This window comes from Pseudomonas sp. UMAB-40 (genome assembly GCF_900095275.1).
Taxonomy (GTDB): Bacteria; Pseudomonadota; Gammaproteobacteria; order Pseudomonadales; family Pseudomonadaceae; genus Aquipseudomonas; species Aquipseudomonas mandelii_B.
The window spans coordinates 168,646-223,695 of record NZ_LT607560.1 but is presented as its reverse complement, the minus strand read 5'-3'; the positions used below and the strand labels follow the sequence as shown (position 1 = coordinate 223,695).

The window sequence follows — 55,050 nt, the reverse complement described above, 5'->3', positions numbered from 1 at the left end:
TGAAGTGGATGGAACCGCGCGCCGTCGCCGATGTGATCCGTTACGAGCACCCGCAGATTCAAGCCATCGTTGTGGCGTACCTCGACCCGGATCAGGCGGGCGAAGTGCTTGGCAACTTCGACCACAAGGTACGTCTGGACATCATTCTGCGGGTTTCCTCGCTGAACACTGTGCAGCCGGCGGCCCTGAAAGAACTCAACCAGATTCTCGAGAAGCAGTTCTCCGGCAACTCGAATGCCTCGCGCACCACCCTGGGTGGCATCAAGCGTGCGGCCGACATCATGAACTTCCTCGACAGCTCGATCGAAGGTCAACTGATGGACTCGATCCGCGAAGTCGACGAAGACCTGTCCGGTCAGATCGAAGACCTCATGTTCGTGTTCAACAACCTGTCCGATGTCGACGACCGCGGGATTCAGGCGTTGCTGCGCGAAGTGTCCTCCGACGTGCTGGTGCTGGCCCTCAAGGGTTCGGACGAAGGCGTCAAGGAAAAGATCTTCAAGAACATGTCCAAACGAGCGGCCGAACTGTTGCGCGACGACCTCGAGGCCAAAGGCCCGGTGCGCGTCAGCGACGTGGAAACCGCGCAGAAAGAAATCCTCACCATTGCCCGCCGTATGGCCGAAGCCGGAGAAATCGTTCTCGGCGGGAAGGGCGGCGAAGAGATGATCTAAGGTCACTATGTCGTCCAAACATGATGAGTCCCAGACCGACCTGATCCGAGGCAAGGCCGTCGCCGGTTTCGACGTCTGGGCGTTGCCCAGTTTCGATCCGTTTGTACCGGAGCCCGAGCCGGAGCCCGAGCCCGAACCTCCGGAAATGGAAGAAGTGCCGCTGGATGAAGTCCAGCCACTGACCCTCGAAGAGCTCGAAAGCATCCGTCAGGAGGCTTACAACGAAGGCTTCGCCATCGGCGAGAAAGAAGGCTTCCACAGCGCCACACTCAAGGTCCGTCAGGAAGCCGAAGCCGTACTGACGCCGAAAGTTGCGGGCCTGGAGCAGCTGATGGCCAACCTGTTCGAGCCTATTGCCGAACAGGACACCCAGATCGAGAAATCCCTGGTCGACCTCGTGCAGCACATCACCAAACAGGTGATTCAGCGCGAACTGGCCATCGACTCGACGCAAATCGAACACGTCATGCGTGAAGCCCTCAAGCTCTTGCCGCTGGGCGTGGGTAATGTGCGGCTGTACATCAATCCGCAGGATTTCGAACAGGTCAAAGCCCTGCGCGAGCGCCATGAAGAAACCTGGCGCATCGTCGAAGACGAATCCCTGCTGCCCGGCGGTTGCCGGGTCGAGACCGAACACAGTCGCATCGACGCCACCGTTGAAACCCGCGTCGCCCAAGTCATGGCCAAGCTGTTCGATCAGTTGCATGACCAGGCCTTGCACCCGGCCGCGCCGGATCTGAGCCTGGAGCTGCCGGTCGACGAAAAACCTGCGGTCGCTGCGATCGAGCCGACGCTGGACGAACCTGATGCGCCTTGATCGCACCAGCTTCGCCAAGCGCCTCGGCAGCTACGCCGAGGTCACTACGCTGGCGGGGGCTCCGATCCTTGAAGGCCGTCTGCTGCGCATGGTCGGCCTGACCCTCGAAGCCGAAGGTTTGCGTGCCGCCATGGGCAGCCGCTGCATGGTCATCAACGACGACAGTTATCAACCGGTGCAGGTCGAAGCCGAAGTCATGGGTTTCTCCGGCAGCAAGGTGTTCCTGATGCCGGTCGGCAGCGTCGCCGGCATTGCGCCCGGTGCCCGAGTGGTTCCTATGGCAGACACTGGCCGCTTGCCGATGGGCATGAGCATGCTCGGGCGGGTGCTGGACGGCGCCGGCCGCGCGCTGGATGGCAAGGGCGGCATGAAGGCCGAAGACTGGGTGCCGATGGACGGCCCGACCATCAACCCGCTCAAGCGCGAACCGATCAGCGAGCCGCTGGATGTGGGCATCCGCACCATCAACGGTTTGTTGACGGTCGGTCGCGGTCAGCGTCTCGGGTTGTTCGCCGGTACCGGCGTCGGTAAATCCGTGCTGCTGGGCATGATGACGCGCTTCACCGAGGCCGACATTATCGTGGTCGGGCTGATCGGTGAGCGGGGTCGTGAAGTTAAGGAATTCATCGAGCACATCCTCGGTGAAGAAGGGCTTAAGCGCTCGGTGGTCGTCGCGTCACCTGCGGACGATGCGCCGCTGATGCGTCTGCGCGCTGCGATGTACTGCACGCGCATCGCCGAGTATTTCCGCGACAAGGGCAAAAACGTCCTGTTGCTCATGGATTCGCTGACCCGTTTTGCCCAGGCCCAGCGGGAAATCGCCCTGGCCATTGGCGAGCCGCCCGCGACCAAAGGTTATCCGCCGTCGGTGTTCGCCAAGTTGCCGAAACTGGTGGAGCGGGCCGGTAACGCCGAGAAGGGCGGCGGTTCGATCACCGCGTTCTACACCGTATTGTCCGAAGGCGATGACCAGCAGGACCCGATTGCCGACTCGGCGCGAGGCGTGCTCGACGGGCACATCGTGCTGTCCCGGCGCCTGGCGGAAGAAGGTCATTACCCGGCCATCGATATCGAAGCCTCCATCAGCCGGGTCATGCCGTCGGTGGTCAGCCCCGAGCACATGGCGCGGGCGCAGATGTTCAAGCAGTACTGGTCGCGCTATCAGCAGAGCCGCGACTTGATCAGCGTCGGCGCTTACGTGCCGGGCGGTGATCGCGAAACCGACATCGCGATTTCCCTGCAACCCGCCATGACCACTTACCTGCGCCAGGGCTTGAACGACAACATCGGCATGGGCGCCAGCGAAAACCATCTCGCCTCGATCTTCGCCCCGGCAGCGGGCGGCTAACCGGCCATGGCCCTGAGCCGCGCGGCACGCCTGGCACCCGTGGTGGAAATGGCCGAAAAGGCCGAAAAAACCGCGGTCATGCGCCTCGGGCACTTCCAGGGCCAGGTTCGTGTGGCGGAAAGCAAGCTCGCCGACCTCGAAAACTTCCGCCTCGAATACCAGGAACAATGGATCGTGCGCGGCAGTACGGGCGTTTCCGGCCAGTGGTTACTCGGCTATCAAGGCTTTCTGGCGCAACTGGGCACTGCCATCGATCAGCAGCGCCAAAGCCTGAACTGGCACCAGAACAACCTGAACAAGGCGCGCGATTCCTGGCAGCAGGCGTTTGCCCGGGTTGAAGGCTTGCGCAAACTTGTACAGCGCTACATGGACGAGGCGCGGAAGTTGGAAGACACGCGCGAGCAGAAGCTGCTGGATGAGTTGTCACAGCGGTTGCCGCGGCATGATCCGTATTGAATCAGTTGGATCGCGTTATCGTTCTTCGCGGGCAAGCCTCGCTCCCACAGGTGTTGTGTCGTTCCTAATATTGTGGACGACACAAAACCTGTGGGGGCGAGGCTTGCCCGCGAAGGCGGTCTGACAGACACCATAACTTCCCGCCTTGCTCCCATCTCCGCCAAGTGCTAAACCTTGTACACGTAAGTTCCCCCATGACAAGGAAGCCGTTAAAAAATGTCAGTCCATACAGAAACGTCCCAGGAAGGGAAAAAGCTGACGATTTCGATCAAGGGACGATTCGATTTCGCCAAGCATCAGGAATTTCGTGAATCCTACGAAAACCTTCAGCCAAAACCCGAGTCCTTTGAGGTGGATTTGAAGGACGCCACCTACCTCGACAGTTCCGCACTTGGCATGCTCTTGCTGTTGCGTGATCACGCCGGCGGCGAAAATGCCGAAATCACGTTGACCAACGCCAACGCCGATGTGCGCAAGATTCTCGCCATCTCCAACTTTGAACAAATCTTCGACGTTGCATGACCGCCATGCAACCGTCGCTTGAACCGCTGACCATCCTCATCGCCGAAGACAGCGCGGCCGATCGCATGCTGCTGTCCAGTATTGTCCGTCGTCAGGGCCACCAGGTATTGACGGCCGCCAACGGTGCCGAAGCCGTCGAAGCGTTTCGCGAGCAGCGGCCACACCTGGTGTTGATGGACGCCATGATGCCGGTGATGGACGGTTTCGAGGCCGCACGACAGATCAAGGCGCTGGCCGGGGAAACCCTGGTGCCGATCATCTTCCTGACCTCGCTGACCGAAAGCGAGGCCTTGGCCCGTTGCCTGGAGGCCGGTGGCGACGACTTTCTGGCAAAGCCCTACAACCAGGTGATCCTCGCCGCCAAGATCAAGGCCATGGATCGCCTGCGTCGGTTGCAAGCCACGGTGCTACAGCAGCGGGACCTGATCGCCAAACATCATGACTACTTGCTCAACGAGCAGCGGGTGGCCAAGGCTGTGTTCGACAAGGTGGCGCATTCGGGTTGCCTGAGTGCGCCGAACATCCGCTACCTGCAATCGCCTTATGCGCTGTTCAACGGCGACCTGCTGCTCGCGGCGTTTACCCCGGCCGGCGACATGCACGTGCTGCTGGGCGATTTCACCGGCCACGGTCTACCGGCCGCGGTGGGCGCCATGCCGCTGGCTGAAGTCTTCTACGGCATGACCGCCAAGGGTTACGGCCTGGCTGAAACCCTGCGCGAGATGAACGCCAAGCTCAAGCGTATCCTGCCGGTGGACATGTTCTGCTGCGCCACCTTGCTGTGCCTGAGCTTTCAACGACGTTCGGTGGAAGTCTGGAACGGCGGAATGCCGGACGGTTACTTGCACAGCATCGCCAGCGGTAACCGCACACCATTGACGGCGCGGCACTTGCCATTGGGCGTGCTCAGCCCGCAAACCTTCAATGACCGCACCGAAGTGTTTCCGATGGCCGTTGGCGATCGGGTGTTTCTGCTCTCCGACGGGGTCATCGATACCTGCGATGCCAACGAACAGTTGTTTGGTGTGGAGCGGTTGGAGCGGGTGTTTTCGGCCAATCGCCAGCCAGACGCGCTGTTCGAAGAGATCGAGCAGGCGCTGCGTGATTTTCGTGGCGAGGCCCGTGATGACGTGAGCATGGTTGAGGTCAGTCTGCTGGATGCGGCGCACCTGACCCCGCCGGCACCGGTGTATTCCGACAGTGGCCAGTCCTGTCCGCTGGACTGGTCGGTGAGTTTCGAGTTTCGCGCCGCGACCCTCAAACGTTTCAATCCGCTGCCGTACCTTTTGCAATTGTTGCTTGAGGTCCACGGCCTGCGGGCTCAGAGTGGCGCGCTCTACAGTGTGTTGGCAGAGCTTTATTCCAATGCCCTTGAGCACGGCGTGCTGGGTCTGGATTCAAGCCTCAAGCGCGATGCTTCGGGGTTTGCGCGCTATTATCAAGCGCGCAATGAGCGGCTGGAGGCGTTGCAAGACGGCTATGTGCGGGTGCATTTGCAGGTCGTGCCGACGGGCAAGGGTGGCAGCTTGATTGTGCGGGTCGAAGACAGTGGCAAGGGTTTCGATGTGGCGCGGGTGATGGAGCGTCCCGTCGATGGCGGCCGTCTGTCGGGGCGCGGTGTGAATCTGATCCGCCAATTGAGCCGTAGCGCGAGCTGGTCCGACGATGGTCGTAGTGCTCGCGTGGAGTTTTTCTGGGAGGCTCTGGCATAATTCACCCATTCTTGATCAAGGAGTGAGCAAGTGGCTGACACCCATCTGGACCGCGACGTGCTGAGTGCGTTGCAGGAAGTCATGGAGGATGAGTATCCAGCGTTGCTGGATACTTTCATCGCCGACTCCGAAGAGCGCTTGCGCGTTTTGCGAAAGGCTGACAACGCCGCGCAACTCATGAATGCCGCCCATAGTTTCAAGGGCAGCAGCAGCAATATGGGCGCCGTTCGCCTGGCTGAGTTGTGCAACGAGCTTGAGCAGTGCGCCAGGCAAAAGAGCCTCGCCGGTATTGAAAAACTGGTCGGAGAAATCGACGGCGAATTCGCCATTGTCCGCCCTTTGTATGAAGCGGAGCGACAGCGCTCTCTGGCTGACTGACGCGACCGTCCGGCGCTTTTAAACTCTGTCGAGCTGACCTGGCTCGACCTTTGCAATCAACTCACTCAACTGTACCTACGATCCCAGTGCAGCGGAGACCGTTTTATGCCCGTTACCCCCAATTCGCTTCTGCAGGCCGCCGCGACGGCCAAGACTCAAGTCGCCTCCGCCAATACCCCGGCGCCGGCCGCTGAGCCAGGGGACAAGGCGTCCAGCTTCGCTGATGTTTACGCCGATCAAACCCAGAACAAGCCTTCTGTGGTCGCTGATAAATCGGCTGTGCCCGCCACCGAAAATGCCTCGCAAGACCCCGGCAAAACGGATGTCAGCGGTGAGAAGCCTGCCGCCTCGGAACCGGCCGTTGCCGATAGCGGCAATTCCTTGCCCGCCGATAAACCGGCGCCGACCGATGACACCGCTGTCATCGACGAGCTGCCCGAGACCGCTGAAACGCCGGTGGCCGATACGGCGCCTGTTGATCCGAGCCTCGACCCGGCGCTTGATCCAGCGTTGATGCAGGCGGTACAGCCGATGGTAACCGTGCCGGTCGTGCAAACCGCTGCGCCCGTTGTCACGACCACACAGCCACAGGCTGAAACGCCGGTTGCCACCGCCGTCGTGGCCGCGTCTGCGCCAGCGGCGACTGCCATCGATAGCGATTTCGATCCCGAAGCTGATCCGCTCGACGCATTGCCCGCCGTGCGCATGGCCATGGAGCAGAGCGGCCACGTATCCGCCAGCAGCCAGGCCCAGCCAAAAGCCACGTCTGCCCAGACCCATGTTGACGGTGAACTGACGTCGGCGCAGAACTTTGCCGCCGGCATGGCCAGCATGCTCGACGTACAAACCGACAAGGACAGCACCAGTCAGGGCGGCGAGAAAGCCTTCAGCGGTCTGATTGATGGTGGGCTCAAGGATTTGACGTCCGCCAGCAGCGATACCCGTGTCGATGACTTCGCCAACCGTCTGGCGGCACTGACCCAGGCGGCCACCCCGAAAACCGCCAATGCCTTGCCGGTCAACCAGCCGATCGCCATGCATCAGAGCGGCTGGACCGAGGAAGTGGTCAATCGCGTCATGTACCTTTCCAGCGCCAACCTCAAGGCGGCCGACATCCAGTTGCAACCGGCTGAACTGGGGCGTCTCGATATCCGGGTAAACATGGTTCCCGACCAGCAGACCCAGGTCACCTTCATGAGCGCCCATCCAAGCGTTCGCGAAGCGCTGGACAGTCAGATGCATCGCCTGCGTGACATGTTCTCGCAGCAGGGCATGGGCCAGGTTGACGTCAATGTGTCCGATCAGTCTCGTGGCTGGCAAGGTCAGGGCCAAGGCCAGGATCAGGCTCAGCAGGGGCAGGGCGGTCGGACCAGCGCCAATGGCGGTCGTCTTGACGCCATGGATGAAGAGGTTTCGCCAACTGTTGCCGATGTGGCGGCAACCGCTACCAGCGTGATCGGCTCCAGCGCCGTCGACTACTACGCCTGACCCAACGCAATACCCTGTGGGAGCGAGCTTGCTCGCGATGAGGCAATAACATTCAACATCTTCGTTGACTGCTGCGCCGCCATCGCGAGCAAGCTCGCTCCCACATTGGTTTCGGGGTGCCTGAAGATCCCGCCTGCCCCCCTCCCGACACTTCTGGCATAACACTTGCTCTTGCCTTGCCGTGCGACTGTGAAAACCCGAATAGTGACGGATTATTGGCATGGCGAAGAGCGACGCAGTAGTAAAAGACCCCGCAACCAAAGGCAAGGTCAAGCTGATCATTGTGATCGTGGTGGCCCTGTTGCTGGCGGTCGGCATGTCCGTGGGGGCGACCTGGTTCTTCATGCACAGCGCCCAAAGCAAGCCTGCCGCCGCTGAAACCGCTGTTGTCGGCAAGCAGCCAGCGATTTTCGAGCCCATGGCTCCGGCCTTCGTGGCCAACTACAACGTGAACGGTCGCCAGCGCTACATGCAGGTGAGCATCACCCTGCAAGGCCGCAATCAGGGTGATCTGGAGGCGCTCAAAGTGCATATGCCGGTGATCCGCAACAACCTGGTCATGCTGTTCTCCGGCCAGGACTTCGCCACGCTGGCGACCCCGGTCGGCCAGGAGATGTTGCGTCAGAAGGCCACGGCCAGCGTCCAGGAAGTGGCGCAGAAAGAACTCGGCAAAGTGGTTATCGAACAACTGCTTTTTACTAATTTCGTACTGCAGTAGGAACACGACATGGCCGTGCAGGACCTGCTGTCCCAGGATGAGATCGATGCGCTGTTGCATGGCGTCGACGATGGTCTGGTACAGACCGATAACGTTGCTGAACCCGGCAGCGTCAAAAGCTACGACCTGACCAGCCAGGATCGCATCGTCCGCGGACGCATGCCGACGCTGGAAATGATCAACGAGCGTTTCGCCCGCTACACCCGCATCAGCATGTTCAACATGCTGCGCCGCTCGGCGGACGTTGCCGTCGGTGGTGTGCAGGTGATGAAGTTCGGCGAATACGTGCACTCGCTGTACGTGCCGACCAGTCTCAACCTGGTCAAGATCAAGCCGTTGCGTGGCACCGCGCTGTTCATCCTCGACGCCAAACTGGTGTTCAAGCTGGTGGACAACTTCTTCGGCGGCGACGGCCGTCACGCCAAGATCGAAGGGCGTGAATTCACCCCGACCGAGCTGCGTGTGGTGCGCATGGTGCTGGAGCAGGCCTTCATCGATTTGAAGGAAGCCTGGCAGGCGATCATGGAAGTCAACTTCGAGTACATCAACTCGGAAGTGAACCCGGCCATGGCCAACATCGTCGGCCCGAGCGAAGCGGTGGTGGTGTCCACTTTCCACATCGAACTCGATGGTGGTGGCGGCGACCTGCACGTGACGATGCCGTACTCGATGATCGAGCCGGTGCGCGAAATGCTCGATGCCGGCTTCCAGTCGGATCTGGACGATCAGGACGAGCGCTGGGTCAACGCCCTGCGCCAGGACGTCCTGGACGTGGACGTGCCGATCGGCGCCACGGTTGCCCGTCGCCAGTTGCGTCTGCGCGACATCCTGCACATGCAGCCGGGGGATGTGATCCCGGTCGAGATGCCGGAAGAAATGATCATGCGCGCCAACGGCGTGCCGGCCTTCAAGGTCAAGATGGGCTCGCATAAAGGCAACCTCGCGTTGCAAGTGATCGAGCCGATCGAGCGCCGCTGACCGGCGCTCCAACCCCCTATTAATTGGCTGCTCTTGATTGAGCAGTTGCCCGCCGAGGACAAAAGATGAACGACGATATGAACGCCCAGGACGACCAGGCACTGGCTGACGAATGGGCTGCCGCCCTGGAAGAAACCGGTGATGCCGGCCAGGACGACATCGACGCCTTGCTGGCCGCCGACGCCGCCAGTTCGCCGTCCAACCGTCTGCCGATGGAAGAGTTCGGCAGCGTGCCAAAGAGCCACGACCCGGTCACCCTGGACGGTCCGAACCTCGACGTGATCCTCGACATTCCGGTGTCGATTTCCATGGAAGTGGGCAGCACCGACATCAACATCCGCAACCTGCTGCAACTCAACCAGGGTTCGGTGATCGAGCTGGATCGCTTGGCCGGTGAGCCGCTGGACGTACTGGTCAACGGCACCCTGATCGCCCACGGCGAAGTGGTTGTGGTCAACGAGAAGTTCGGCATCCGCCTGACCGACGTGATCAGCCCAAGCGAACGTATCAAGAAGCTGCGCTAAGTGAAAAAGGTTCTAGGGCTTCTGCTTGCGTTGCCGTTCAGTGTGCTGGCAGCCGAACCTGTGGCCACGGCTGCAACGGCTGCTGCTGCGCCGGCAGTCAGTAGCGGTGTGGCCGGGCAATTGACGCAGTTGGTGTTCGGCTTGCTGCTGGTGCTGGGGTTAATCTTCTTCCTCGCCTGGCTGCTGCGCCGGGTCCAGCAGGCCGGGCCGGCCGGCAAAGGGCAGGTGATCGAGATTGTCGGTTCCCGCGCCTTGGGGCCACGCGACCGATTGATGCTGGTGCAGGTCGGCAACGAGCAGATCCTGCTTGGCCTGAGCCCCGGCACGATCACTGCACTGCATGTGCTTAAAGAGCCGATTGAAGTGCCGACCACGACCGAGAGCGCGACTCCGGAGTTTGCCCAGCATCTGTTGAGGATGCTCGGCAAGGATCAGAAGGATAAGAAGTAATGGGTGCGTTACGCATCGTCTTGACGCTGGCCCTGTTGCTGGCCGCGCCGCTGGCGTTCGCCGCCGATCCGTTGTCGATCCCGGCGATCACCCTGGGCACCAACGCCAATGGCGCTCAGGAATACTCGGTCAGCCTGCAAATCCTGCTGATCATGACCGCGCTGAGTTTCATCCCGGCGTTCGTCATGCTGATGACCAGTTTCACCCGGATCATCATTGTGTTCTCGATTCTGCGTCAGGCCCTGGGCTTGCAGCAGACGCCGTCGAACCAGATTCTCACCGGCATGGCGCTGTTCCTGACGCTGTTCATCATGGCGCCGGTGTTTGACCGGGTGAATCAGGACGCCTTGCAGCCGTATCTGGCGGAAAAACTCACCGCTCAGGATGCCGTGGCCAAGGCCCAGGTGCCGATCAAGGACTTCATGCTGGCGCAGACGCGCAGCAGCGATCTCGAGTTGTTCATGCGCCTCTCCAAGCGCACGGACATCGCTTCGCCGGATCAGGCGCCGCTGACCATTCTGGTGCCGGCCTTCGTCACCTCCGAGCTTAAAACCGCGTTCCAGATCGGCTTCATGATCTTCATTCCGTTCCTGATCATCGACCTGGTCGTGGCCAGTGTGCTGATGGCCATGGGTATGATGATGCTCTCGCCACTGATCATTTCCCTGCCGTTCAAGATCATGCTGTTCGTGCTGGTGGATGGCTGGGCGTTGATCATCGGTACCCTGGCGAGCAGCTTCGGCGGTGTGTCGCCATGACGCCGGAAGTGGCGGTAGACATCTTCCGCGAAGCGCTGTGGCTGACCACGATGATGGTGGCTGTGCTGGTGATTCCGAGTCTGCTGGTAGGCTTGCTGGTGGCGATGTTCCAGGCCGCCACGCAGATCAACGAACAGACCTTGAGCTTCCTGCCGCGCTTGCTGGTCATGCTGGTGACGCTGATTGTCGCCGGCCCGTGGATGGTGCAGACGTTCATGGAATACATCCTGCAGCTGTACGGCAGTATTCCTCAGGTCATCGGCTAAACCATGCCGTCGCTGCTGCAGCTGACCGATACCCAGATCAGTACCTGGGTGGCGACGTTCATGTTGCCGTTGTTTCGCATCGGCGCCTTGCTGATGGTCATGCCGGTGTTTGGCACGTCCCTGGTGCCCACGCGCGTGCGCCTGTACTTCGCCCTGGCGATCACGGTGGTGATTGCGCCGGGCCTGCCGCCGATGCCGCCGATCAATGCGCTGGATCTGAGTGCGCTGCTGCTGATCGCCGAGCAGATTCTCATCGGCGCGTTGCTGGGTTTCTCCTTGCAACTGTTCTTCCAGGCGTTCGTGGTGGCGGGGCAGATCGTCTCCATTCAGATGGGCATGGGCTTCGCGTCGATGGTCGACCCCACCAACGGTGTCTCGGTGGCGGTGATCGGGCAGTTCTTCACCATGCTGGTGACGCTGCTGTTCCTGTCCATGAATGGCCATCTGGTGGTCTTCGAAGTCCTGACCGAAAGCTTTACCACGATGCCGGTGGGCAGCGGCTTGATGGTTAACCATTTCTGGGAGCTGGCCGGCAAGCTTGGCTGGGTTTTGGGGGCCGCACTGTTGCTGGTGCTGCCAGCGGTCACCGCATTGCTGGTGGTCAACATTGCGTTCGGCGTGATGACTCGGGCCGCGCCGCAATTGAACATCTTTTCCATCGGTTTCCCGCTGACCCTGGTGCTCGGGCTGTTCATCGTCTGGGTCGGGCTGGCGGACATCATCAATCAGTATCAACCGCTGGCCACCGAAGCCTTGCAGTTGTTACGCGAACTGGCACGGGCGCGCTGAGTCATGGCTGAGAGCGAAAGCGGTCAGGACAAAACAGAAGACCCCACGGAGAAACGTAAAAAGGACTCTCGGGACAAGGGCGAGATTGCGCGCTCCAAGGAGCTCAACACCCTGGCGGTCATGCTCGCCGGCGCTGGCGGGTTGCTGATTTTCGGTGGAGCGCTGGCGCAGGACCTGATGGAACTGATGCGCATGAACTTCACGCTGTCGCGGGAAGTGATTCTGGATCAGCGCAACATGGGCACCTTCCTGCTGCACTCGGGGCAGATCGCCCTGGTGGCGATTCAGCCGGTGATGATCACCTTGTTGCTGGCCGCGTTGATCGGCCCGATTTCTCTCGGTGGCTGGCTGTTCGCGGCAGGCTCCCTGGCGCCGAAATTCAGTCGCATGAACCCCGGTGCGGGGCTCAAGCGAATGTTCTCGGCCAAGGCGCTGGTCGAACTGCTCAAGGCTCTGGCAAAGTTTTTCATCGTGCTGTTCGTGGCGCTGGCGGTGTTGTCTTCCGACATCGACGACCTGATGCGCATTGCCCACGAACCCTTGGACATGGCGATCATTCACAGCCTGCAAGTGGTCGGCTGGAGCACGTTGTGGATGGCCTGCGGGCTGATCATCATCGCCGCCGTCGACGTGCCGGTGCAGCTGTGGGAAAGCCACAAGAAACTGCTGATGACCAAGCAGGAAGTGCGCGACGAACACAAGGATCAGGAAGGGCGTCCTGAGGTCAAGCAGCGCATTCGCCAGTTGCAGCGCGAGATGTCCCAGCGCCGGATGATGGCGGCCATCCCCGAAGCCGACGTGGTGATTACCAACCCGACGCACTACGCCGTCGCCCTCAAGTACGATCCCGACAAGGGCAGTGCGCCAGTGCTGCTGGCCAAGGGCAGTGACTTCCTGGCCCTGAAGATTCGTGAAATCGCCGTGGCCAATAATGTGCTGCTGCTCGAATCGCCGGCCCTGGCGCGTTCGATCTATTACTCCACCGAGCTGGAGCAGGAAATCCCCGGTGGGTTGTATCTGGCGGTCGCTCAGGTACTGGCCTACGTCTACCAGATTCGCCAGTACCGCGCGGGCAAGGGCAAGCGTCCGGATCCGCTTAAGGACAATTTGCCGATTCCGCCGGATTTGCGGCGCGATTCCTGATCCCCCCCCTTTAGATGCCGTCATGAACCTCGCCGGTGTGAGGCTCGGCCCTAGTCCTCGCCCAGAGCGTCCTTACTGTCTTTGGCGCGAACAGCGCTGTCCACTTTTGGGTATTTTCTTGGACAGCATTTGGCCGTTACGTTGCCTATTCAGTCCCTTCTTCGACGGTTACTCGAGCCTCGTACAGTACGTAGAGGTTAGCTTTGTCGGGGCTCATTTTGATCACCGTCAGGAAATGTTTGCCTGTATTGAAGCGCTGCGTTTCCTGTAGCGTTTTAGCATCCAGGACAAAAACGGATTCAGAGTTCGTCCGTACTGTGAAGAGCTGATTTCCATCACGGCTGCAGCAGATAGATCTAGTGGCGGTGCTGTGTTGTAGGACCTTGATCGTTTTGTTGGAGACAGCGTCAATCACGATCATCTCGCGATCACTCTTGTTGAGCGCATAGAGAAGTTTTCCATCAGGGCTGACGGTGATATTGCTGGGGAATCCGGCAAGGGGAATGCTGGCAATCACAGACAACCTTGCGGTATCAATGACCTCGATTGAGTTTTGCCGTCCTTCGTTCCAGCAGGAAACATACAGGTGTGTTCCGCTGGGACTTATAGCGAGATTGTCGGGATAAGATAAAGGTAATTTCCGGACTTCAGTTTTTTCGACCGTATCGAACTCTATCAGGTCGTCACCGGCGCAGAGGTAGGCTCTTATGCCGGTGGGATGTATGACCATGTCAGTAAGGGGGCGGGAATCGATCTTGGTTCCTTCACCCACCGTATGATTAATCGTATTGATCTCGAATAGGCAAGCGGTGGTTATGTCCATGGCGAAGGCCTTTGTGCTGTCCGGGCTTAAGCCTTTTATGGTTGGCCAGCGCCCGGCAGAATAAGTCGCTATGACTTTCTGTGTGTTTGCATCCATTGCGCGTAAGTAATATTCCTCGCCTATTCGTTCGCGAAAATACAGGCGGGCGGAGTCCTTGCTGATCACCAGGTCATCATAGCCGTGGATCATATGCACGTTTTCATTGCTCAGCGTTGTCGGTGACTGAGCGATAGTTGGCGATTGCGGTTGCATGGGGTCAAGTCCTGTCACTGTAGTGAGATATCCATACAACGGCAGTGAGCGCGCACGTGTCTACTGTCAGATCTAACAGGTATGCACAAGATCCCGATCGACGGTCACCGCTGCGATGAGGGTTCCTAAGTACCGTTTGTCTGAAACGGCTTAGTACCTGTTAGTTCTGACAGTAGGCAGTCGGCGCCTCCGGCGCTTTCATACTTGTGGGAATTCTCCCGTTCATTGTCCTTGCAGTGGTGGTTCTGGTCATTCGGCCGGAATACCAGGGATTGGTGTTTACGTCATGTCTTAGAGGGATCAATTATGGCAGTGCAACCGTTTAAAAAACTGCAAGGCATGGAGATGGAGTTCGTCTCCGGGAAGTTGGAAGAATATCCACGCGATCGCGCCATCGGTTACACCGTTACTTTTAAATTGGTTCTGGATTTCACGCACTTCAAGCAGATGGCAGACGTCTGGTTTCCAGGCTATTTAGAGGGGCGGGACAACGCGATTCGGCCTGAGTTGGGCGGGCTGGCTTATCATAATAATTACAGTCGGTTTGGTGGTAATGCCGGAAGTATTGTCGACAACGAAAAGCTTTTCGCGTTCTTCACGAATCCAGAGCCATACCTGGACGGCTGGATCAGCGATCTGGAGATGGTGTGGCGGTTTCACAAGCCTGTGTTCAGGATGGAGGGTGATGCGTTGTTCATCACGGCACGCCAGGATTTTCGGTGGGATGACCCCTTGCGCCAGATCACGATCAAAGATCTTGGAGTTATCCCTTTCCACTGGGCACTGACCTTGATTGAGCTGGTGGCTAAACAGCCATGGCCTGTTTCGTCGGCAGCCTCTAAACGCGTAGCTCCTGTACAACGAGTGACATTCATGTACACACAGGAAGAGATCGTGTTTGTCGACGGTGAAGAAGTGCTCAAGGGGGCACGCTACGTCAGTGGCAAGACGTTGAGTTTTGGTCCGATCACTGACAACCAGGTTCACACCGCAGGTTGATCAATCTGCGTTCGGGGGGGGGCATCGTAAATCCTTGCGAGTGCCTCGGTCGAACGCGACACGGCTTGAGTGCAGGACGCGCAGGCTCTGCGCTACGACCAACATTCAATACGCCCCTCTATTTCCCCCCTCTGCAAAAGTTGGAAGGTTTCTTGCAATAGTCGCCCTGCGCCTCTTTCAGGCGTCAAAAGTTTGCTTTAAAGAAACGGGGAAAACCGGTGGATCGCTCTCAGTTATTCAACACTGCACGCACAAACGTTGCCGACTTGAGTCGGGGCAACCTGGGTGTGCCGTTGTTGCTGCTGGTCATGCTGGCCATGATGATGCTGCCGGTGCCGCCGTTTCTGCTGGACGTGTTTTTCACGTTCAACATTGCGCTGTCCATCGTCGTGCTGTTGGTGTGCGTGTATGCATTGCGGCCGCTGGATTTCGCAGTGTTCCCGACCATTCTGCTGGTGGCGACGTTGTTGCGACTGGCGCTGAACGTGGCCTCCACCCGAGTGGTGATGCTCCACGGTCAGGACGGTCATGCCGCCGCCGGTAAGGTGATCCAGGCCTTCGGCGAGGTGGTGATCGGCGGTAACTACGTGGTCGGTATCGTCGTCTTCGCGATTTTGATGATCATCAACTTCGTCGTGGTGACCAAGGGTGCCGGGCGGATTTCCGAGGTGAGCGCACGTTTCACCCTCGATGCGATGCCCGGCAAACAAATGGCGATCGACGCCGACTTGAACGCCGGCCTGATCGACCAGAACCAGGCCAAATTGCGCCGGATGGAAGTCGCCCAGGAAGCCGAGTTCTACGGTTCCATGGACGGTGCCAGCAAATTCGTGCGCGGTGACGCCATCGCCGGTCTGCTGATTCTGTTCATCAACCTGATCGGCGGCATGGCGGTCGGTATCTTCCAGCACGGCATGACCTTCGGCGACGCCGGCCGGGTGTACGCTTTGCTGACCATCGGTGACGGTTTGGTGGCGCAATTGCCATCACTGCTGTTATCGACAGCTGCAGCGATCATGGTGACCCGTGCTTCCGGTTCGGAAGACATGGGCAAGCAGATCAATCGCCAGATGTTCGCCTCGCCGAAAGCGTTGGCCGTGGCGGCGGGTTTGATGGCAGTGATGGGCCTGGTGCCCGGCATGCCGCACTTCTCCTTTCTCAGCATGGCGGCCTTGGCTGCTGGCGGCGCATACCTGTTCTGGAAGAAGCAGAACGTGGTCAAGGTTCAGGCCCTGCAAGAGGTCAAGCGTCAACAGGAGCTGCTGCCATCGCCAGCCCGTGCCATGGAAACCAAGGAGCTGGGCTGGGACGACGTGACGCCGATCGACATGATCGGGCTGGAAGTCGGCTATCGCCTGATTCCGCTGGTGGATCGCAACCAGGGTGGTCAGTTGCTGGCGCGGATCAAGGGCGTGCGCAAGAAGCTGTCCCAGGATCTGGGCTTCCTGATGCCGACTGTGCACATTCGTGACAACCTCGACCTGGCGCCGAGTGCTTACCGCCTGACCCTGATGGGCGTGATCCTGGCAGAAGCCGAGATTTACCCGGATCGCGAACTGGCGATCAACCCGGGGCAGGTCTACGGCACGCTCAATGGCATAACCGCCAAAGATCCGGCTTTTGGCCTGGAAGCGGTCTGGATCGAAATCAGCCAGCGTGCCCAGGCACAATCGCTAGGTTACACCGTGGTCGACGCCAGCACGGTCGTGGCGACGCACTTGAACCAGATTCTGTACAAGCACTCCAGCGAACTGATCGGTCACGAAGAAGTCCAGCAACTCATGCAATTGCTGGCCAAAAGCTCGCCGAAACTGGCTGAAGAGCTGGTGCCGGGGGTGGTCTCGCTGTCGCAGTTGCTCAAGGTGCTTCAAGCGTTGTTGGCCGAGCAGGTGCCGGTGCGGGACATTCGCAGCATCGCCGAGGCCATCGCCAACAATGCTGCCAAGAGTCAAGATACTGCCGCTTTGGTGGCCGCGGTGCGCGTCGGCGTATCCCGCGCAATCGTCCAAAGCATTGTAGGGACTGACTCCGAGCTACCAGTTATCACTCTGGAGCCAAGGTTGGAACAAATATTGCTCAATAGTCTTCAGAAGGCAGGACAAGGCTCGGAAGAGGGTGTTCTGCTGGAGCCAAGCATGGCTGAGAAACTGCAACGCTCGTTGATCGATGCGGCGCAGCGTCAGGAAATGCAAGGTCAACCGGTGATTCTGCTGGTAGCCGGCCCGGTTCGCGCGATGCTTTCGCGATTCGGCCGACTGGCAGTCCCGGGTTTGCATGTGTTGGCTTACCAGGAAATTCCTGACAACAAGCAAGTGACCATCGTTGCGACAGTAGGGCCCAACGGCTGAGGTAGTGGTTTATGCAAGTTAAGCGTTTTTTCGCCGCCGATATGCGTCAGGCCATGAAACTGGTTCGTGATGAGCTGGGCGCTGATGCCGCCATTATTGGCAACCGCCGGATCGCCGGTGGTGTCGAGCTGACGGCTGCCCTGGATTACAAGTTGTCGGCGCTGGCCCCGCGTGTTCCGAACATGGAACTCGAGGATGAGCTGCGCAAGACCCAGTCGCGGATCGTCACCGCCCAGGCCGAATTGAGCCTGCGTGGCGACGGCGAAACCGAAGGCGACAAGACCACCAATCGCCAGTTGTTCGCCGGCCTGCCGTTGACCGCCGCCGAGCCGCTGATCGAGCCGACGTATGCCGAACCTCGTCGCTCGGCGCCAGCCCCGGCACCTGCCGCTGGCGGCGTCGATCCACGGGCGTTCGATTCGATGCGTTTCGAACTCAACAGCCTGCGCGAATTGATGGAAGTACAACTCGGCTCCCTGGCCTGGAATCAGCTGCAAGGCAGCCGTCCGGCCCAGGCCAATCTTTGGCGTCGCCTGCAACGCATCGGCCTGTCCGGCCCGTTGTCCCGCGACTTGCTGGCGATGATTACCGACATTGACGAACCCCGTCAGGCCTGGCGCATGTTGCTGGCGCACCTGGCGCGGATGATTGCCACACCGGAAGTCGAGCCACTGGAAGAGGGCGGCGTGATTGCCATGGTCGGCCCTGCCGGCATGGGCAAGACCACCACCCTGGCCAAGCTCGCGGCCCGCTACGTGCTCAAATACGGCGCGCAAAACATCGCGCTGGTGAGCATGGACAGCTACCGTATCGGTGCTCAGGAACAATTGAAGACCCTGGGCCGGATCCTCAACGTGTCGGTAACCCACGTTGATCCGGGCCAATCGCTGGTGCAGGCGCTGGATCCGTTGCTGCGCAAACGCGTGGTGTTGATCGATACCGCCGGCCTTCAGGCCAGCGACCCGGCCCTGCGCATGCAGCTCGAAAGCCTGGCCGGACGTGGCATCAAGTCAAAAAATTATCTGGTTTTGGCAACCACCAGCCAGAAACAGGTTCTAACGGCCGCTTATCACAGTTACAAGCGCTGCGGGCTCGCTGGCTGCATCCTGACTAAACTGGATGAAACGGCAAGTCTGGGCGAGGTGTTGAGCCTGGCGATCAGTCATGAATTGCCGGTGGCCTACCTGACCGATGGCCCGCGTATTCCGGATGATTTGCATCTGCCGCGTCGTCATCAGTTGGTCAGTCGCGCCGTAAGCGTGCAAATGCAAGAAGAACCCAGCGAAGAAGCCATGGCTGACATGTTCGCTGATATTTACCACAGCCCGACCAAGCAGGTTGGCTGAGGTACTAATGAACAGTTTTTGTACCTACATCGATGGTCTGCCATGCATTGTTCAGTTATTGAGCGCGCAGCCAGTAATGTGGCCTCCGTCTATGCAAGACAAGGTAAAGAAATAACATGGGCAGCATGCATCCCGTACAGGTGATCGCGGTGACCGGCGGCAAAGGTGGCGTCGGGAAGACTAACGTGTCAGTGAACTTGTCCCTGGCTCTAGCTGAACTCGGCCGGCGCGTCATGCTGCTAGACGCCGATCTGGGGCTGGCGAACGTCGACGTCCTATTGGGGCTGACACCCAAACGTACCCTGGCCGACGTGATCGAAGGCCGCTGTGAGCTGCGCGACGTTCTGTTGCAGGGCCCTGGCGGTATTCGCATCGTTCCGGCCGCGTCCGGCACACAGAGCATGGTTCATCTGAGCCCGGCCCAGCACGCCGGTCTGATCCAGGCCTTCAGTGATATCGGCGACAACCTCGACGTATTGGTGATCGACACCGCTGCGGGTATTGGTGACTCGGTAGTCAGTTTCGTTCGCGCAGCGCAAGAAGTCTTGCTGGTGGTGTGCGACGAGCCGACCTCGATCACTGATGCCTATGCGCTGATCAAACTGCTGAACCGCGATTACGGCATGAACCGCTTCCGCGTCCTGGCCAACATGGCCCAGAGCCCGCAGGAAGGCCGCAACCTGTTCGCCAAGTTGACCAAGGTCACGGACCGCTTCCTCGACGTCGCCCTACAATACGTAGGCGCGGTGCCATACGACGAAAGCGTGCGCAAGGCCGTGCAGAAACAGCGCGCCGTCTACGAAGCGTTCCCGCGGTCCAAGTGCGCCCTGGCGTTCAAGGCGATCGCGCAGAAGGTCGACACATGGCCGCTGCCTGCCAATCCGCGTGGGCACCTGGAGTTTTTCGTCGAGCGCCTCGTGCAACAGACCGCAGGACCCGTCCTATGACAGCCAGTGGCTACAACCTCTACAAGAAGTCGGCACGTGACGCGCAGTACGAGCTGATCGAGCGTTACGCGCCACTGGTCAAACGCATTGCTTACCACTTGCTGGCCCGTCTGCCGGCCAGTGTCCAGGTTGAAGACCTGATCCAGGCCGGGATGATCGGCCTGCTTGAAGTATCGACCAAATATGACGCCAGCAAAGGCGCGAGTTTCGAGACCTACGCGGGCATTCGAATCCGCGGCGCGATGCTCGATGAAGTACGCAAGGGGGACTGGGCGCCACGTTCGGTTCACCGCAATACCCGCATGGTCAGCGACGCAATTCGCTCGATTGAAGCTAAAACCGGTCGTGACGCTAAAGATCATGAGGTTGCGGCCGAACTCCAATTGAGTCTCGACGATTATTACGGGATTTTGAACGACACCCTGGGCAGCCGGTTATTCAGTTTCGACGATCTGTTGCAGGACGGCGAACACGAAGGGCTGCACGAGGATGGCGCGAGTGCACATCTGGAGCCGTCACGCGATCTGGAAGATGAACGCTTCCAGGCCGCGCTGGCGGACGCGATTGCCAATTTGCCGGAGCGTGAGCGACTGGTGTTGGCGCTGTACTACGACGAAGAGCTGAACCTCAAGGAAATCGGTGAGGTCCTGGGGGTCAGCGAATCGCGGGTCAGCCAGTTACATAGCCAGTGCGCGGCCCGTTTGCGGGGGCGTTTGGGGGAGTGGCGAGCGCGCTGAAGGCAGTGTGGGGACACTGCGAACGAGGCCGGTGGGGTGTTGAACTGCACCGGTCGCGATCTGTTGTGCTCCAGACAGTCATCGAGTGCATTGCCGGATTGATTGAAATGGCGCGTCCAGGTGCTGGGCGCGTTTAAGACTGCTTGGAGGTCGAATTGGACAAGAACATGAAAATCCTCATCGTTGATGACTTCTCAACGATGCGGCGGATCATAAAAAACCTGTTGCGTGACCTTGGGTTCACCAACACGGTCGAGGCCGACGATGGCACTACTGCCATTCCGGTTCTCAACAGCGGGAGCATCGACTTTCTGGTAACGGACTGGAACATGCCTGGCATGACCGGTATCGATCTGCTGCGTCATGTGCGCGCCGATGAAAAGCTCAAGCACCTGCCGGTGCTGATGGTGACTGCCGAAGCCAAGCGCGAACAGATTATCGAAGCGGCCCAGGCCGGTGTTAACGGCTATGTGGTCAAACCCTTCACGGCCCAGGCGTTGAAAGAAAAAATCGAGAAGATTTTCGAACGCATCGGTTGATCCACTGCGCCACGGGGGAGCTATGGAGCATAAAGAATCTTCACTGGGCGATTTTGAATCGACCCTGAAAAAACATGCCCGCGAACTGGTCGACAGCCTTGAAAAAGGCAAGTTCGGCGACGCTGTGCAACTTATCCATGAGCTCAATCAGACCCGTGACCGCGGCCTGTATCAGGAAGTGGGCAAGCTCACTCGCGAGCTGCATAGCGCGATCGTCAATTTCCAGATTGACCCGAACATGCCGCAAGCCGAGGAAGTGTCGCAAATCACGGACGCCACCGAGCGCCTGGGGTATGTGGTCAAGCTGACCGAGGCCGCCGCCAACCGCACCATGGACCTGGTGGAAAACGCCACGCCGCTGGTCAACAGCCTGAGTGAAGAAGCCCAGGCGTTGAGCACGGATTGGGGGCGGTTCATGCGTCGCGAAGTCGGGGCTGAAGAGTTCCGCGAACTGGCCCGGCGTGTCGACGGTTTCCTGACACGCAGCAGCGAAGACAATCGCACAGTGTCCAGCAACCTCAATGACATTCTGCTGGCTCAGGATTACCAGGACCTCACCGGTCAGGTAATCAAGCGCGTGACCCAGTTGGTCACCGAAGTTGAAAGTAACCTGCTCAAGCTCGTGCTCATGGCCAGTCAGGTAGACCGCTTTGCGGGTATCGAACATGACCGTGATGCGATGCTGGCTGAAAAAGATCCGCAAAAACATCTCTCTCAGGGTGAAGGTCCGCAGATTCATGCCGATAAAAGAGAAGACGTTGTGTCCGGTCAGGACGATGTGGACGATTTGTTATCCAGCCTAGGATTTTAGAGTTTTAGCATTTTAGGTTTTTTAGGTTTTTTAGGTTTTTAAACCTGTTAGGAGCACCCCCTTAATGAGCTTCGGCGCCGATGAAGAGATCCTTCAGGATTTCCTGGTTGAGGCCGGCGAGATTCTAGAGCAACTGTCCGAACAGCTGGTCGAGCTTGAAAGCCGACCGGATGATGCGGACTTGCTCAATGCAATTTTTCGCGGTTTTCACACTGTAAAAGGGGGCGCCGGCTTCCTCCAGCTCAACGAGCTGGTGGAGTGCTGTCACATCGCCGAGAACGTGTTCGACATCCTGCGCAAGGGTGAACGTCGCGTCGACTCGGAACTGATGGACGTGGTTCTCGAAGCGCTGGACGCGGTGAACAGCATGTTCACCGAAGTTCGCGAACGCAGCCCGATTACGGCTGCCACGCCTGAATTGCTCGCGGCACTGGCCCGTCTGGCCGAGCCGCAAACGGCTGATGAATCTGCGCCGGTTGCTGAAGTGGTCGAAGCACCTGCCGCTGAAGAATCGGGCGACATCACTGATAACGAATTCGAACAATTGCTGGACTCGCTGAACGCTGTCAAGGCTCAAGCCGAAGCGCCGGCGGTTGCTCCAGTGGCGGCTGCCGATTCGGCGGCCAGCGACGAAATTACCGATGCCGAGTTCGAGTCGTTGCTCGATCAACTGCACGGCAAAGGCCAGTTCGCCGTCGACGCGGTGGCACCGGCTGCTGCACCGTCTGCTCCGAAAGCGGCCGGCGACAGCTCCGATATTACCGACGACGAATTCGAAGCACTGCTCGACCAGCTGCACGGCAAGGGCAACTTTGCGGTGGACGCGCTGGAATCGGCCATTGCCGCCGTACCCGCCGCGGCTGCGCCAACCGCGAAAGCGGCCGGCGGTGATCTGATCTCCGATCACGAGTTCGAATCGCTGCTCGACGAATTGCATGGCAAAGGCAAATTCACTGAAGTCGGCACAGGTGCTGCGGTGGCTGCTCCAGCCGCCAAGGCTACTGCGCCGAAACCGGTTGCCAAAGCGCCCGAGCCAAAAGCCGAAGCGCCGAAACCGGCGGCTGCCGCTGCACCGGCTCCAGCCCGCGCACCGTCCGCGCCGCCACCGGAAAAACCGGCCAGCGAAGCCGAGACCACCGTGCGGGTTGATACCGCGCGTCTCGACGAAATCATGAACATGGTCGGCGAACTGGTATTGGTGCGTAACCGCTTGGTCCGTCTGGGCCTCAACAGCGGCGACGAAGCCATGTCCAAGGCCGTGTCGAACCTCGACGTGGTCACTGCCGACCTGCAAACCGCGGTCATGAAGACCCGGATGCAACCGATCAAGAAGGTCTTCGGGCGCTTCCCGCGCCTGGTTCGCGACCTGGCTCGCCAGCTCAAGAAAGAGATCAACCTGGAGCTGGTCGGCGAAGAAACCGACCTCGACAAGAACCTCGTCGAGGCCCTGGCCGACCCGCTGGTCCACTTGGTGCGCAACTCGGTCGACCACGGTATTGAAGAGCCGGCCGAGCGCGAAGCGATGGGCAAGCCTCGCAGCGGCAAGGTGATCCTGTCCGCTGAACAGGAAGGCGACCATATCCTGCTGTCCATCTCCGATGACGGCAAGGGTATGGACGCTGATGTCCTGCGCGGCATCGCCGTGAAGAAAGGCTTGATGGACAAGGATGCAGCCGATCGCCTCAGCGAGTCCGATTGCTTCAACCTGATCTTCGCGCCAGGTTTCTCGACCAAGACCGAAATTTCCGATGTCTCCGGACGCGGCGTGGGCATGGACGTGGTGAAAACCAAAATCGCCCAGCTCAACGGCACCATCAATATCTATTCGACCAAGGGCAAGGGCTCGAAGATCGTCATCAAGGTCCCGTTGACCCTGGCGATCATGCCGACGCTGATGGTCATGCTCGGCAACCAGGCGTTCGCGTTCCCGCTGGTGAACGTCAACGAGATTTTCCACCTCGACCTGTCGCGCACCAACGTGGTGGACGGTCAGGAAGTGGTGATCGTGCGGGACAAGGCACTGCCATTGTTCTACCTCAAGCGCTGGCTGGTCAGCTCCGCGGCTCACGAAGAGCAGCGCGAAGGCCACGTGGTGATCCTTTCGGTGGGTACTCAGCGGATCGGCTTCGTCGTCGACCAGCTGGTGGGCCAGGAAGAAGTGGTCATCAAGCCATTGGGCAAAATGCTCCAGGGAACCCCGGGCATGTCGGGCGCCACCATTACCGGTGACGGTCGCATCGCGCTGATTCTCGATGTTCCGAGCATGCTCAAGCGTTACGCCGCACGGCGTATTTGATTCTGGTGGAGCGGGGCGACTAAGCCTCGCTCCGTCCTAACGGAGTGTTTATGGCAGTCAAAGTCCTGGTGGTGGACGATTCGGGGTTTTTCCGCCGCCGCGTCTCGGAAATTCTTTCAGCGGATCCGAATATCCAGGTCGTCGGTACGGCGACCAACGGAAAAGAGGCGATCGATCAGGCGCTGGCCCTCAAGCCAGACGTGATCACCATGGACTACGAGATGCCGATGATGGATGGCATCACGGCGGTGCGGCATATCATGCAGCGCTGCCCGACCCCGGTATTGATGTTCTCCTCGCTGACCCATGAAGGCGCCCGGGTAACCCTCGATGCGCTGGACGCCGGCGCGGTGGATTTCCTGCCGAAGAATTTCGAAGACATCTCCCGTAACCCGGAGAAGGTCAAGCAACTGCTGTGCGAGAAAATTCTCAGCATCTCGCGCAGTAACCGTCGTGCCAGCACCTACAGCGCACCGGCCCCGGTCGCCGCGCCAGCCCCGACGCCTGCGCCTTCGAGCGTCAGCAGTTACGGCAGCAGCACGCCTTCGCGTCCGGCTCCGGCACCCGTGCCGGTGCGTACCCACGCCCCGGCCTCGTCCGGCCCGTCGTCGCCCGCGCCAAAACGCAAAGCCTACAAACTGGTGGCCATCGGTACGTCCACGGGCGGTCCGGTTGCCCTGCAGCGGGTGTTGACCCAGTTGCCGGCCAACTTCCCGGCCCCGATCGTGCTGATCCAGCACATGCCGGCCGCCTTCACCAAGGCCTTCGCCGAACGTCTGGACAAGCTCTGCCGCATCAGCGTCAAGGAAGCCGAGGATGGCGACATCCTGCGTCCGGGCCTGGCGCTGCTGGCGCCGGGTGGCAAACAAATGATGATCGACGGCCGTGGCGCGGTGAAAATCCTGCCGGGCGACGAGCGTCTGAACTACAAACCGTGCGTGGACATCACCTTCGGTTCGGCAGCCAAGTCCTACGGCGACAAAGTTCTGGCGGTCGTACTGACCGGCATGGGCGCCGACGGTCGTGAAGGCGCGCGTCTGCTCAAGCAGGGCGGCAGTGCGATCTGGGCTCAGGATGAAGCCAGCTGCGTGATCTACGGCATGCCGATGGCCATCGTCAAAGCCGACCTCGCCGACGCAATCTACGGTCTGGACGATATTGGCAGGCACTTGGTCGAGGCGTGTATCTGATGGATGTTTTAAGCCTAATCGGGATCATCATGGCGTTTGTCGCCATCATTGGCGGCAACTACCTTGAAGGCGGTCACCTCGGCGCATTGGCCAACGGCCCGGCGGCGCTGATCGTACTCGGTGGGACCATCGGCGCGGCATTGCTGCAATCACCGATGAGCGCCTTCAAACGTGCCATGCAAATCATTGGCTGGATTCTGTTTCCGCCTCGCGTTGATCTGGCCGGCGGCATCGACCGCGTCGTCAACTGGAGCCTGACCGCGCGCAAGGAAGGTTTGCTCGGTCTGGAAGGGGTGGCCGATGCTGAACCTGACAGCTACTCGCGCAAAGGCCTGCAACTGCTGGTCGACGGCGCCGAGCCGGAAGCGATTCGCAGCATTCTGGAAGTGGATTTCTACACCCAGGAAAGCCGTGACATCGAAGCCGCAAAAGTCTTCGAAAGCATGGGCGGTTATGCGCCGACCATCGGCATCATCGGCGCGGTGATGGGCCTGATCCATGTCATGGGCAACCTGGCCGATCCGACGCAACTGGGCAGCGGCATCGCCGTCGCCTTCGTCGCGACCATCTACGGCGTGGCCAGTGCCAACCTGGTGTTGCTGCCGATTGCCGCCAAGCTCAAATCCGTTGCCTTGCGCCAGTCGCGTTATCGCGAAATGTTGCTGGAAGGGATCCTGTCGATCGCCGAAGGTGAAAACCCTCGCTCTATTGAGTTGAAGCTTCAGGGCTTCATGGATTGATGGGAGACATGGACCATGGCACGTCGCAGGCAACCTGAAGAACACGTCAATCACGAACGCTGGCTCGTTTCTTACGCCGACTTCATCACGTTGCTGTTCGCATTCTTCGTGGTCATGTACTCGATCTCTTCGATCAACGAAGGCAAGTACAAAATCATCTCGCAAGCGATGATCGGGGTCTTCGCCGACGCCGATCGCTCCCTCAAGCCGATCCCGGTTGGGGAAGAGCGGCCGATGACCGTGACCCCGGCCAAGCCATTGGTCAAGGACAGCGAGCAGGTCGATGCCGGTGTGGCCGGTGCCAGCGATCCGCTGAAAAGCATCGCCGATGACATCAGCGCGGCGTTCGGCGACTTGATCAGCTCCAATCAGATGACCGTACGCGGCAACGAGCTGTGGGTCGAGATCGAACTCAACTCCAGCCTGTTATTCGGCAGCGGCGACGCCATGCCCAGCGACATCGCGTTCAACATCATCGATAAAGTGGCCGGGATCCTCAAGCCGTTCGACAACCCGATTCACGTCGAAGGCTTCACCGACGATCAACCGATACGCACCGCGCAATACCCGACCAACTGGGAGCTGTCCTCGGCGCGTTCGGCGAGCATCGTGCGCATGCTGGCGATGCAGGGCGTAAACCCTGGGCGCCTGGCGTCGGTGGGTTACGGCGAATTCCAGCCGGTGGCCAACAACGCCACCGCCGAAGGCCGGGCGCGCAACCGTCGTGTGGTGCTGGTTGTGTCACGCAATCTCGATGTACGTCGCAGCCTCACCGGTACCGGAACCGCCCATACACAACCGGATGCCGCGTTGAAGCGTGCTGGCACACAAACTGCACCGACCCCGGTCAAGTCGCCGGTACGAGAGAGCGCCGTCAATTCTCCGTCGCCTGCATTAACACGTTGAGCTATTTCTCGGTCGAGCGTATCGACCGGGAGGAACAATCCGAATGAGAGTCTGGGCCGTTGCCAATCAAAAGGGTGGTGTTGGTAAAACCACTTCCTCTATCGCTTTAGCCGGTTTACTGGCCGAGGCGGGCAAGCGCGTGGTTGTGGTCGATCTCGATCCGCACGGCTCCATGACCAGCTACTTCGGCTACGACCCCGACAGCCTGGAACACAGCAGCTACGACCTGTTCCTGCACAAGGGCAGCGTGCCGCAAGGCCTGCCCGGTCAGTTGCTGTTGCCGACCAGCGACGAACGTATTTCGCTGTTGCCGTCGAGTACCGCTCTGGCCACGCTCGAGCGTCAATCGCCGGGCCAGAGTGGTTTGGGCCTGGTGATTGCCAAGAGCCTGGCGCAACTGTGGCAGGACTTCGATTACGCCGTGATCGACAGCCCGCCGTTGCTTGGCGTGTTGATGGTCAATGCCTTGGCGGCGAGCCAGCAGTTGGTGATTCCGGTGCAGACCGAGCACTTGGCCGTCAAAGGCCTGGAGCGCATGGTCAATACGCTGGCGATGATCAACCGCTCACGCAAAGTGGCGTTGCCGTTCACCATCATTCCGACCCTGTTCGACCGCCGCACCCAGGCGTCCCTCGGGACCCTTCGCGTGCTGCGCGACAAATACCCGGAAGAAATCTGGCAAGGCTACATCCCGATCGACACGCGCCTGCGGGACGCGAGCCGGGCCGGGCTGACGCCTTCGCAATTCGACGGCAAGAGCCGTGGGGTTCTCGCTTATCGCGCCTTGCTCAAGCATTTGCTGGCAGCACAACTTGTCCCGCAGGTGGCCTGAGATGAATCGGCCGGTGAAGATTACCTCGCGTCCGCAACTGGCGCTCCAGTCGTATCTGGACAGCCTGCTGATGGAAGCGACTGAAGAGTTGCCGCTGGAAGTGGAAGCGGTGGCTGAAGTCATTGAGGTTGTTGAAGCGGTAGAGGTTGAGGCTGCGCTGGACGAGTTCCAGGCAGCCGTACTTGAAGAGCAGGCGCGTGATGCGCAGAAGTCCGTCGTGACCGCTGCACCTGTCGTAGCGCCCGTGGCGGCTCCGGTCGCAAAAGCTCCGGTGGTGATCGAAGAAGCGCCCGCACCGATCCTGGCGCCGGTCTCGACCCTCGCACCGTTGCTGCAAACCCTGGTGCCGCCGCTGGTCGAAGTCCATCTGCCGCCGAGCAATACGCCGCCACCGGTAGAAAATGACGGGCGCCCGGCGTGGGCCGCCGAGCCGTTCGAATGCCTGCTGTTCGATGTCGCCGGGTTGACCCTGGCGGTGCCGTTGGTGTGCCTGGGCTCGATTTATTCGCTGGCCGGTCACGAGCTGACGCCGCTGTTCGGTCAGCCGGAATGGTTCCTCGGGATCCTGCCAAGTCAGGCCGGCAACCTGAAAGTCCTGGACACCGCGCGCTGGGTCATGCCCGACCGCTACCGCGATGATTTCCGCCAGGGCCTGCAATACGTTATTTCGGTTCAGGGCTACGAATGGGGGCTGGCGGTGCATCAGGTCAGCCGCTCGTTGCGCCTGGACCCGAACGAAATCAAATGGAGAAGTCATCGAGGTCAGCGGCCATGGCTCGCCGGCACGGTGATTGAGCACATGTGTGCGCTGCTGGACGTTTCCGCCCTGGCCGAGTTGATCGCCAGCGGTGGGGCAAAGCACATGGGCGGCAGCAAGCCGCTACACAAACCGACATAGCTGCCGACATAACAAGTAGGCGACGGCATTGTTGAATGCCGCCACACAGAATACACACCGCCAGAAGCGGTTTTTCGAGGGGTCAGGGTATGAGTAGTCAAGCGACGAATGCAAAAGGTTCCGAAGATCCGATCCTGCAATGGGTAACCTTCAAGCTGGACAATGAAACCTACGGCATCAACGTGATGCGCGTTCAGGAAGTCCTGCGTTACACCGAAATCGCCCCGGTCCCGGGTGCCCCGAGCTACGTGCTGGGCATCATCAACCTGCGCGGTAACGTGGTCACGGTCATCGACACCCGTCAGCGCTTCGGCCTGATGAATGCCGAGATCAGCGACAACACCCGTATCGTCATCATCGAAGCCGACAAGCAAGTGGTCGGGATCATGGTCGACAGCGTGGCCGAAGTGGTTTACCTGCGTCAGTCGGAAATCGAAACCGCGCCAAACGTCGGTAACGAAGAGTCCGCCAAGTTCATTCAAGGCGTGTGCAACAAGAACAACGAACTGCTGATCCTGGTCGAACTGGACAAGATGATGAGCGAAGAAGAATGGTCGGACCTGGAGAACATCTGATTGATTCTTGAGGTAGCGGTCATTGTCCTGTTCCTTTTCTGGGCAGGCACGCTGGCAATGTTCCTGGCGTACATTCGCGCTCAACGGCAAATCGCCGCGCAACAGGCCCAGGGTGATGCGTTGCGCGATCAGCGCATCAAGGACCTGGCCAAGCGCGTCGACGACTATCAGAGCGGCAACGTGCGCATGGGTGAAGACCTGCACGAACTGCGCGCCGTCGTCGGCCCCTTGCCGGACAAACTGGCCCAGCTGGAACAGCGCGATCCGTCGAGCCTGTCGTTTGCCCAGGCGGCACGGTTGGTGGGCATGGGGGCTACCGTCGATGAACTGACTCAGTCTTGCGGGTTGACCCAGGCTGAGGCGGAGTTGATGCGCAAGCTTCACAAGAACTAGAAGATCAAAAGATCGCAGCCTCGTTTCACTCGACAGCTCCTACAGGGATACGCGATCCCAATGTAGGAGCTGTCGAGTGAAACGAGGCTGCGATCTTTTGCATTCAACCCAAATTCAATAATCATCCCCGCGCTCAGTCACATCCTTCTCCACCATCACCGCCTCCGGATCATGCCCCGCCGGAAACTTGCCCTTCAGGTTCCAGGCAAACGCAATAATCTCGGCAATCGTGCGGTACAACTCCTCCGGAATACTCTCGCCCAACTCCATCCGCGCCAGCAGCTTCACCAGCTCGGCGTTTTCATAGATGGGCACTTCATAATCCCGGGCAAGCTTCAGAATGGCTTCGGCCAGTTCCTCGTCACCTTTGGCCGTGAGGGTAGGGGCGTGGGTGCCGTCGTATTTGAGGGCGATGGCCTGGCGTGGGGTGTTGGGGTTTCTCATGCGGTTTCGTCGACCCAGCGTTGTTCGAGGCGGGTTTGCGGGCCTTGCGGTGGCGTGCCGAGGTGGCAGTCGAGATCGCCGACGTTCAGCCCGGAGTCCAGCAGACGCTGGCGCAGCCCGGCCAGATTGCTTTCGATCAGGCTCGCGGTGTATGGCCGTTCGGCCCAGAGCTGGCTGGACAGGCTGCCTTTGATCAACTGCGCCTGAATTTGCAACGGGCCCAGCGGCTCCATGTCGAACGCCAGGTCCACACGCCACAGTGGTTGTTTCGGCTCGCGTTCGTCTCGACGTTCGTGGGGCTGGTCTTTCTCGGGCGCTTCTTCGCGCTGGAACTTGACCTGCAACGGCACGATGTCCTGCAAGTTGCGCATCGGGATTTCCAGTTGCCAGGTGCTGAGCAGTCGACCGTCGTCAGTGACCCCGGTTTGCTCGAGACTCGACAATTGATGGCTTTGCAGGCGAGAAACGGCCGCTGCGGCCAGGCGCAGCAAATGCTCCAGATCGTCTTCGCCGTCGTGGCTTTGCAGCAGCCGTTCGGGCAACGGGAAACTGGTCGGCAACGGCTTGGCGCTGACCTGACCGAGCATGCCGAGGGCACTGCGCACGAAACTCGGCATGGACTGGACCAGCGTGTTGGCGGCAATGATCGCATTGAGATTGGTGTTGGCCGGCAGCCCTGGCGTCAGTTGCGCGATCAGTTTGAGCAGATCGCCTTTCATGTCCGGCGCCAGTGTCGGGTTTTGCCCGGTCAGCAGTTTTGCTTCGAGGAACAGTCCGCTGTTGGCCAGCGCCTGGGCGAGGCCTTTTGGCGTACTCAGTTGCCGAACGTCCGGCAAACCGGCCAGCAGTTTTTCCACGGCAACCCGCAGGTCGCTGGAGGTCTGGTCCGACGGTGGCAGGTTTTGCAGGACTTTGATCAAACCATCCAGCGAGCCTTGGCGGCTCTGCTGACTGACCAATTGCTGGGTGACCGCCAGCTGCTCCTGACGGCTGCTCAGCGGCACGAACTTCAAGGTTTGCGTGTCCTGCACCAAGGCACTCAACAACGTGCCGATACGCAGCGGCGTCGGGCTCTCGATGCTCAGCGTGCTGCCGCTTAACGCGGTGTTGAGCAGGCTCACCATCGAACGAAACACCGTCGGCTGGCCCGGCACCTGCGGCAACACTTGCGAGGTCAGCACTTTGCCCTGCAACAACGTTCCGACCGGTAGTTGCGCCGTGTCGATGCGGGTGAGGGTGGCGACGCTGGAAGCAATGGCCTGTTGCACCGTGATCGCCAGGTTGCTCGCTGACGGTTGGGTGATCGCCAGGCTGGTACCTTGAGGCAGCGGCTGGGTGCTGGTGGCCTGGACCGTGGTCTGGCGGCCGCTGTCTAGGGTGACTTTGAGCAACAGTTCAAAGCTCTGATCCGCCTGCTTGAGCGACAGCACTTCGGCCTTGGCGGTCTGACCGGGAGTGATCAGGCCCTCCATCGGCGTCAGCAGCTTGAGCAGGTCGCCACTTACCACCAGCGGCCGCGAAGTCGCGGGCGTGGTCTGCGGTAGCGGGAGGATGTTCATTTCGCCTGTCATACGCGGTCACAACCTGAGGAAAATGCACTCTTTAGAGTAGGGCATGGCATGTATAATGCCGCCCGTCTTTCGGGGAGTGGCGAAAACATTGCATTTGTTTGACGCAGCTCTCTAGAACAGGCCGCCAATGCATCTATGCTGCATCTCTTTAGCGGCCGCTCCGCCGCCGACTTGAACCGCAAAAGGCCCGTGATCTCTTGACCAGTCCTGTCCTGCAAACCGTTGCCCTTGCTTGTGAGCGAGACCTTCGGCTGCTCTTCGAAAATCTCGAATTGAGACTGGCCAGTGGCGAAATGGTGCAAATCAGTGGCCCCAACGGCAGCGGCAAGACCAGCCTCCTGCGTCTGCTATCCGGCCTGATGCAGCCGACCGCCGGTCAAGTGCTGCTCAACGGCCAGCCGCTGAACGATCAGCGCCTTGAACTGGCGCGCAACCTGCTGTGGATCGGGCATGCCGCCGGGATCAAGGACTTGCTGACGCCAGAGGAGAACCTGACCTGGCTCTGCGCCCTGCATCAACCGGCTTCCCACGAGGCTATCTGGCAAGCGCTGGCCGATGTCGGACTGCGCGGTTTCGAGGATGTTCCCTGCCACACGCTGTCCGCCGGGCAGAAGCGCCGTGTGGCGTTGGCTCGGCTGTATCTGGACAGCCCGCCGCTGTGGATCCTCGACGAACCGTTCACCGCGCTCGATAAACAAGGCGTGGCGCAACTCGAAGAACACCTGGCCGCCCACTGTGAGCGCGGCGGCATGGTGGTGTTGACCACCCACCACACGCTGAGCCGGATGCCGGCCAGCTATCGCGATATCGATCTGGGGAAGTGGGCCGTATGAGTGTTTTCGGCCTGTTGGTCGCCCGTGAGGCCCGTCTGCTGTTCCGCCGTCCGGCTGAACTGGCGAATCCGCTGGTTTTTTTCGCGATCGTCGTTTCGCTGTTCCCTTTGGCGGTCGGTCCCGAGTCTCAATTGTTGCAAACCTTGTCTCCGGGACTGGTCTGGGTCGCGGCCCTTTTATCGGTCCTGCTCTCGCTGGACGGGCTCTTCCGCAGTGATTTCGAAGACGGATCGCTTGAACAGTGGGTCCTTTCGTCGCACCCCCTGCCTCTTCTGGTTTTGGCCAAGGTACTGGCACACTGGGCCTTCTCTGGCCTGGCACTGGTTTTGCTCGCTCCACTGCTGGCGTTGATGCTCGGTTTGCCAACCGCCTGTCTGCCGGTGTTGCTGCTTACTTTATTGCTGGGTACACCGGTGCTGAGCCTGCTCGGTGCGGTGGGCGCAGCCCTGACGGTAGGATTGAAACGCGGCGGCCTGTTGCTGGCGCTGCTGATTCTGCCGCTGTACATCCCGGTGTTGATTCTCGGCAGTGGCGCCTTGCAGGCGGCCTTGCAGGGTATGCCGGCGACCGGTTATCTCTTGTGGCTTGGTAGCCTGACCGCCCTGGCGATAACGCTGACACCGTTTGCAATAGCTGCTGGCCTGAAGATCAGCGTCGGCGAATAATGAGGTCTGGTCAAAATTTGATCAGTAAAGACCCTAGGCTCTTCAAAGCGAAGAGCAACCGTGATGGAAACAGTAATGAACTGGACCTGGTTTCATAAGCTCGGCTCGCCCAAATGGTTTTACGGCATCAGTGGCAAATTGCTGCCGTGGCTGAGCATCGCTGCGTTGTTGCTGATCGGCGTCGGTGTCGTTTGGGGTCTGGCCTTCGCGCCGCCTGACTACCAGCAAGGCAACAGCTTTCGCATCATCTATATCCACGTTCCGGCCGCCATGCTGGCGCAGTCCGTCTACGTCATGCTGGCGGTGTGCGGCATCGTCGGGCTGGTCTGGAAAATGAAACTGGCCGACGTCGCCCTGCAATGCGCGGCGCCCATCGGTGCCTGGATGACCGCCGTGGCGCTGGTCACCGGCGCGATCTGGGGCAAACCGACCTGGGGCTCGTGGTGGGTCTGGGATGCGCGACTTACGTCCATGCTTATTCTGCTGTTCCTGTACTTCGGTCTCATTGCGCTGGGCAACGCGATCAGCAATCGTGACAGCGCGGCCAAGGCTTGCGCGGTGCTGGCGATTGTCGGCGTGATCAACATCCCGATCATCAAATACTCGGTGGAGTGGTGGAACACCCTGCACCAGGGCGCAACCTTCACCCTCACCGAAAAACCGGCCATGCCCGCCGAGATGTGGCTGCCATTGTTGCTGACGGTGCTGGGTTTCTACTGTTTCTTCGGCGCTGTGCTGTTGCTGCGCATGCGCCTTGAAGTGCTCAAGCGCGAAGCCCGGGCGAGCTGGGTGAAAGCTGAAGTGCAGAACAGTCTGGAGGCCGCTCGATGAGTTTTGCTTCATTCGGCGACTTCCTTGCCATGGGCCATCACGCCCTGTATGTCTGGTCAGCCTATGGCATCTGCCTGGCGGTGCTGGTCCTCAACGTGGCGGCGCCGATCCTGGCCCGCAAGCGGTATCTGCAACAAGAGGCGCGTCGTTTGCGCCGGGAGAACGGCAAGTGAATCCGCTGCGCAAAAAGCGTCTTATCATCATTCTCGCGATCCTGGTGGGTGTCGGCGCTGCCGTCGGCCTGGCCCTGAGCGCCCTGCAGCAGAACATCAATCTGTTTTACACCCCGACCCAGATCGCCAACGGCGAAGCCCCGCAAGACACGCGCATCCGCGCCGGTGGCATGGTCGAGAAGGGCTCGCTGCAACGTTCCGGTGATTCGTTGGACGTGAAATTCATCGTCACCGACTTCAACAAATCCGTGACCATCAGCTACCGCGGCATCCTCCCGGACCTGTTCCGTGAAGGTCAGGGCATCGTGGCGCTGGGCAAACTGAACGCCGACGGCGTGGTGGTGGCCGACGAAGTGCTGGCCAAGCACGATGAAAAGTACATGCCGCCGGAAGTGACCAAGGCTTTGAAAGACAGCGGTCAATCTGCTCCAACGCCCGCGAAGGAGGGTTGATCGATGACATCCGCACTGTTTATTCCTGAACTCGGCCACCTGGCCATGATCCTGGCGCTCTGTTTTGCGCTGGTCCAGGCCATCGTGCCGTTGCTCGGCGCCTGGCGCGGTGACCGTTTGTGGATGAGCCTCGCGCAGCCAGCGGCCTGGGGCCAGTTCGCCTTTTTGTTGTTCGCCTTCGGTTGCCTGACCTACGCGTTCATGGCCGACGACTTCTCCGTCGCCTACGTGGCCAGCAACTCCAACAGCGCCTTGCCGTGGTACTACAAGTTCAGCGCGGTGTGGGGCGCTCACGAAGGCTCGCTGCTGCTCTGGGCCTTGATCCTCGGCGGCTGGACCTTTGCGGTGTCGGTGTTCTCCCGGCAGTTGCCGCAAGTGATGCTGGCCCGCGTGCTGGCCGTGATGGGCATGATCAGCACCGGTTTCCTGCTGTTCCTGATCCTCACCTCGAACCCGTTCAAACGCATTCTGCCGCAAGTGCCCAGCGACGGCGCGGACCTCAATCCGCTCCTGCAAGACATCGGTTTGATCGTTCACCCGCCGATGCTGTACATGGGTTACGTCGGTTTCTCGGTGGCATTTGCCTTCGCTATTGCGGCGCTGATGGGCGGTCGCCTTGATGCGGCGTGGGCGCGCTGGTCGCGTCCATGGACCATCGTTGCCTGGGCCTTCCTCGGTATCGGCATCACCCTGGGTTCGTGGTGGGCCTACTACGAACTCGGCTGGGGCGGCTGGTGGTTCTGGGACCCGGTGGAAAACGCCTCGTTCATGCCTTGGCTGGTCGGTACGGCGCTGATTCACTCGCTGGCGGTCACGGAAAAACGTGGCGTGTTCAAGAGCTGGACCGTGTTGCTGGCCATCGCCGCGTTCTCGTTGAGCTTGCTCGGTACGTTCCTGGTGCGTTCCGGCGTGCTGACCTCGGTTCACGCCTTTGCCTCCGACCCGGAGCGCGGCGTGTTCATCCTGATTTTCCTGCTGTTCGTGGTCGGCGGTTCGCTGACGCTGTTCGCCCTGCGCGCCCCGGTGGTGAAGAGCCACGTCGGCTTCAACCTGTGGTCCCGGGAAACACTGCTGCTGGGCAATAACCTGGTGTTGGTGGTGGCGGCGTCGATGATTCTGCTCGGCACCTTGTATCCGCTGATTCTCGATGCGATGACCGGCGCCAAGCTGTCGGTCGGCCCGCCGTACTTCAACGCGTTGTTCATTCCGTTGATGGCGTTGCTGATGATGGTGATGGCCGTCGGCATGCTGGTGCGCTGGAAAGACACCCCGGTCAAATGGCTGATGAGCATGCTCACGCCGGTGTTGCTCGGCAGTGCCGCGTTGGCCGTGGTGGCTGGCGTCGCTTATGGCGATTTCAACTGGGCGGTGATTGCTACGTTCATGCTCGCGGCCTGGGTGCTGTTGGCCGGTGTGCGCGACATCCTCGACAAGACCCGCCACAAAGGCCTGATCAAAGGTCTGCCGACCCTGACCCGCAGCTACTGGGGCATGCAGATCGCGCACTTGGGCATCGCCGTGTGCGCCCTTGGCGTCGTGCTGTCGAGCCAGAACAGTGCCGAGCGCGATTTGCGCCTGGCGCCGGGCGAGTCCATGGACCTGGCCGGTTATCACTTCGTGTTCGAAGGCGCCAAGCACTACGAAGGCCCGAACTTCACCTCCGACAAAGGCACCGTCCGGGTGATCAAGGGCGGCAAGGAAGTCAGCGTATTGCACCCGGAAAAACGCCTCTACACCGTGCAGAACTCGGTGATGACCGAAGCCGGGATCGACGCCGGTTTCACCCGTGACATTTACGTCGCACTCGGCGAACCGCTGGGCGATGGCGCCTGGGCCGTGCGCGTGCACGTCAAACCGTTCGTGCGCTGGATCTGGTTCGGCGGGCTGCTCACAGGTTTTGGCGGGTTGCTGGCGGCGCTGGATCGCCGTTATCGGGTCAAGGTAAAAAGCCGCGTGCGAGAAGCACTCGGTATGTCGGGAGCCACTGCATGAGACGTTGGTTAATGCTGTTGCCACTGGCGATTTTTCTGGTGGTGGCTGTTTTCCTGTATCGCGGGTTGTATCTGGACCCGGCCGAGTTGCCTTCGGCGATGATCGGCAAGCCGTTCCCGGAGTTTTCCCTGCCAGCGGTGCAGGGCGACAAGACCCTGACCAAGGCCGACATTCTCGGTAAACCTGCACTGGTCAACGTCTGGGGCACCTGGTGCATTTCCTGCCGGGTCGAGCACCCGGTGCTGAACAAACTGGCCGAGAAGGGCGTGGTGATTTACGGCATCAACTACAAGGACGTCAACGCCGACGCCTTGAAGTGGCTGGCGGAATTCCACAACCCGTACCAGTTGGACATTCGTGATGATGCGGGCTCCCTTGGCCTGAACCTCGGTGTGTACGGCGCCCCGGAAACCTTTTTCATCGACGCCAAAGGCATCATCCGCGACAAGTTCGTCGGGGTGATCGACGAACAGGTCTGGCGCGAAAAACTGGCGGCCAAGTATCAGGCACTGGTCGATGAGGCCAAGCCATGAAGCGCTGGATAGCCGCCGCTGTATTGGGTTTGAGCATGGCCGGTGTTGCCCACGCCGCCATCGACACCTACGAGTTCGCCAAAGAAGGCGATCGTGAGCGTTTTCGCGAGCTGACCAAAGAGCTGCGTTGCCCCAAGTGCCAGAATCAGGACATCGCCGATTCCAACGCACCGATCGCCGCCGACCTGCGCAAAGAGATTTTCCGCATGTTGGGCGAGGGCAAGGACAATCAGCAGATCATCGACTTCATGGTTGATCGCTACGGTGATTTCGTCCGCTACAAACCCGCTCTGAACACCAAGACCGCTCTGCTCTGGTTCGGCCCCGCCGGCCTGTTGCTGGGCGGTTTTGTGATCATCGCCGTGATCGTCCGCCGTCGTCGCGTGCAACGCGCTGACACCAAGGATGAGCTCTCTGCCGAGGAGCGTGAGCGCCTCGACCACCTGTTGGATAAAACCAAGAATGATTGATTTCTGGCTCGCTGCAGGTCTGCTACTTCTGGTTGCCCTGAGTTTTCTGCTGATCCCCGTTTTGCGTGGCCGTCGTGCACAGCTCGAAGAGGATCGTACTGCCCTGAACGTCGCGCTGTATCAGGAGCGCGTGGCTGAGTTGCAAACCGAGCAGGAAGAGGGCGTGCTCAACGCTGCGCAACTGGAAACCGGTCGCGCCGAAGCTGCCCGTGAACTGCTCGCCGACACCGAAGGCGTCGAGGCACCGCGCGTGGCGCGCCTGGGCAAACTGTGGCCCTTGCTGGCGGCGATTCTGGTGCCGGTCCTGGGGCTGGGCTTGTACCTGCATTACGGTGCCAGCGACAAGGTTGAACTGACCCGCGAATTCGCCCGGGCGCCGCAGTCGATGGAAGAGATGACCCAGCGTCTGGAGCGCGCGGTCGCGGCGCAGCCGGATTCGGCTGAGGGCTTGTACTTCCTCGGTCGCACGTACATGGCTCAGGACCGTCCTGGCGATGCAGCGAAGATCTTCGAGCGCACGGTGAACCTGGCCGGTCGTCAGCCGGAACTGCTTGGTCAATGGGCCCAGGCCCAGTACTTCGCCGATGGCAAAAAGTGGTCGGACAAGATTCAGGCACTGACTGACGAAGCGCTGAAAGCCGATCCGAAAGAAGTCACCAGCCTTGGCCTGCTGGGCATCGCGGCATTTGAAAGCCAGCGGTATCAGGACGCCATTGACTACTGGAATCGCCTGTTGGCGCAACTGCCGCCGGAGGACAGTTCCCGTGCTGCGCTGCAAGGCGGGATCACGCGAGCCACCGAGAAACTCGAAGCCAGCGGCGGCAAAGTCGCCCAGGCCCCAGTGGCCAAAGCGGCAGCGAAGCTTAAGGTCACCGTGGATCTGGCACCCGAGTTGAAAGCCAAGGTCCAGCCCGGCGACAGCGTGTTCATCTTCGCCCGCGCCACCTCAGGTCCACCGGCACCACTGGCCGCCAAGCGCTTGACCGTGGCCGACTTGCCGGCCACCGTCGAACTGGGCGATGCCGACGCAATGATGCCGCAGTTGAAACTGTCGAACTTCCCTGAAGTCCAACTGGTTGCGCGCATCTCCCGCGCCGGCCAACCGACTGCCGGCGAATGGATCGGTCGCAGCCCGCCCCTGGCCAGCAGCACCACCGCAGCGCAAAAACTGACCATCGACAGCCCGGATAAATAACAGGAACCACCGCCATGACCGCCATCGCTCGTATCACCCTGCTCAGTCTGGTCCTGGGGTTAAGCGCTTGTGCGGTCCAGCGGCCCCCTGAGCAGCCAACCCCGCCACCGATCCCGCCGTCGCAGCCAAGCACCAAACCGGCACCCTCGACGGCGCCGAGCAAACCGACCACCCCGGCCAATCCCGCCAAGCCGCTGCCACGCACTTCCGCCAGCTTCGCGCCGCCACCGGGGGGCAACAGCCATTGGGATGCCAAGCTTGGTGTTTATGTGCTGGATGACCAGCCCAACACCTTCTACCGCCAGCGCACCTACTACCGCTGGAACAATGGCTGGAACCGGTCGATCAGCCCGAACGGGCCATGGGAAGAGACCAATATCCATGGCGTGCCGGGTGGGTTGGGGCGGCAATTCGGGGAGTAACCGTCAGTACAGAACAAGGCGACCTTCGGGGTCGCCTTTTTTGTGCGTGCAGGAAAGGCGATGGGACCACCATGGAACTTGTGGGAACGGGCTTGCTCGCTCCCACAGGTTCGGTGGTATCCCCACCGGCTCAACCTTTCACAAAACCTTCATCAAATGGTTAAGCCAGCGACTTGTGCGAGTCATAGGGCTGACACAGCCCGTGCCTAAAGTCGGTTGAACTTCAAAGCGGCCAGGGACGGCTGTTCAACCAGACAGAGAAGCCCATGAACGCAGCTATCCATGTCGATCATCTGAACAAGACCTTTGCGCGCAAGACCGCACTGGTCGACCTCGAACTCACCATCGCAACCGGTGAGATGGTCGCGCTGATTGGCGCTTCCGGCTCCGGAAAGTCCACCTTGCTGCGACATCTCGCCGGCCTGGCCTGTTGCGATCGCAGCAACGGCGGCAGCGTCAAGGTGCTGGGGCGGGAAGTGCAGGCGTCCGGGCGGCTCAATGGCAAGGTCCGTCGCCTGCGCGCCGATATCGGCTACATCTTCCAGCAGTTCAACCTGGTCAACCGCCTGAGCGTGCTCGATAACGTGCTGCTCGGTTGCCTGGGCCGCATGCCGCGCTGGCGCGGCAATCTGAGCCTGTTCAATGCCCAGGAAAAGCAGTTCGCCATGGAGTCCCTGGACCGTGTCGGCCTGGCCGATCTAGCGGCGCAGCGGGCGTCCACCTTGTCCGGCGGCCAACAGCAGCGCGTGGCGATTGCCCGGGCGTTGACCCAGCGTGCCGAAGTGATTCTGGCCGATGAACCGATCGCCTCCCTGGACCCGGAGTCGGCACGCAAGGTCATGGAAATCCTCGCCGACATCAACCGCCGCGACGGCAAGACCGTGGTGGTCACCCTGCATCAAGTCGATTACGCCACGCGTTACTGCCCCCGCGCCGTTGCGCTCAAGGGCGGGCGGATTCATTTCGACGGCCTCGCTGCAGACCTGAGCAGTCAGTTCCTCAATGATTTGTACGGTGCCGACATCGACACCAGCCTGATGTTTTCCGACCAGACCCGCCGCACCGAACCCGCGCCCCGGTTGGTGCTGGCGCGCGGTTGAATACCTCCACTTCCTCCACTACGCATCCTCAGGAATCCATTCCATGTTGAACCGTATCGGTCGCGTTTTTGCTGGCGCTGCGTTGCTCGCCAGCTGTGTGCTGGGCACCGCCCAGGCTGAAGAAAAAGCCATCAACTTCGGCATCATGTCCACCGAGTCTTCGCAGAACCTGAAGAGTATCTGGCAGCCGTTTCTCGATGACATGCAGAAGAAAACCGGGCTGAAAATCAATGCCACCTTCGCCTCCGACTATGCCGGTCTGATCCAGGGCATGCGCTTCAACAAGGTCGACGTCGCCTGGCTCGGCAACAAGGCCGCCATTGAAGCCGTGGACCGTTCCAACGGCGAGATCTTCGCCCAGACCGCTGCCGCCAGCGGTGCCGCCGGGTACTGGAGTGTGCTGATCGTGCGCAAGGACAGCCCGATCAATTCCGTGGACGACATGCTCAAGAACGCCAAGAACCTGACCTTCGGCAACGGTGACCCGAACTCCACCTCGGGCTACCTGGTGCCGGGCTACTACGTCTTCGCCAAGAACCACGTCGACGCCGCCACCGCGTTCAAGCGCACCCTCAATTCCAGCCATGAGGTCAACGCCTTGAGCGTGGCCAAGGGGCAACTGGATGTGGCGACCTTCAACACTGAAAGCTGGGATCGCCTGGAAGTCACCCAGCCGGACAAGGCCGCACTGCTTAAGGTGATCTGGAAGTCGCCGCTGATCCCGGCCGACCCGCTGGTGTGGAGCAAGGCCTTGAGCGACAGCGAGAAGACCAAAATCCGCGATTTCATCTTCAGCTACGGCGACACCGACTCCGAGAAAGCGGTGCTCAAGGGCATGCAACTGGGCAAGTTCCTGAAGTCCAGCGACGACCAGTTGCTACCGATCCGTCAGCTCGAACTGTTCAAGCAGCGCACCACGATCAGCGCCGACGACAAGCTTGAGGCCGCTGACAAGGCCAAGCGTTTGGCCGATATCGATGCCGAGTTGGCCAAGCTGCAAGAGCGCCTGACCCTGCTCGAGAAAAGCGCCGACAAAAAGACCGCAGCCACCGCTGGTTGACCCTGTGGGAGCGGGCTTGCTCGCGAAAGCGGTGTGTCAGTCGCCATCGATGGTGTATGTGCCGCCGTCTTCGCGAGCAAGCCCGCTCCCACAGGTTTTGCACTTGGCATTAATTAGAGAAATCCTATGACCACTCTGCACGCTGAAGCTGTCGGCAAGCGCACCTGGCCGCAATACGCCGGTTGGGGCCTGTTCCTGGTCCTGTTGGCCTGGGCCTGGCACGGGGCCGAGATGAACCCGATGGCGCTGTACCGCGACTCGGGAAACATGGCGACCTTCGCCGCTGATTTCTTCCCGCCGGACTTCCACGAATGGCGCTCTTACCTCAAGGAAATGATCGTCACCGTACAAATCGCCCTGTGGGGCACGGTGTTGGCGATTGTCTGCTCGGTGCCGCTGGGCATTCTCTGCTCGGAAAACATCACCCCCTGGTGGATTCACCAGCCGTTGCGCCGGGTGATGGACGCCTTCCGTTCGATCAACGAAATGGTCTTCGCCATGTTGTTCGTGGTGGCGGTCGGCCTGGGTCCGTTTGCCGGGGTGCTGGCGCTGTGGATCAGCACCACCGGCGTACTCGCCAAGCTGTTCGCCGAAGCGGTCGAGGCCATCGACCCGGGCCCGGTTGAAGGGGTTCGCGCCACCGGTGCCAGCGCCCTGCAAGAAGTGATCTACGGGGTGATTCCGCAAGTGATGCCGCTGTGGGTGTCCTACGCGCTGTACCGCTTCGAGGCCAACGTGCGCTCGGCAACGGTGGTGGGGATGGTCGGTGCCGGCGGGATCGGAGTGATTCTGTGGGAGAACATTCGCGCCTTCCAGTTTGTTCAAACGTGCGCGGTGCTGCTGGTGATCATCGTCGTGGTGAGCCTGATCGACATCCTGTCGCAACGCCTGCGCAAGCAGTTCATCTGAATTTCGGAGGGGTGCCCGTGGGCGTTTTTTTTAAGCATGCAGTTGTCTAGACAAGATGAGCCGGTGTACCGCGAACTGGCCGACATCCTGCGTCGCGAGCTGGCCGGTTATCAGGCCGGGGACTTCCTGCCGGCGGAGGTGCAGTTGGCCGAGCGCTTCGGGGTCAACCGCCATACCTTGCGCCGCGCCATCGATGAGCTGGTGTTCGAAGGCAGCCTGTTGCGCCGCCAGGGCAAGGGCACGCAAGTGCTGGAGCGACCGCTGATTTATCCGATGGCGGCCGACAGTGCCTACAGCCAGTCGCTGTCGGCCCAGGGGTTGGGCGTTGAGGCGGTGCTGCTCAAGCGCCGTTACTGCTTCGCCAGCCGCGAAGAAGCGCAACACCTCGGGCTTGTCGAGATGGCGCCAATGATTGAATTGCAGACACTGCGCAAACTCGATCACCAACCGGTCAGCCTGATCCGCCACCGCTATTGCGCCAGCCATGCGCCCTTGCTGGCGGACTACACCGGCGGCTCCTTGCGCCAGTACCTCAGCGAACGGGATCTGCCGCTGACCCGCACCCTGAGCCTGATCGGTGCCCGTTTACCCAGCCGCGAAGAAGCCGCGCTGCTGATGATGCCCCGGCATTTGCCGGCGCTGAGTGTGTTCACCCTTTCCCGCGATCGCGACGGTCATCCGGTGGAGCTGGCCCAGTCCACCAGCCGTTCGGATCGCTTCCAGTACCAGGTCGTCACCTGATGGAGAACTCAACGATGAACCCTGCTCCTTACGCTGCGCGGCAGCACTGGATCGGCGTACTGGCCCGTGCCCGTCGCGACGAATTGCAGCCCCATGAAGCGGCGCTGCGCGACGTCGAGTACCAATGGATCCGCGCCCCGGAAATCGGCATGACCCTGGTCCGTGGCCGCATGGGCGGCAACGGCGCGCCGTTCAATGTCGGTGAAATGAGCGTGACCCGCTGCGTGGTGCGCCTGGCCGATGGCCGGACCGGTTACAGCTACCTGGCCGGTCGCGACAAGGCCCACGCCGAATTGGCGGCCTTGGCCGACGCGCATTTACAGGGCGCGCAACAGCGCCATTGGCTCGATCAGGTGATCACGCCGCTGGCCAACGCCCAGGCACAACGTCGGGCGCAGCAAGAGGCGGACACCGCCGCAACGAAAGTCGAATTTTTCACCCTCGTGCGAGGAGAAAACTGATGAGCGCACCGTTGTTGCAACCGGCGTTTTCCGACCCGGTACTGGATGCCCAGCGCGGTTTTCGCGCGGCACTCAAAGCGTTGGCCGGCCCCGGCCTGATCCAGACCTTGCACGCCAGCCCAAGCCTGGAAGGGCTGGCGCCGGCGACTTACGCCTTGTGCCTGGCCTTGCTCGATGGCGACACGCCGCTGTGGCTGGCGCCGTCTTTCGACACGCCGGTCATCCGCGCCAACCTGGCGTTCCACTGCGGCTGCCCGCTGACATCGCACCGTGAAACTGCGCGTTTCGCCTTGCTCGATGCTGAGGATCTGCTCGACCTCAGCGGCTTCGACCTTGGCAATGACCGCTACCCCGATCAGTCCTGCACGCTTCTGGTCCAGCTGCCGAGCCTCGACGGCGGGGCAGGGCAGGCCTGGCGTGGGCCGGGTATTCAGACCGAGCACCGGGTCCATCTGCCGGTGGCCGAGGGCTTCTGGCGGGAGCGTGAGCAGCGCAACGAATTTCCCCGGGGGCTGGACCTGTTTTTCGCCGCCGGTCACGCCTTTATCGGCCTGCCGCGCAGTACGCGGGTCACCCGCACCGCAGAGGAGCTTGCCTGATGTACGTAGCCGTCAAGGGTGGCGAACAGGCCATCGACAATGCCCACCGTCTACTGGCGAAAAAGCGTCGGGGCGATACCTCGGTCTCTGAACTTGGCGTCGAGCAGATCCGTCAGCAACTGCCGTTGGCGGTGGCGCGGGTGATGAGCGAAGGCTCGCTGTACGACGAAGAACTGGCCGCGCTGGCGATCAAGCAAGCGGCAGGGGATCTGGTCGAGGCGATCTTCCTGCTGCGGGCCTACCGCACCACGCTGCCGCGTTTCAGCCCGAGCCTGCCGATCGACACGTCCGACATGCAACTCAGCCGGCGTCTGTCCGCCACGTTCAAGGACGTGCCGGGCGGCCAGTTGCTGGGGCCGACCTTCGATTACACCCACCGTCTGCTCGACTTTGCATTGCTCGCCGAAGGCGAGTATCCGGGACCGCAAACCACCCCGAACACCCGCCTCGAACCCTGCCCACGGGTCCTGGGTTTGCTGGCCAGGGAAGGCTTGATCAAGAACGAGTCCGACAACAGTGACAGCGTCGCCGACATCACCCGCGATCCGCTGGAATTGCCCGCCAGTCGCGCTCAACGCTTGCAGGCCCTGGCCCGTGGCGATGAGGGTTTTCTACTGGCGCTGGGCTATTCCACCCAACGCGGCTATGGGCGCAACCATCCATTCGCCGGGGAGATTCGCATCGGGGAAGTGGAGGTGTGGATCGATCCCGAAGAGCTGGGTTTCCCCGTCTGCCTGGGCAGCATCGAAGTGACCGAGTGCGAGATGGTTAACCAGTTCGTTGGCTCGGCTAGCGAGCTGGCTCAGTTCACGCGTGGTTACGGCCTGGCGTTCGGGCATGCCGAGCGCAAGGCCATGGGCATGGCCCTGGTGGACCGCGCGCTGCGGGCCGGCGAGTACAACGAAGAGATCGTGTCCCCGGCACAGCAGGAAGAGTTCGTGCTGATGCACTGCGACAACGTCGAGGCCGCCGGTTTTGTCTCGCACCTCAAATTACCGCACTACGTGGACTTCCAGGCCGAACTGGAACTGATCCGCAAACTGCGCAAGCCAGCCGAGGGCCACAGCCATGAATGATATGAGTCAGGCGCCGATTCGCGACGCGGCGTACAACTTCGCCTACCTCGACGAACAGACCAAACGCATGATCCGCCGCGCCTTGCTCAAGGCCGTGGCGATCCCCGGTTATCAGGTGCCGTTCGGTGGGCGCGAAATGCCGTTGCCCTACGGCTGGGGCACCGGCGGCATGCAATTGACCGCGGCGATTCTCGGTGCTGACGACGTGCTTAAAGTCATCGACCAGGGCGCGGACGACACCACCAACGCGGTGTCGATCCGTCGCTTCTTCGCCCGCACCGCTGGCGTCGCGACCACCGAAAGCACGCCGGACGCGACGGTGATCCAGACCCGCCACCGCATCCCGGAAACGCCGCTGCACGCCGATCAGATCATGGTGTATCAGGTGCCGATTCCCGAGCCGCTGCGCTTTATCGAACCGTCGGAAACCGAGACCCGGACCATGCACGCCCTCAATGATTACGGGGTGATGCACGTCAAGCTCTACGAGGACATCGCCACCTTCGGCCACATCGCCACCGCCTATGCCTACCCGGTGATGGTGGACGAACGCTACGTGATGGACCCCTCGCCAATCCCCAAATTCGATAACCCGAAACTCGACATGAGCCCGGCGCTGATGCTGTTCGGTGCCGGTCGGGAAAAGCGTTTGTACGCGGTGCCGCCGTACACGCAAGTCACCAGCCTGGACTTCGAAGATCACCCCTTCGAAGTACAGAAGTGGGAAGAGTGCTGCGCCATTTGCGGCAGCCGTGATTCGTTCCTCGACGAACTGATCCTCGACGATGCCGGGACCCAGAGCTTCGTCTGTTCCGACACTTATTACTGCGCCCAGCGCGTCAGCCAGCAGGAGCAGGGCCAATGAACCAGGCACTGAAAAACGATCTGTCGACGTCCGCCGCCCAAGCGCTTTTGCAAGTGCGCGACCTGTCATTGCTGTACGGCCCGGAGAAGGGCTGCCAGGGCGTCAGTTTCGACCTGTATCCCGGCGAAGTGCTGGGGATTGTCGGTGAGTCTGGTTCGGGCAAATCGACATTGCTCTCGTTGCTCAGCGGCCGCCTGCCGCCCCAACGCGGCAGCATCGGATACCGCGACAAACAGGGCGAATGGATCGACCTGTACAGCGCCAGCGAAGCCGAACGCCGCACTTTGTTGCGCACCGAATGGGGCTTCGTCGAACAGAATCCCCGTGACGGTTTGCGCATGGGTGTCTCGGCCGGCGCCAACATCGGCGAGCGCCTGATGGCTCAAGGTGTACGTAATTACCAGCAGTTGCGCGGGGCGGGGATCGACTGGCTGAGCCAGGTGGAAATCGACCCGCTGCGCATCGACGACTTGCCGCGGACCTTCTCCGGCGGCATGCAACAGCGGCTGCAAATCGCCCGCAATCTGGTGTCGAGCCCGAGGCTGGTGTTTATGGATGAACCGACCGGTGGCCTCGACGTGTCGGTGCAGGCGCGGTTGCTCGATCTGCTGCGCGGGTTAGTGCGAGAGCTGGACCTGGCCGTGGTGATCGTCACCCATGACCTGGCCGTGGCCCGTTTGCTGGCGGATCGACTGATGGTGATGCGGCGCTCGCGGGTAGTGGAAACCGGGTTGACCGACCAAATCCTCGACGACCCGCAGCACCCTTATTCGCAACTGCTGGTGTCTTCGGTGTTGCAGCCGTGAGTCCTGTCCATCCTGTGGAAATCCGAGCGATGAATACGTTGATCGAGGTCCGTGACCTCTCGAAAACCTTCACCTTGCACCAGCAGCACGGCGTGGTCCTGAACGTGCTGAGCGAGGTGGATTTCAGTGTGGCGGGCGGTGAATGCCTGGTGCTGCATGGCCAGTCCGGCGCCGGTAAAAGTACCTTGTTGCGCACTCTTTACGGCAACTACCTGCCGGCGGGCGGCAGCATCCGCGTGCAGCACGATGGTCACTGGCTGGAGCTGGTGGGTGCCGCGCCGCGTGACATTCTTCAGGTGCGCCAGCGAACGCTGGGTTACGTCAGTCAGTTCTTGCGGGTGATCCCGCGCGTGGCGTGCCTGGACGTGGTGATGGAACCCGCGCTGGCCCGGGGCTGGTCAAAACACCTGGCGCAATCGCGCGCCGAATTGTTGCTCAGCCGTTTGAATATTCCACAACGCCTGTGGCAATTGGCCCCCGGCACTTTTTCCGGTGGCGAGCAGCAGCGGGTCAACATCGCCCGGGGCTTTATGGTGGCGTGGCCGGTGATGTTGCTCGACGAACCGACGGCTTCCCTGGACGACGCCAATCGCCAGGTGGTGCTGGAACTGATGAACGAAGCGAAAGCGGCGGGCGCCGCGCTGATCGGCATCTTCCACGACCGCACTGCCCGCGAGGCGGTCGCCGATCGCCATCTCGACATGACCCCGGCCGCTGCCAACCACGAGGAATACGCCCATGTCCGTTGAACAGATCCTCAGCAATGCCCGACTGGTCACCGCTGACCGTGTGTTCCTCGGCACCGTGCTGCTGCGCGACGGCTTGATCGCCGACATCGCCGAAGGCCCGAGCCGCTTGCCCCAGGCCCAGGACCTCAACGGTGATTACCTGTTGCCGGGCCTGGTGGAGTTGCACACCGACAACCTGGAACGCCACATGACCCCGCGCCCCGGCGTGGACTGGCCATCGCGCTCGGCGGTGCTCAGCCACGATGCGCAAATCATCGCAGCCGGCATCACCACGGTGTTCGACGCCGTGTCGATCGGTGACGTGAATCCCAAAGGCAATCGCATGCAGAAATTGCCGGCGATGCTTGAAGCGATTTCCAGTGCCTCCGACGCCGGGCTGACCCGTGCCGAACACCGTCTGCACCTGCGTTGCGAGCTGTGTCACCCGGACACGCTGAGCGTGTTCCGGGACCTGGTGGAGCATCCGCTGGTGCAACTGGTGTCGGTGATGGACCACTCGCCAGGCCAGCGCCAGTTTGTGCTGGAAGCCAAGTACCGTGAGTACTACATGGGCAAATACCACCTGACGACCACGCAGATGGACGAGTTCATTGTCCTGCAGAAGGCCAACTCCCGCGAGTACAGCACCCGTTATCGCGCGGCGATTGTCGAGCATTGCCTGGCCCGTGGTCTGTCGGTGGCCAGCCATGACGACGCGACCCTGGCCCATGTCGAAGAGTCCTCGCGCTACGGCATGACCATCGCCGAATTCCCGACCACGGTCGAGGCGGCGCGCGGCAGCCAGCAAAACGGCATGAAGGTGTTGATGGGCGCGCCGAACATTGTGCGCGGCGGTTCCCACTCGGGTAACGTGGCCGCCGCCGACCTGGCCGCTGAAGGGCTGCTGGATATCCTGTCCAGCGATTACTACCCGGCCAGTCTGCTGCAAGCGGCATTTGCGCTGGCGGCCCTGGACAACCCGTGCGACCTGGCCCAGGCGGTACGCATGGTCAGCCTGGCCCCGGCCAGAGCCGCAGGGCTGAGCGATCGCGGCGAAATTGCACCGGGTTTGCGCGCAGACCTGATACAAGCCAGCAGCCGGGACGGGTTACCGGTGGTCCAACAGGTCTGGCGACAAGCGAAGAGGGTGTTTTGATGGCGGGCAGGTTGATCTATCTCATCGGACCTTCAGGTTCGGGCAAGGACAGCCTGCTGGATGCCGCTCGCGCGCGGTTGGCCGAACGCGGCTGTCGCATCGTGCGGCGAGTCATCACCCGCTCGGCGGAAGCCGTGGGGGAAGCGGCGCAAGGTGTGAGCCTCGATGAGTTTGCAACGCTTGAGGCTCAGGGCGGGTTTGCCCTGAGCTGGCGCGCCAATGGCCTGGCGTACGGCATTCCTCGGGACATCGACGATTGGCTGGCGGCGGGGCAGGACGTGCTGGTCAATGGCTCGCGCGGTCATCTGGCGCAAACCCGCTTGCGCTATCCAGACGTGTTCGTGCTGTTGCTGACGGTCGATCAAGCCGCACTGCACCAGCGCTTGCTGGCACGGGGGCGGGAATCGGTCATCGAGATTGCCGAGCGGCTGGCACGTAATGCGCGCTTCAGCGAGCGGCTGCTTGCCGAGCACGATCCGGCGTTGTCCGTGATCGACAACTCCGGTCGACTGGAACACACGGTCGAACAAATGCTGGCCTGTATCGACGGACAACCCGTATGCGCCTGACCTTACTCGGCACCGGCGACGCCCGACAGGTCCCGGTCTACGGCTGCGACTGCGCAGCCTGCGACCTGGCCCGCCACGATGAACGCCGCCGGCGTCGTCCGTGCAGCGCGCTGATCGAATGCGGCGATCAGCGCTGGCTGATCGACAGCGGCCTGCCCGACCTGACCGAACGCTTCCCAGCCCGCAGTTTCAACGGCATTTTCCAGACCCACTACCACGCCGATCACGCCCAAGGGCTGCTGCATTTGCGCTGGGGCCAGGGCCTGGTGATTCCAGTGCATGGACCGGACGACCCGGAAGGCCTGGCCGACCTCTACAAACACCCCGGCATCCTCGATTTCAGCCAGCCGTTCAGCCACTTCGAAACCCGCCAGTTCGGCACACTCAGCGTCACGGCGTTACCGCTGCAACATTCAAAACCCACCTTGGGTTACCTGTTCGAAGGAGAAGGACGACGGATCGCCTACCTGACCGACACCGTCGGCCTGCCACCCGCCACCACGGCCCGGCTGCAACGCGAGCCGCTGGACCTGCTGGTGCTCGACTGCTCACTACCGCCGCAACCGCAGGCGCCGCGTAATCACAACGATCTGAACCTCGCCTTGCGATGCATTGAAGACCTGCAACCGGGGTTGGCGGTGTTGACGCATGTGGGGCATACGCTGGATGCGTGGTTGCTTGAGCATGGCAGGGAGTTGCCGGGGAATGTCAGGGTGGGTTTTGATGGGGATGAGGTGTAGCGGTGAACGCTTGCGTCATATACAGCGGTAAAAGAAGAGTGCCTCACTCGTATCCTGTCCTTAACGCTTGTGCCTGCTCGGCGAGAAGCGTCATTGCTTGCTCGCTGGCGGTATCGCGCCGGTTTTTATAGTCCATCAAATCGGCAAAGCGCACACGTCGGTGCTTGCCGGTTTTGTGGTAGGACAAGTCGCCGGACTCCAGTAGTTTGATCAGGTGCGGGCGTGAGACGTTGAGCAGGTCCGCCGCTTCCTGGGTGGTGAGCTCAGCGTGAACCGGGACCACTTTCACGGCGTTGCCTGCGGCGAGTTCAGCGAGGATATCGACAAGCAGTCGGAGTGCGGAGGTAGGCAGTTCGACACTGTGCGCTTCGTTCTGCTCGTCGAAGATCTGGATGTGTTGAGTGTCAAATTGAGTGGCAAGGTAGGCCGCCAAGGCACGCTGCCCCTCGATGGCAGCTTGGACTTCGCGCTCCATAGGCAAGGTGATCGGCGGATGGATGACAGGCGACATGGCGGTTTCCAATATTCTGAATAATCGAAGCTGGCAGGCATTCGAATTATTCGAAAATCGCAATAAACGAAATAATCGAAACGTCAGGCCTCTTTTGCCAACAACCCCTGCACATATTCCACAAACGCCCGAGCCTTCGCGCTGGCCATTCTGCCCGTAGGAAACACCGCCCAAAGGTCCTGATTCGGCAACGTCCAATCCATCATCACTTCCCTGACCGCACCGCTGGCCAGTTCCGGCGCAAACATCCACTCCGACGCCAGGGTCAGTCCTTGATGGGCAAGCACGGCTGCACGCAGACCTTCGGCGGCGTTGACGCGCAGGCGGCCGCTGATGATGACTGACTGCTCATCTGTCCCGTTGCGGAACTGCCAGTGGGCACCGCCACCCAAGGTGTAGGTGATTGCCTGGTGTTTGCTCAGGTCTGCCGGGCAGGTGGGCTCGCCGTGTTTTGCGAAATAGGCGGGGGTGCCCAGCACCATGCGCCGGCATTCGGCGATTTTGCGGGCGGTGAGGCCGGAGTCGCTCTGGGTACCCAGGCGCAGGGCGATGTCGACGCCTTCTTCGACCAGATTGACGTTGCGGTCGTCGAGCATCAGGTCGATGTTCAGATCCGGGTTCTGATCGAGAAACGGTCCGAGCTGCGGAACGATGTGCAGTCGGCCGAAGGTCACGGCAGCGCAGATCCGCAGGTTGCCGGTGAGACCGCTGGCGGCGCCGCGTGCTGCATTGTCGGCCTCATTGGCTTCTTCGATGGCGCGCTTGGCCCGTTCGAAAAAGGCCAGCCCGGCTTCGGTGGGCGTCAGGCCGCGAGTCGAGCGCAACAGCAGTCGAACCGCGAGACGCGACTCCAGTTGTGCAATGGTTTTCGACACGGCGGGCTGGCCGATATTCAGGCGCCGGGCGGCGGCAGAAAACGAACCGGTTTCCACCACGTAGACGAAGGTTTCCATTGCGCCGAGGCGGTCCATCTCGAGTCCTTGTGACGATCAAAGTGTGTGCGAGCCTGCTCGCGATGATGGCGGCACATCCAACGTTAATGTGACTGACGGTCCGCCATCGCTAGCAGGCTAGCTCCCACAGGGGATTTGTGTTGTTGGTCAGAACGCGGCTTTGCCGATGGAGGAGCCGCCGTCGACAAACAAGGTCTGCCCGGTGATAAACCCGCTCTGCTCGGACAACAAAAATGCAATGGCCGCGGCGATCTCGTGCGGCTGCCCCAGTCGCCCCATCGGCACACCCGCCAGATACCGCGCTTCACCTTCGCTGCCCGGCGGGTTGTTGGTGCGGAACAGTTCCGTTTCCGTCGGCCCCGGCGCCACGGCGTTCACAGTCACGCCGGTTTGCGCCAGTTCCAGCGCCCATGAGCGCGTGAAGCTGATCAGCGCCGCTTTGGCCGCCGCATACGCCGTGCGCTGGGTGATCCCGAGCACGGTCAGACTGGAAATATTCACCACCCGACCCCAGCCCTTGGTGCGCATATTTGGCAGCAACGCCTGAGTGGCCTGCAACGCCGAATGCAGGTTGACCCGCATCACGTCATCGAACGTATCGAGGTCGATTTCGCCGAGCACTTGCGGGCGAACCAGGCCGACGTTGTTTACCAGCCCATCAAATTCATACGTCCTGGACAGCTCCGCCAGCACTTCCTGGGTCAGCGCCCTGTCGCTCAAATCCAGCGGAAACAGAATGCCGGGGAAGGACAGGTCCGGCGTCCGGGCAATCCCGACCACCCGATGCCCCGCACGGTCCAGATGTTCGGCCACTGCCCGGCCGATGCCTTTGCTGGCACCGGTAATGAGAAAGGTACGTCGGGTCATTGCACACTCCTTGAAAGCACATGCCGCCGGGGCAGGCGGCCGTTGAACGGGTCAGCCGCGAATCGCATCCAGCATCGCTTCAGGCTTTGGACGCTGAGTGTAATCCGGGTTGGCCTTGGCGGTAATGAATCAGGTGAGATCCATCCTGGCCGCATGGGCGAAAGGTGCTCAGGTGAAGTTATAGGATTCATGCTTGGGGGCATGAGGAGTTCACATCCTGAAAAACAACGTGAACAGACCCCGCCCGGTTTCTATGGTGCAGTGGCGTTCCATTAAGGTGAATTTTGCTGGAGGAACCGCTGTGCACTATCCAATCATTATCGAGTGGGGAGATGAGAGGACTGCGACAGGTATTCAAATACCGGATATCCCGGGTGCTGTGACTGCCGGGGATACGTTCGAGAAGGCATACGACGCAGCCGTCGAAATCGCGCAGATACTTCTGCAACAAATGGAAGAACAGGGGATGGATATTCCGGCGCCCACATCGGTGAGCGGGCATCGAGGCAATCCGGAGTTTTCAGGCAGAGGCTGGGGAATGTTGAAGATTTGAAGTGCGGAACATCAGTCGCACATCAATCACGAGCAAACCAGATTCCTGTGGGAGCGTGGCTTGCCCGCGAAGCTTTTGACGCCTTACGCCGTCGCCAACGAAGCCTTCGGCGAAACACTCAAGAACCGCAACAACGCCAACAACGGAAACGCGCTGCCCACGATCACGATCCACAGCCAGCCGCCATGCTCATACACCGCACTGGCCACCGAAGAACCGAACGCGCCGCCGATGAAGATGCTGGTCATGTACAACGCATTCAAGCGGCTGCGACTTTTGGCATCGAGGGCGTAGACCGCGCGTTGGCCGAGGACCATGTTCATCTGCACGCAGAAGTCGAGCACCACACCAGTGACCGCGAGGCCGATGACGCTGTAGACCGGGTGGATGAACGCTGGCAGGAAGCTCAGGCTGGCGAACAGCAGGGCCAGCAAGGAGGCGATGCGGGTGTGGCCGGCATCGGCCAGTCGACCGGCAATCGGCGCGGCGATCGCACCAATGGCGCCGACCAGGGCGAAGATCGCGATCTGGGTTTGCGACAGGCCGTGATTGCGCGCCAGTTCCAGCGGCACAGCGGTCCAGAACAGGCTGAACGTGGCGAACATGCAGCCCTGGTAAAACGCGCGCTGACGCAACACCGGTTGCTGGCGCAACAGCGTCCACAGAGACCCCAGCAACTGGCCATAAGAGGCGCTGTGATCAGGCTGGCGCTTGGGAATCGTCAACGCCAGCACCACGCTGATCGCCGCCATCAACACCGCCGCGATCACGAACATCGCGCGCCAGCCGAAGTGATCCGCCACCACGCTGGACACCGGCCGCGCCAACAGAATCCCCAGCAGCAAACCGCCCATGATCCCGCCGACGACCCGACCGCGTGACTCCTCTGGCGCAAGGTGCGCCGCCAGCGGAATCAGGATCTGCACCGACACCGAACTGAAACCCACCAGCAACGAGATCAGCAGAAACACATTCGGCTGATCGGTAAACGCTGCGCCCAACAGGCTGGCAATCGCCACCACGGTAGTGATGATCATCAGTCGACGGTTTTCCAGCAGGTCGCCCAGCGGCACCAAAAAGAACAAGCCAAGCGCGTAACCAATCTGGGTCAACGAAACAATCAGGCTGGCCATGGTGCTGGTCAGGCCGATGTCCGGCGCGATCAGGCCGATAATCGGCTGGGCGTAGTAAATGTTGGCCACAATCGCGCCGCAGCAGAAGGCGAACAGCAGCACCATGCCTTTGGTCATTGTCGCGGTGCCGTGGGGCACCTGAGTCGCTGGGTTCATAACGTGTCTCGCTGAACGGAAGGGAATGCGCGCAGGCTAAAGAGGTAACGGATTCGGCAGAAGAGGGATTGGAGTGATAGCAATCATTCCTTTACGGAATGAGTGACGGACGTGAGTGCTGTCCATCGATAAACCTTGCGTCAAAATATCGAGGTCCGATGATACATTCACTTACATCCTGTTCGATAGCGTGCTTATGTTCTCCTTCACGATTCATAACCGGAAGGCACTTCCATGAATGCGATGTTTCGTCACCTTATACGCGGCGCTTCAGTTGTCACCTTGATCGGCGTGTTCACGGCGGGTCTCGCCCTGGCCGCCGATGCGCCTGGCCTGCGCATCGGTGTGCGCGGCGAGATCACCGGGGTCAGCCCCGACGTCTTGAAAGTCCACGTCAACACTGGCGAAAACGTGGTGATCAACCTGACCAACGACACCAAAGTCCGCGCCGTTACCCTGGCCAATATCGAAGACATCAAACCCGGTAGCTACATTGGATCGGCGGCCATTGCGCAAGACGATGGCACCTTGAAAGCGCTGGAGGTCCACGTCTTTCCACCGGAGCTGGCGGGCAGCGGCGACGGACATCGGCCGTTCGATTTGGTCAAGGGCAGCAGCATGACCAACGGCAGAGTGGGCGATCTGGTGGTCAGCAATGGCCGGGTGTTGACCGTCAACTATAAGGGCGGGCAGCAGAAGATCCTGGTGCCGGAGGATGTGCCGATCGTGAATTTGATGCCGGGGGACAGGAGTTTGCTGAAGGTGGGGGTGAAGATCGTAACGTTTGTGACCCAAAGTGCGGATGGGACGCTGACCGCGCAATCGATCTCGGC

At 60.8% G+C, this 55,050-nt stretch carries 62 protein-coding genes and 1 pseudogene (1 of these 63 only partly in view); 56 read left to right on the top strand and 7 right to left on the bottom strand.

The features are described 5' to 3' along the window. The 16 genes from fliG to flhB all read left to right on the top strand — a co-directional run. Positions 1–674 carry the 3' portion of a flagellar motor switch protein FliG gene (gene fliG / locus K0F88_RS16095; RefSeq protein ID WP_007894195.1) on the top strand. The gene continues 346 nt to the left of window position 1, outside the view, so only the last 674 of its 1,020 coding nucleotides appear in the window; the start codon falls outside the window, past its left edge; it ends in the stop codon at positions 672–674. A gap of 7 nt (positions 675–681) precedes the next feature. Beyond that, entirely contained in the window at positions 682–1,491 is an 810-nt protein-coding gene (gene fliH, locus K0F88_RS16090; RefSeq protein ID WP_219095684.1) for a flagellar assembly protein FliH, read from the top strand. Further along, positions 1,481–2,839 (top strand): flagellar protein export ATPase FliI, encoded by a 1,359-nt coding sequence (gene fliI / locus K0F88_RS16085; protein ID WP_219095683.1) that lies wholly within the window; start codon positions 1,481–1,483, stop codon positions 2,837–2,839. The genes fliH and fliI overlap by 11 nt, the downstream gene beginning before the upstream one ends. 6 nt (positions 2,840–2,845) lie before the next feature. Next, entirely contained in the window at positions 2,846–3,295 is a 450-nt protein-coding gene (gene fliJ / locus K0F88_RS16080) for a flagellar export protein FliJ (protein ID WP_219095682.1), read from the top strand. 216 nt (positions 3,296–3,511) lie between these two features. After that, a complete protein-coding gene (locus K0F88_RS16075; protein WP_219095681.1) occupies positions 3,512–3,817 on the top strand; it encodes an STAS domain-containing protein in 306 nt (101 codons plus the stop codon). 5 nt (positions 3,818–3,822) lie between these two features. After that, positions 3,823–5,529: a fused response regulator/phosphatase gene (locus K0F88_RS16070; RefSeq protein WP_219095698.1), complete on the top strand. Its 1,707-nt coding sequence runs from the start codon at positions 3,823–3,825 to the stop codon at positions 5,527–5,529. A 30-nt stretch (positions 5,530–5,559) separates the two neighbouring features. Beyond that, on the top strand, positions 5,560–5,907 hold the full coding sequence (locus K0F88_RS16065) for an Hpt domain-containing protein (RefSeq protein WP_094471235.1): 348 nt from the start codon (positions 5,560–5,562) through the stop codon (positions 5,905–5,907). A 105-nt stretch (positions 5,908–6,012) separates the two neighbouring features. Further along, the gene (locus K0F88_RS16060; protein ID WP_219095680.1) at positions 6,013–7,395 is read left to right on the top strand and encodes a flagellar hook-length control protein FliK; all 1,383 of its coding nucleotides are present in this window, start codon (positions 6,013–6,015) and stop codon (positions 7,393–7,395) included. A gap of 220 nt (positions 7,396–7,615) precedes the next feature. Beyond that, a complete protein-coding gene (gene fliL / locus K0F88_RS16055; RefSeq protein WP_094471237.1) occupies positions 7,616–8,113 on the top strand; it encodes a flagellar basal body-associated protein FliL in 498 nt (165 codons plus the stop codon). 9 nt (positions 8,114–8,122) lie between these two features. Next, positions 8,123–9,091 carry a flagellar motor switch protein FliM gene (fliM, locus tag K0F88_RS16050; RefSeq protein ID WP_219095679.1) on the top strand — a complete coding sequence of 323 codons (969 nt, stop codon included), beginning with the start codon at positions 8,123–8,125 and terminating at the stop codon, positions 9,089–9,091. A 65-nt stretch (positions 9,092–9,156) separates the two neighbouring features. After that, positions 9,157–9,615 carry a flagellar motor switch protein FliN gene (gene fliN, locus K0F88_RS16045; protein WP_219095678.1) on the top strand — a complete coding sequence of 153 codons (459 nt, stop codon included), beginning with the start codon at positions 9,157–9,159 and terminating at the stop codon, positions 9,613–9,615. Further along, the gene (fliO, locus tag K0F88_RS16040) at positions 9,616–10,065 is read left to right on the top strand and encodes a flagellar biosynthetic protein FliO (RefSeq protein ID WP_094471240.1); all 450 of its coding nucleotides are present in this window, start codon (positions 9,616–9,618) and stop codon (positions 10,063–10,065) included. It begins immediately after the preceding gene. Next, positions 10,065–10,823 carry a flagellar type III secretion system pore protein FliP gene (gene fliP, locus K0F88_RS16035; protein ID WP_219095677.1) on the top strand — a complete coding sequence of 253 codons (759 nt, stop codon included), beginning with the start codon at positions 10,065–10,067 and terminating at the stop codon, positions 10,821–10,823. Before fliO ends, fliP begins: the two co-directional genes overlap by 1 nt. Then, positions 10,820–11,089 carry a flagellar biosynthesis protein FliQ gene (gene fliQ / locus K0F88_RS16030; RefSeq protein WP_219095676.1) on the top strand — a complete coding sequence of 90 codons (270 nt, stop codon included), beginning with the start codon at positions 10,820–10,822 and terminating at the stop codon, positions 11,087–11,089. Before fliP ends, fliQ begins: the two co-directional genes overlap by 4 nt. 3 nt (positions 11,090–11,092) lie before the next feature. Further along, on the top strand, positions 11,093–11,878 hold the full coding sequence (gene fliR / locus K0F88_RS16025; RefSeq protein WP_219095675.1) for a flagellar biosynthetic protein FliR: 786 nt from the start codon (positions 11,093–11,095) through the stop codon (positions 11,876–11,878). A gap of 3 nt (positions 11,879–11,881) precedes the next feature. Beyond that, complete coding sequence (flhB, locus tag K0F88_RS16020; RefSeq protein ID WP_219095674.1) at positions 11,882–13,021, top strand: flagellar biosynthesis protein FlhB; 1,140 nt, start codon at positions 11,882–11,884, stop codon at positions 13,019–13,021. 145 nt (positions 13,022–13,166) lie between these two features. Here flhB and K0F88_RS16015 read toward each other — a convergent pair whose 3' ends face one another. Next, entirely contained in the window at positions 13,167–14,096 is a 930-nt protein-coding gene (locus tag K0F88_RS16015; protein WP_219095673.1) for a YncE family protein, read from the bottom strand. Between the two features lie 306 nt (positions 14,097–14,402). Between K0F88_RS16015 and K0F88_RS16010 the strand changes: the two genes are divergently transcribed. The 15 genes from K0F88_RS16010 to K0F88_RS15940 all read left to right on the top strand — a co-directional run bounded on the left by K0F88_RS16010 (position 14,403) and on the right by K0F88_RS15940 (position 29,653). Further along, the gene (locus tag K0F88_RS16010) at positions 14,403–15,095 is read left to right on the top strand and encodes a hypothetical protein (protein WP_219095672.1); all 693 of its coding nucleotides are present in this window, start codon (positions 14,403–14,405) and stop codon (positions 15,093–15,095) included. Positions 15,096–15,313: 218 nt separating this feature from the next. Then, the gene (flhA, locus tag K0F88_RS16005; RefSeq protein ID WP_219095671.1) at positions 15,314–17,443 is read left to right on the top strand and encodes a flagellar biosynthesis protein FlhA; all 2,130 of its coding nucleotides are present in this window, start codon (positions 15,314–15,316) and stop codon (positions 17,441–17,443) included. 11 nt (positions 17,444–17,454) lie between these two features. Further along, entirely contained in the window at positions 17,455–18,789 is a 1,335-nt protein-coding gene (gene flhF / locus K0F88_RS16000) for a flagellar biosynthesis protein FlhF (protein WP_219095670.1), read from the top strand. A gap of 116 nt (positions 18,790–18,905) precedes the next feature. Next, positions 18,906–19,736, top strand: coding sequence for a flagellar synthesis regulator FleN (gene fleN, locus K0F88_RS15995; RefSeq protein WP_003222917.1), 831 nt, complete (start codon positions 18,906–18,908; stop codon positions 19,734–19,736). Next, positions 19,733–20,473: an RNA polymerase sigma factor FliA gene (gene fliA, locus K0F88_RS15990; RefSeq protein ID WP_007894214.1), complete on the top strand. Its 741-nt coding sequence runs from the start codon at positions 19,733–19,735 to the stop codon at positions 20,471–20,473. The genes fleN and fliA overlap by 4 nt, the downstream gene beginning before the upstream one ends. Positions 20,474–20,640: 167 nt before the next feature. Continuing rightward, on the top strand, positions 20,641–21,012 hold the full coding sequence (locus K0F88_RS15985) for a chemotaxis response regulator CheY (RefSeq protein ID WP_003183998.1): 372 nt from the start codon (positions 20,641–20,643) through the stop codon (positions 21,010–21,012). Positions 21,013–21,034: 22 nt separating this feature from the next. Then, positions 21,035–21,823: a protein phosphatase CheZ gene (locus K0F88_RS15980; RefSeq protein ID WP_219095669.1), complete on the top strand. Its 789-nt coding sequence runs from the start codon at positions 21,035–21,037 to the stop codon at positions 21,821–21,823. Between the two features lie 64 nt (positions 21,824–21,887). Then, on the top strand, positions 21,888–24,119 hold the full coding sequence (locus K0F88_RS15975) for a chemotaxis protein CheA (protein ID WP_219095668.1): 2,232 nt from the start codon (positions 21,888–21,890) through the stop codon (positions 24,117–24,119). Positions 24,120–24,169: 50 nt separating this feature from the next. After that, a complete protein-coding gene (locus tag K0F88_RS15970) occupies positions 24,170–25,309 on the top strand; it encodes a chemotaxis response regulator protein-glutamate methylesterase (protein WP_219095667.1) in 1,140 nt (379 codons plus the stop codon). Continuing rightward, positions 25,309–26,049, top strand: coding sequence for a flagellar motor protein (locus K0F88_RS15965; RefSeq protein ID WP_131061601.1), 741 nt, complete (start codon positions 25,309–25,311; stop codon positions 26,047–26,049). Before K0F88_RS15970 ends, K0F88_RS15965 begins: the two co-directional genes overlap by 1 nt. A 15-nt stretch (positions 26,050–26,064) precedes the next feature. Next, on the top strand, positions 26,065–26,955 hold the full coding sequence (motD, locus tag K0F88_RS15960) for a flagellar motor protein MotD (protein WP_219095666.1): 891 nt from the start codon (positions 26,065–26,067) through the stop codon (positions 26,953–26,955). Between the two features lie 43 nt (positions 26,956–26,998). After that, positions 26,999–27,787, top strand: coding sequence for a ParA family protein (locus tag K0F88_RS15955; RefSeq protein ID WP_109628602.1), 789 nt, complete (start codon positions 26,999–27,001; stop codon positions 27,785–27,787). Between the two features lies 1 nt (position 27,788). Beyond that, positions 27,789–28,685 carry a CheW domain-containing protein gene (locus K0F88_RS15950; RefSeq protein ID WP_219095665.1) on the top strand — a complete coding sequence of 299 codons (897 nt, stop codon included), beginning with the start codon at positions 27,789–27,791 and terminating at the stop codon, positions 28,683–28,685. A gap of 89 nt (positions 28,686–28,774) precedes the next feature. Beyond that, complete coding sequence (locus K0F88_RS15945; protein WP_010456928.1) at positions 28,775–29,260, top strand: chemotaxis protein CheW; 486 nt, start codon at positions 28,775–28,777, stop codon at positions 29,258–29,260. Further along, a complete protein-coding gene (locus K0F88_RS15940) occupies positions 29,261–29,653 on the top strand; it encodes a DUF2802 domain-containing protein (RefSeq protein ID WP_219095664.1) in 393 nt (130 codons plus the stop codon). 114 nt (positions 29,654–29,767) lie between these two features. On the opposite strand, the gene K0F88_RS15935 is transcribed toward K0F88_RS15940, so the two are convergent. Beyond that, positions 29,768–30,097, bottom strand: coding sequence for an EscU/YscU/HrcU family type III secretion system export apparatus switch protein (locus K0F88_RS15935; RefSeq protein ID WP_219095663.1), 330 nt, complete (start codon positions 30,095–30,097; stop codon positions 29,768–29,770). After that, on the bottom strand, positions 30,094–31,668 hold the full coding sequence (locus K0F88_RS15930; RefSeq protein ID WP_219095662.1) for a flagellar hook-length control protein FliK: 1,575 nt from the start codon (positions 31,666–31,668) through the stop codon (positions 30,094–30,096). The genes K0F88_RS15935 and K0F88_RS15930 overlap by 4 nt, the downstream gene beginning before the upstream one ends. Before the next feature lie 197 nt (positions 31,669–31,865). On the opposite strand from K0F88_RS15930, the gene ccmA reads away from it, so the two are divergent. The 23 genes from ccmA (at position 31,866) to phnP (ending at position 50,044) form a co-directional block, all read left to right on the top strand. Next, the gene (gene ccmA, locus K0F88_RS15925; RefSeq protein WP_219095661.1) at positions 31,866–32,501 is read left to right on the top strand and encodes a cytochrome c biogenesis heme-transporting ATPase CcmA; all 636 of its coding nucleotides are present in this window, start codon (positions 31,866–31,868) and stop codon (positions 32,499–32,501) included. After that, the gene (gene ccmB / locus K0F88_RS15920) at positions 32,498–33,166 is read left to right on the top strand and encodes a heme exporter protein CcmB (protein WP_219095660.1); all 669 of its coding nucleotides are present in this window, start codon (positions 32,498–32,500) and stop codon (positions 33,164–33,166) included. The genes ccmA and ccmB overlap by 4 nt, the downstream gene beginning before the upstream one ends. A gap of 75 nt (positions 33,167–33,241) precedes the next feature. Next, on the top strand, positions 33,242–33,997 hold the full coding sequence (locus K0F88_RS15915) for a heme ABC transporter permease (protein ID WP_219095659.1): 756 nt from the start codon (positions 33,242–33,244) through the stop codon (positions 33,995–33,997). Next, a complete protein-coding gene (ccmD, locus tag K0F88_RS15910; protein ID WP_027922383.1) occupies positions 33,994–34,170 on the top strand; it encodes a heme exporter protein CcmD in 177 nt (58 codons plus the stop codon). Before K0F88_RS15915 ends, ccmD begins: the two co-directional genes overlap by 4 nt. Beyond that, on the top strand, positions 34,167–34,622 hold the full coding sequence (ccmE, locus tag K0F88_RS15905; protein WP_008026817.1) for a cytochrome c maturation protein CcmE: 456 nt from the start codon (positions 34,167–34,169) through the stop codon (positions 34,620–34,622). The genes ccmD and ccmE overlap by 4 nt, the downstream gene beginning before the upstream one ends. 3 nt (positions 34,623–34,625) lie before the next feature. Beyond that, on the top strand, positions 34,626–36,614 hold the full coding sequence (locus tag K0F88_RS15900) for a heme lyase CcmF/NrfE family subunit (RefSeq protein WP_219095658.1): 1,989 nt from the start codon (positions 34,626–34,628) through the stop codon (positions 36,612–36,614). Beyond that, positions 36,611–37,147 (top strand): DsbE family thiol:disulfide interchange protein, encoded by a 537-nt coding sequence (locus tag K0F88_RS15895; protein ID WP_094471268.1) that lies wholly within the window; start codon positions 36,611–36,613, stop codon positions 37,145–37,147. Before K0F88_RS15900 ends, K0F88_RS15895 begins: the two co-directional genes overlap by 4 nt. Then, positions 37,144–37,617: a cytochrome c-type biogenesis protein gene (locus K0F88_RS15890; protein ID WP_094471269.1), complete on the top strand. Its 474-nt coding sequence runs from the start codon at positions 37,144–37,146 to the stop codon at positions 37,615–37,617. The genes K0F88_RS15895 and K0F88_RS15890 overlap by 4 nt, the downstream gene beginning before the upstream one ends. Continuing rightward, positions 37,610–38,812, top strand: a complete 1,203-nt coding sequence (ccmI, locus tag K0F88_RS15885) for a c-type cytochrome biogenesis protein CcmI (protein ID WP_219095657.1) — start codon at positions 37,610–37,612, stop codon at positions 38,810–38,812. The genes K0F88_RS15890 and ccmI overlap by 8 nt, the downstream gene beginning before the upstream one ends. Before the next feature lie 14 nt (positions 38,813–38,826). Beyond that, the gene (locus K0F88_RS15880; protein ID WP_219095656.1) at positions 38,827–39,234 is read left to right on the top strand and encodes a hypothetical protein; all 408 of its coding nucleotides are present in this window, start codon (positions 38,827–38,829) and stop codon (positions 39,232–39,234) included. Between the two features lie 266 nt (positions 39,235–39,500). Then, the gene (gene phnC / locus K0F88_RS15875) at positions 39,501–40,334 is read left to right on the top strand and encodes a phosphonate ABC transporter ATP-binding protein (protein ID WP_219095655.1); all 834 of its coding nucleotides are present in this window, start codon (positions 39,501–39,503) and stop codon (positions 40,332–40,334) included. A 43-nt stretch (positions 40,335–40,377) separates the two neighbouring features. Further along, positions 40,378–41,394, top strand: coding sequence for a phosphonate ABC transporter substrate-binding protein (phnD, locus tag K0F88_RS15870; RefSeq protein WP_219095654.1), 1,017 nt, complete (start codon positions 40,378–40,380; stop codon positions 41,392–41,394). A 126-nt stretch (positions 41,395–41,520) separates the two neighbouring features. After that, the gene (gene phnE, locus K0F88_RS15865; protein ID WP_212626853.1) at positions 41,521–42,303 is read left to right on the top strand and encodes a phosphonate ABC transporter, permease protein PhnE; all 783 of its coding nucleotides are present in this window, start codon (positions 41,521–41,523) and stop codon (positions 42,301–42,303) included. A gap of 36 nt (positions 42,304–42,339) precedes the next feature. Then, positions 42,340–43,044 (top strand): phosphonate metabolism transcriptional regulator PhnF, encoded by a 705-nt coding sequence (gene phnF / locus K0F88_RS15860; RefSeq protein WP_219095653.1) that lies wholly within the window; start codon positions 42,340–42,342, stop codon positions 43,042–43,044. A gap of 14 nt (positions 43,045–43,058) precedes the next feature. Beyond that, complete coding sequence (gene phnG / locus K0F88_RS15855) at positions 43,059–43,505, top strand: phosphonate C-P lyase system protein PhnG (protein WP_219095652.1); 447 nt, start codon at positions 43,059–43,061, stop codon at positions 43,503–43,505. Next, positions 43,505–44,104: a phosphonate C-P lyase system protein PhnH gene (phnH, locus tag K0F88_RS15850; protein WP_219095651.1), complete on the top strand. Its 600-nt coding sequence runs from the start codon at positions 43,505–43,507 to the stop codon at positions 44,102–44,104. Before phnG ends, phnH begins: the two co-directional genes overlap by 1 nt. Continuing rightward, complete coding sequence (locus tag K0F88_RS15845) at positions 44,104–45,180, top strand: carbon-phosphorus lyase complex subunit PhnI (RefSeq protein ID WP_219095650.1); 1,077 nt, start codon at positions 44,104–44,106, stop codon at positions 45,178–45,180. Before phnH ends, K0F88_RS15845 begins: the two co-directional genes overlap by 1 nt. After that, positions 45,173–46,045 carry an alpha-D-ribose 1-methylphosphonate 5-phosphate C-P-lyase PhnJ gene (locus tag K0F88_RS15840; RefSeq protein WP_219095649.1) on the top strand — a complete coding sequence of 291 codons (873 nt, stop codon included), beginning with the start codon at positions 45,173–45,175 and terminating at the stop codon, positions 46,043–46,045. Before K0F88_RS15845 ends, K0F88_RS15840 begins: the two co-directional genes overlap by 8 nt. Then, positions 46,042–46,851 carry a phosphonate C-P lyase system protein PhnK gene (phnK, locus tag K0F88_RS15835; RefSeq protein WP_219095648.1) on the top strand — a complete coding sequence of 270 codons (810 nt, stop codon included), beginning with the start codon at positions 46,042–46,044 and terminating at the stop codon, positions 46,849–46,851. Before K0F88_RS15840 ends, phnK begins: the two co-directional genes overlap by 4 nt. Before the next feature lie 29 nt (positions 46,852–46,880). Beyond that, positions 46,881–47,600 carry a phosphonate C-P lyase system protein PhnL gene (phnL, locus tag K0F88_RS15830; RefSeq protein WP_219095647.1) on the top strand — a complete coding sequence of 240 codons (720 nt, stop codon included), beginning with the start codon at positions 46,881–46,883 and terminating at the stop codon, positions 47,598–47,600. Then, complete coding sequence (locus tag K0F88_RS15825; RefSeq protein ID WP_219095646.1) at positions 47,590–48,735, top strand: alpha-D-ribose 1-methylphosphonate 5-triphosphate diphosphatase; 1,146 nt, start codon at positions 47,590–47,592, stop codon at positions 48,733–48,735. Before phnL ends, K0F88_RS15825 begins: the two co-directional genes overlap by 11 nt. Further along, positions 48,735–49,304 (top strand): phosphonate metabolism protein/1,5-bisphosphokinase (PRPP-forming) PhnN, encoded by a 570-nt coding sequence (gene phnN / locus K0F88_RS15820; protein ID WP_219095645.1) that lies wholly within the window; start codon positions 48,735–48,737, stop codon positions 49,302–49,304. Before K0F88_RS15825 ends, phnN begins: the two co-directional genes overlap by 1 nt. Next, positions 49,295–50,044: a phosphonate metabolism protein PhnP gene (phnP, locus tag K0F88_RS15815; protein ID WP_219095644.1), complete on the top strand. Its 750-nt coding sequence runs from the start codon at positions 49,295–49,297 to the stop codon at positions 50,042–50,044. The genes phnN and phnP overlap by 10 nt, the downstream gene beginning before the upstream one ends. A 43-nt stretch (positions 50,045–50,087) precedes the next feature. Here the strand turns inward: phnP and K0F88_RS15810 are convergent, their stop codons facing one another. The 3 genes from K0F88_RS15810 to K0F88_RS15800 form a co-directional block, all read right to left on the bottom strand. Further along, positions 50,088–50,555, bottom strand: a complete 468-nt coding sequence (locus K0F88_RS15810) for a helix-turn-helix domain-containing protein (protein ID WP_219095643.1) — start codon at positions 50,553–50,555, stop codon at positions 50,088–50,090. 83 nt (positions 50,556–50,638) lie between these two features. Beyond that, positions 50,639–51,526 carry a LysR family transcriptional regulator gene (locus tag K0F88_RS15805; RefSeq protein WP_094471272.1) on the bottom strand — a complete coding sequence of 296 codons (888 nt, stop codon included), beginning with the start codon at positions 51,524–51,526 and terminating at the stop codon, positions 50,639–50,641. 129 nt (positions 51,527–51,655) lie between these two features. Next, complete coding sequence (locus tag K0F88_RS15800) at positions 51,656–52,375, bottom strand: SDR family oxidoreductase (protein ID WP_094471273.1); 720 nt, start codon at positions 52,373–52,375, stop codon at positions 51,656–51,658. Positions 52,376–52,676: 301 nt separating this feature from the next. On the opposite strand from K0F88_RS15800, the pseudogene K0F88_RS15795 reads away from it, so the two are divergent. Then, positions 52,677–52,925 (top strand): annotated as a pseudogene (locus K0F88_RS15795) (type II toxin-antitoxin system HicB family antitoxin); the annotation flags it as partial. 86 nt (positions 52,926–53,011) lie between these two features. On the opposite strand, the gene K0F88_RS15790 reads toward K0F88_RS15795, so the two are convergent. Beyond that, positions 53,012–54,217: an MFS transporter gene (locus K0F88_RS15790; protein ID WP_219095642.1), complete on the bottom strand. Its 1,206-nt coding sequence runs from the start codon at positions 54,215–54,217 to the stop codon at positions 53,012–53,014. 234 nt (positions 54,218–54,451) lie between these two features. On the opposite strand from K0F88_RS15790, the gene K0F88_RS15785 reads away from it, so the two are divergent. Further along, positions 54,452–55,050, top strand: a 599-nt coding sequence (locus tag K0F88_RS15785; RefSeq protein ID WP_219095696.1) for a hypothetical protein, incomplete at its 3' end; no start/stop codon positions are given.

Excerpts from the sequence above, each read along its gene's own strand:
- K0F88_RS15825 (WP_219095646.1), top strand. The coding sequence starts at position 47,590 with ATGTCCGTTGAACAGATCCTCAGCAATGCCCGACTGGTCACCGCTGAC.
- K0F88_RS15975 (WP_219095668.1), top strand. The coding sequence starts at position 21,888 with ATGAGCTTCGGCGCCGATGAAGAGATCCTTCAGGATTTCCTGGTTGAG.
- K0F88_RS16060 (WP_219095680.1), top strand. The coding sequence starts at position 6,013 with ATGCCCGTTACCCCCAATTCGCTTCTGCAGGCCGCCGCGACGGCCAAG.
- phnD (WP_219095654.1), top strand. The coding sequence starts at position 40,378 with ATGTTGAACCGTATCGGTCGCGTTTTTGCTGGCGCTGCGTTGCTCGCC.
- ccmB (WP_219095660.1), top strand. The coding sequence starts at position 32,498 with ATGAGTGTTTTCGGCCTGTTGGTCGCCCGTGAGGCCCGTCTGCTGTTC.
- ccmD (WP_027922383.1), top strand. The coding sequence starts at position 33,994 with ATGAGTTTTGCTTCATTCGGCGACTTCCTTGCCATGGGCCATCACGCC.
- K0F88_RS16010 (WP_219095672.1), top strand. The coding sequence starts at position 14,403 with ATGGCAGTGCAACCGTTTAAAAAACTGCAAGGCATGGAGATGGAGTTC.
- K0F88_RS15805 (WP_094471272.1), bottom strand. The coding sequence starts at position 51,526 with ATGGACCGCCTCGGCGCAATGGAAACCTTCGTCTACGTGGTGGAAACC.
- K0F88_RS15800 (WP_094471273.1), bottom strand. The coding sequence starts at position 52,375 with ATGACCCGACGTACCTTTCTCATTACCGGTGCCAGCAAAGGCATCGGC.
- K0F88_RS15895 (WP_094471268.1), top strand. The coding sequence starts at position 36,611 with ATGAGACGTTGGTTAATGCTGTTGCCACTGGCGATTTTTCTGGTGGTG.
- phnN (WP_219095645.1), top strand. The coding sequence starts at position 48,735 with ATGGCGGGCAGGTTGATCTATCTCATCGGACCTTCAGGTTCGGGCAAG.
- K0F88_RS15945 (WP_010456928.1), top strand. The coding sequence starts at position 28,775 with ATGAGTAGTCAAGCGACGAATGCAAAAGGTTCCGAAGATCCGATCCTG.
- fleN (WP_003222917.1), top strand. The coding sequence starts at position 18,906 with ATGGGCAGCATGCATCCCGTACAGGTGATCGCGGTGACCGGCGGCAAA.
- ccmI (WP_219095657.1), top strand. The coding sequence starts at position 37,610 with ATGATTGATTTCTGGCTCGCTGCAGGTCTGCTACTTCTGGTTGCCCTG.
- K0F88_RS15840 (WP_219095649.1), top strand. The coding sequence starts at position 45,173 with ATGAATGATATGAGTCAGGCGCCGATTCGCGACGCGGCGTACAACTTC.
- K0F88_RS16015 (WP_219095673.1), bottom strand. The coding sequence starts at position 14,096 with ATGCAACCGCAATCGCCAACTATCGCTCAGTCACCGACAACGCTGAGC.
- fliI (WP_219095683.1), top strand. The coding sequence starts at position 1,481 with ATGCGCCTTGATCGCACCAGCTTCGCCAAGCGCCTCGGCAGCTACGCC.
- flhB (WP_219095674.1), top strand. The coding sequence starts at position 11,882 with ATGGCTGAGAGCGAAAGCGGTCAGGACAAAACAGAAGACCCCACGGAG.
- K0F88_RS16075 (WP_219095681.1), top strand. The coding sequence starts at position 3,512 with ATGTCAGTCCATACAGAAACGTCCCAGGAAGGGAAAAAGCTGACGATT.
- K0F88_RS15845 (WP_219095650.1), top strand. The coding sequence starts at position 44,104 with ATGTACGTAGCCGTCAAGGGTGGCGAACAGGCCATCGACAATGCCCAC.
- phnC (WP_219095655.1), top strand. The coding sequence starts at position 39,501 with ATGAACGCAGCTATCCATGTCGATCATCTGAACAAGACCTTTGCGCGC.
- fliM (WP_219095679.1), top strand. The coding sequence starts at position 8,123 with ATGGCCGTGCAGGACCTGCTGTCCCAGGATGAGATCGATGCGCTGTTG.
- motD (WP_219095666.1), top strand. The coding sequence starts at position 26,065 with ATGGCACGTCGCAGGCAACCTGAAGAACACGTCAATCACGAACGCTGG.
- fliP (WP_219095677.1), top strand. The coding sequence starts at position 10,065 with ATGGGTGCGTTACGCATCGTCTTGACGCTGGCCCTGTTGCTGGCCGCG.
- K0F88_RS15985 (WP_003183998.1), top strand. The coding sequence starts at position 20,641 with ATGAAAATCCTCATCGTTGATGACTTCTCAACGATGCGGCGGATCATA.
- K0F88_RS15955 (WP_109628602.1), top strand. The coding sequence starts at position 26,999 with ATGAGAGTCTGGGCCGTTGCCAATCAAAAGGGTGGTGTTGGTAAAACC.
- fliL (WP_094471237.1), top strand. The coding sequence starts at position 7,616 with ATGGCGAAGAGCGACGCAGTAGTAAAAGACCCCGCAACCAAAGGCAAG.
- fliA (WP_007894214.1), top strand. The coding sequence starts at position 19,733 with ATGACAGCCAGTGGCTACAACCTCTACAAGAAGTCGGCACGTGACGCG.
- fliN (WP_219095678.1), top strand. The coding sequence starts at position 9,157 with ATGAACGACGATATGAACGCCCAGGACGACCAGGCACTGGCTGACGAA.
- K0F88_RS15970 (WP_219095667.1), top strand. The coding sequence starts at position 24,170 with ATGGCAGTCAAAGTCCTGGTGGTGGACGATTCGGGGTTTTTCCGCCGC.
- K0F88_RS15980 (WP_219095669.1), top strand. The coding sequence starts at position 21,035 with ATGGAGCATAAAGAATCTTCACTGGGCGATTTTGAATCGACCCTGAAA.
- phnF (WP_219095653.1), top strand. The coding sequence starts at position 42,340 with ATGCAGTTGTCTAGACAAGATGAGCCGGTGTACCGCGAACTGGCCGAC.
- fliR (WP_219095675.1), top strand. The coding sequence starts at position 11,093 with ATGCCGTCGCTGCTGCAGCTGACCGATACCCAGATCAGTACCTGGGTG.
- phnG (WP_219095652.1), top strand. The coding sequence starts at position 43,059 with ATGAACCCTGCTCCTTACGCTGCGCGGCAGCACTGGATCGGCGTACTG.
- K0F88_RS15890 (WP_094471269.1), top strand. The coding sequence starts at position 37,144 with ATGAAGCGCTGGATAGCCGCCGCTGTATTGGGTTTGAGCATGGCCGGT.
- K0F88_RS15790 (WP_219095642.1), bottom strand. The coding sequence starts at position 54,217 with ATGAACCCAGCGACTCAGGTGCCCCACGGCACCGCGACAATGACCAAA.
- K0F88_RS15880 (WP_219095656.1), top strand. The coding sequence starts at position 38,827 with ATGACCGCCATCGCTCGTATCACCCTGCTCAGTCTGGTCCTGGGGTTA.
- fliJ (WP_219095682.1), top strand. The coding sequence starts at position 2,846 with ATGGCCCTGAGCCGCGCGGCACGCCTGGCACCCGTGGTGGAAATGGCC.
- K0F88_RS15915 (WP_219095659.1), top strand. The coding sequence starts at position 33,242 with ATGAACTGGACCTGGTTTCATAAGCTCGGCTCGCCCAAATGGTTTTAC.
- K0F88_RS16070 (WP_219095698.1), top strand. The coding sequence starts at position 3,823 with ATGCAACCGTCGCTTGAACCGCTGACCATCCTCATCGCCGAAGACAGC.
- K0F88_RS15900 (WP_219095658.1), top strand. The coding sequence starts at position 34,626 with ATGACATCCGCACTGTTTATTCCTGAACTCGGCCACCTGGCCATGATC.
- fliQ (WP_219095676.1), top strand. The coding sequence starts at position 10,820 with ATGACGCCGGAAGTGGCGGTAGACATCTTCCGCGAAGCGCTGTGGCTG.
- K0F88_RS15935 (WP_219095663.1), bottom strand. The coding sequence starts at position 30,097 with ATGAGAAACCCCAACACCCCACGCCAGGCCATCGCCCTCAAATACGAC.
- phnK (WP_219095648.1), top strand. The coding sequence starts at position 46,042 with ATGAACCAGGCACTGAAAAACGATCTGTCGACGTCCGCCGCCCAAGCG.
- K0F88_RS15810 (WP_219095643.1), bottom strand. The coding sequence starts at position 50,555 with ATGTCGCCTGTCATCCATCCGCCGATCACCTTGCCTATGGAGCGCGAA.
- K0F88_RS15965 (WP_131061601.1), top strand. The coding sequence starts at position 25,309 with ATGGATGTTTTAAGCCTAATCGGGATCATCATGGCGTTTGTCGCCATC.
- K0F88_RS15950 (WP_219095665.1), top strand. The coding sequence starts at position 27,789 with ATGAATCGGCCGGTGAAGATTACCTCGCGTCCGCAACTGGCGCTCCAG.
- phnH (WP_219095651.1), top strand. The coding sequence starts at position 43,505 with ATGAGCGCACCGTTGTTGCAACCGGCGTTTTCCGACCCGGTACTGGAT.
- phnE (WP_212626853.1), top strand. The coding sequence starts at position 41,521 with ATGACCACTCTGCACGCTGAAGCTGTCGGCAAGCGCACCTGGCCGCAA.
- phnP (WP_219095644.1), top strand. The coding sequence starts at position 49,295 with ATGCGCCTGACCTTACTCGGCACCGGCGACGCCCGACAGGTCCCGGTC.
- flhF (WP_219095670.1), top strand. The coding sequence starts at position 17,455 with ATGCAAGTTAAGCGTTTTTTCGCCGCCGATATGCGTCAGGCCATGAAA.
- phnL (WP_219095647.1), top strand. The coding sequence starts at position 46,881 with ATGAATACGTTGATCGAGGTCCGTGACCTCTCGAAAACCTTCACCTTG.
- fliH (WP_219095684.1), top strand. The coding sequence starts at position 682 with ATGTCGTCCAAACATGATGAGTCCCAGACCGACCTGATCCGAGGCAAG.
- K0F88_RS15930 (WP_219095662.1), bottom strand. The coding sequence starts at position 31,668 with ATGACAGGCGAAATGAACATCCTCCCGCTACCGCAGACCACGCCCGCG.